Annotated in this window: 52 protein-coding genes and 2 pseudogenes (1 of these 54 only partly in view); 31 read left to right on the forward strand and 23 right to left on the reverse strand. The window is 62.9% G+C overall.

Translation table 11 applies throughout. From position 1 onward, the window contains the following. Positions 1-189: 189 nt before the first annotated feature. A complete protein-coding gene (locus tag ACIOVD_RS22370) occupies positions 190-1,683 on the reverse strand; it encodes a CoA-acylating methylmalonate-semialdehyde dehydrogenase (protein ID WP_095170232.1) in 1,494 nt (497 codons plus the stop codon). 142 nt (positions 1,684-1,825) lie between these two features. Beyond that, positions 1,826-3,175, reverse strand: a complete 1,350-nt coding sequence (locus tag ACIOVD_RS22375) for an aspartate aminotransferase family protein (protein ID WP_159993619.1) — start codon at positions 3,173-3,175, stop codon at positions 1,826-1,828. A 124-nt stretch (positions 3,176-3,299) separates the two neighbouring features. On the opposite strand from ACIOVD_RS22375, the gene ACIOVD_RS22380 reads away from it, so the two are divergent. The 6 genes from ACIOVD_RS22380 to ACIOVD_RS22405 all read left to right on the forward strand — a co-directional run bounded on the left by ACIOVD_RS22380 (position 3,300) and on the right by ACIOVD_RS22405 (position 9,727). Further along, positions 3,300-4,220, forward strand: a complete 921-nt coding sequence (locus ACIOVD_RS22380; protein ID WP_095170230.1) for a LysR family transcriptional regulator — start codon at positions 3,300-3,302, stop codon at positions 4,218-4,220. Positions 4,221-4,320: 100 nt separating this feature from the next. Next, a complete protein-coding gene (locus ACIOVD_RS22385; RefSeq protein ID WP_095170229.1) occupies positions 4,321-4,971 on the forward strand; it encodes a TetR/AcrR family transcriptional regulator in 651 nt (216 codons plus the stop codon). Positions 4,972-4,981: 10 nt separating this feature from the next. After that, positions 4,982-5,563 (forward strand): YigZ family protein, encoded by a 582-nt coding sequence (locus ACIOVD_RS22390; protein ID WP_159993617.1) that lies wholly within the window; start codon positions 4,982-4,984, stop codon positions 5,561-5,563. A gap of 552 nt (positions 5,564-6,115) precedes the next feature. Beyond that, positions 6,116-7,681, forward strand: a complete 1,566-nt coding sequence (locus ACIOVD_RS22395) for an ABC transporter ATP-binding protein (protein WP_401130267.1) — start codon at positions 6,116-6,118, stop codon at positions 7,679-7,681. 13 nt (positions 7,682-7,694) lie between these two features. After that, positions 7,695-8,801 (forward strand): ABC transporter permease, encoded by a 1,107-nt coding sequence (locus ACIOVD_RS22400; RefSeq protein WP_401130269.1) that lies wholly within the window; start codon positions 7,695-7,697, stop codon positions 8,799-8,801. Then, a complete protein-coding gene (locus ACIOVD_RS22405) occupies positions 8,801-9,727 on the forward strand; it encodes an ABC transporter permease (protein ID WP_095170225.1) in 927 nt (308 codons plus the stop codon). Before ACIOVD_RS22400 ends, ACIOVD_RS22405 begins: the two co-directional genes overlap by 1 nt. A 3-nt stretch (positions 9,728-9,730) precedes the next feature. On the opposite strand, the gene ACIOVD_RS22410 is transcribed toward ACIOVD_RS22405, so the two are convergent. After that, positions 9,731-10,165, reverse strand: a complete 435-nt coding sequence (locus ACIOVD_RS22410; RefSeq protein WP_401130271.1) for a hypothetical protein — start codon at positions 10,163-10,165, stop codon at positions 9,731-9,733. Positions 10,166-10,249: 84 nt separating this feature from the next. On the opposite strand from ACIOVD_RS22410, the gene ACIOVD_RS22415 reads away from it, so the two are divergent. The 3 genes from ACIOVD_RS22415 (at position 10,250) to ACIOVD_RS22425 (ending at position 12,841) form a co-directional block, all read left to right on the forward strand. Then, entirely contained in the window at positions 10,250-10,600 is a 351-nt protein-coding gene (locus ACIOVD_RS22415) for a MerR family transcriptional regulator (protein ID WP_320333578.1), read from the forward strand. Positions 10,601-10,624: 24 nt separating this feature from the next. Continuing rightward, the gene (locus tag ACIOVD_RS22420; protein ID WP_095170222.1) at positions 10,625-11,311 is read left to right on the forward strand and encodes an SDR family oxidoreductase; all 687 of its coding nucleotides are present in this window, start codon (positions 10,625-10,627) and stop codon (positions 11,309-11,311) included. A 171-nt stretch (positions 11,312-11,482) separates the two neighbouring features. After that, entirely contained in the window at positions 11,483-12,841 is a 1,359-nt protein-coding gene (locus tag ACIOVD_RS22425; RefSeq protein ID WP_401130274.1) for an 8-oxoguanine deaminase, read from the forward strand. A 33-nt stretch (positions 12,842-12,874) separates the two neighbouring features. Here ACIOVD_RS22425 and ACIOVD_RS22430 read toward each other — a convergent pair whose 3' ends face one another. Further along, positions 12,875-13,963, reverse strand: coding sequence for a calcium:proton antiporter (locus ACIOVD_RS22430; RefSeq protein ID WP_401130277.1), 1,089 nt, complete (start codon positions 13,961-13,963; stop codon positions 12,875-12,877). 263 nt (positions 13,964-14,226) lie between these two features. Here ACIOVD_RS22430 and ACIOVD_RS22435 point away from each other — a divergent pair, with 263 nt between their 5' ends. Next, positions 14,227-15,309: a BMP family ABC transporter substrate-binding protein gene (locus ACIOVD_RS22435; protein WP_095170220.1), complete on the forward strand. Its 1,083-nt coding sequence runs from the start codon at positions 14,227-14,229 to the stop codon at positions 15,307-15,309. Between the two features lie 127 nt (positions 15,310-15,436). Further along, the gene (locus ACIOVD_RS22440) at positions 15,437-16,390 is read left to right on the forward strand and encodes an adenosine deaminase (RefSeq protein WP_095170219.1); all 954 of its coding nucleotides are present in this window, start codon (positions 15,437-15,439) and stop codon (positions 16,388-16,390) included. A gap of 36 nt (positions 16,391-16,426) precedes the next feature. Here the strand turns inward: ACIOVD_RS22440 and ACIOVD_RS22445 are convergent, their stop codons facing one another. The 3 genes from ACIOVD_RS22445 to ACIOVD_RS22455 form a co-directional block, all read right to left on the reverse strand. Continuing rightward, positions 16,427-17,800 carry an MFS transporter gene (locus ACIOVD_RS22445; protein ID WP_401130280.1) on the reverse strand — a complete coding sequence of 458 codons (1,374 nt, stop codon included), beginning with the start codon at positions 17,798-17,800 and terminating at the stop codon, positions 16,427-16,429. Between the two features lie 134 nt (positions 17,801-17,934). Then, positions 17,935-18,669, reverse strand: a complete 735-nt coding sequence (locus ACIOVD_RS22450; protein WP_095170217.1) for a helix-turn-helix transcriptional regulator — start codon at positions 18,667-18,669, stop codon at positions 17,935-17,937. A 306-nt stretch (positions 18,670-18,975) separates the two neighbouring features. Then, positions 18,976-19,905 (reverse strand): LysR family transcriptional regulator, encoded by a 930-nt coding sequence (locus tag ACIOVD_RS22455; RefSeq protein ID WP_159993603.1) that lies wholly within the window; start codon positions 19,903-19,905, stop codon positions 18,976-18,978. Positions 19,906-20,022: 117 nt separating this feature from the next. Here ACIOVD_RS22455 and ACIOVD_RS22460 point away from each other — a divergent pair, with 117 nt between their 5' ends. Next, positions 20,023-21,036, forward strand: a complete 1,014-nt coding sequence (locus ACIOVD_RS22460; protein ID WP_401130282.1) for a zinc-binding alcohol dehydrogenase family protein — start codon at positions 20,023-20,025, stop codon at positions 21,034-21,036. A 146-nt stretch (positions 21,037-21,182) separates the two neighbouring features. After that, positions 21,183-21,353 (forward strand): hypothetical protein, encoded by a 171-nt coding sequence (locus ACIOVD_RS22465; protein WP_174244562.1) that lies wholly within the window; start codon positions 21,183-21,185, stop codon positions 21,351-21,353. 1 nt (position 21,354) lies between these two features. On the opposite strand, the gene ACIOVD_RS22470 is transcribed toward ACIOVD_RS22465, so the two are convergent. Together ACIOVD_RS22470 and ACIOVD_RS22475 are read right to left on the reverse strand one after the other, a co-directional pair. Next, positions 21,355-22,548 (reverse strand): Bcr/CflA family multidrug efflux MFS transporter, encoded by a 1,194-nt coding sequence (locus ACIOVD_RS22470; RefSeq protein WP_095170214.1) that lies wholly within the window; start codon positions 22,546-22,548, stop codon positions 21,355-21,357. A gap of 90 nt (positions 22,549-22,638) precedes the next feature. Then, a complete protein-coding gene (locus ACIOVD_RS22475) occupies positions 22,639-22,839 on the reverse strand; it encodes a heavy-metal-associated domain-containing protein (protein ID WP_095170213.1) in 201 nt (66 codons plus the stop codon). Positions 22,840-22,985: 146 nt separating this feature from the next. Here ACIOVD_RS22475 and ACIOVD_RS22480 point away from each other — a divergent pair, with 146 nt between their 5' ends. From ACIOVD_RS22480 to cueR, 3 genes are all read left to right on the forward strand, one after another. Further along, positions 22,986-23,363: a hypothetical protein gene (locus tag ACIOVD_RS22480; protein WP_095170212.1), complete on the forward strand. Its 378-nt coding sequence runs from the start codon at positions 22,986-22,988 to the stop codon at positions 23,361-23,363. A 108-nt stretch (positions 23,364-23,471) separates the two neighbouring features. After that, complete coding sequence (locus ACIOVD_RS22485; RefSeq protein WP_320333572.1) at positions 23,472-25,868, forward strand: heavy metal translocating P-type ATPase; 2,397 nt, start codon at positions 23,472-23,474, stop codon at positions 25,866-25,868. Further along, positions 25,865-26,278: a Cu(I)-responsive transcriptional regulator gene (gene cueR / locus ACIOVD_RS22490; protein ID WP_095170210.1), complete on the forward strand. Its 414-nt coding sequence runs from the start codon at positions 25,865-25,867 to the stop codon at positions 26,276-26,278. The genes ACIOVD_RS22485 and cueR overlap by 4 nt, the downstream gene beginning before the upstream one ends. A gap of 54 nt (positions 26,279-26,332) precedes the next feature. On the opposite strand, the gene ACIOVD_RS22495 is transcribed toward cueR, so the two are convergent. Then, a complete protein-coding gene (locus tag ACIOVD_RS22495; protein WP_095170209.1) occupies positions 26,333-27,226 on the reverse strand; it encodes a PA4780 family RIO1-like protein kinase in 894 nt (297 codons plus the stop codon). Positions 27,227-27,734: 508 nt separating this feature from the next. On the opposite strand from ACIOVD_RS22495, the pseudogene ACIOVD_RS22500 reads away from it, so the two are divergent. Both ACIOVD_RS22500 and ACIOVD_RS22505 read left to right on the forward strand, forming a co-directional pair. After that, a pseudogene (locus ACIOVD_RS22500) lies at positions 27,735-28,661 on the forward strand (cache domain-containing protein); the annotation flags it as partial. A gap of 258 nt (positions 28,662-28,919) precedes the next feature. Beyond that, positions 28,920-29,519 (forward strand): annotated as a pseudogene (locus tag ACIOVD_RS22505) (methyl-accepting chemotaxis protein); the annotation flags it as partial. A gap of 18 nt (positions 29,520-29,537) precedes the next feature. Here the strand turns inward: ACIOVD_RS22505 and ACIOVD_RS22510 are convergent. Next, complete coding sequence (locus ACIOVD_RS22510) at positions 29,538-30,815, reverse strand: acetyl-CoA C-acetyltransferase (RefSeq protein WP_401130286.1); 1,278 nt, start codon at positions 30,813-30,815, stop codon at positions 29,538-29,540. A 118-nt stretch (positions 30,816-30,933) separates the two neighbouring features. Between ACIOVD_RS22510 and ACIOVD_RS22515 the strand changes: the two genes are divergently transcribed. Beyond that, positions 30,934-32,286, forward strand: coding sequence for a 3-oxoacyl-ACP reductase (locus ACIOVD_RS22515; RefSeq protein WP_401130288.1), 1,353 nt, complete (start codon positions 30,934-30,936; stop codon positions 32,284-32,286). 2 nt (positions 32,287-32,288) lie between these two features. Continuing rightward, positions 32,289-33,143 (forward strand): MaoC family dehydratase, encoded by an 855-nt coding sequence (locus ACIOVD_RS22520; protein ID WP_401130290.1) that lies wholly within the window; start codon positions 32,289-32,291, stop codon positions 33,141-33,143. Between the two features lie 4 nt (positions 33,144-33,147). Here ACIOVD_RS22520 and ACIOVD_RS22525 read toward each other — a convergent pair whose 3' ends face one another. The 3 genes from ACIOVD_RS22525 to ACIOVD_RS22535 all read right to left on the reverse strand — a co-directional run bounded on the left by ACIOVD_RS22525 (position 33,148) and on the right by ACIOVD_RS22535 (position 34,392). Beyond that, positions 33,148-33,597 (reverse strand): DMT family transporter, encoded by a 450-nt coding sequence (locus tag ACIOVD_RS22525; RefSeq protein ID WP_095170204.1) that lies wholly within the window; start codon positions 33,595-33,597, stop codon positions 33,148-33,150. A 101-nt stretch (positions 33,598-33,698) separates the two neighbouring features. Continuing rightward, on the reverse strand, positions 33,699-34,118 hold the full coding sequence (locus tag ACIOVD_RS22530) for a response regulator (protein ID WP_095170203.1): 420 nt from the start codon (positions 34,116-34,118) through the stop codon (positions 33,699-33,701). 52 nt (positions 34,119-34,170) lie between these two features. Then, a complete protein-coding gene (locus ACIOVD_RS22535; RefSeq protein WP_095170202.1) occupies positions 34,171-34,392 on the reverse strand; it encodes a Flp family type IVb pilin in 222 nt (73 codons plus the stop codon). Positions 34,393-34,721: 329 nt separating this feature from the next. On the opposite strand from ACIOVD_RS22535, the gene cpaB reads away from it, so the two are divergent. The 8 genes from cpaB to ACIOVD_RS22575 are packed head-to-tail and all read left to right on the forward strand — an operon-like array spanning position 34,722 to position 42,196. Further along, positions 34,722-35,681 carry a Flp pilus assembly protein CpaB gene (cpaB, locus tag ACIOVD_RS22540; protein ID WP_401130293.1) on the forward strand — a complete coding sequence of 320 codons (960 nt, stop codon included), beginning with the start codon at positions 34,722-34,724 and terminating at the stop codon, positions 35,679-35,681. Positions 35,682-35,701: 20 nt separating this feature from the next. After that, a complete protein-coding gene (locus ACIOVD_RS22545) occupies positions 35,702-36,925 on the forward strand; it encodes a type II and III secretion system protein family protein (RefSeq protein WP_401130295.1) in 1,224 nt (407 codons plus the stop codon). After that, positions 36,922-38,118 carry a pilus assembly protein gene (locus ACIOVD_RS22550; RefSeq protein ID WP_095170199.1) on the forward strand — a complete coding sequence of 399 codons (1,197 nt, stop codon included), beginning with the start codon at positions 36,922-36,924 and terminating at the stop codon, positions 38,116-38,118. The genes ACIOVD_RS22545 and ACIOVD_RS22550 overlap by 4 nt, the downstream gene beginning before the upstream one ends. Beyond that, positions 38,115-39,389, forward strand: a complete 1,275-nt coding sequence (locus tag ACIOVD_RS22555; RefSeq protein ID WP_401130298.1) for a CpaF family protein — start codon at positions 38,115-38,117, stop codon at positions 39,387-39,389. The genes ACIOVD_RS22550 and ACIOVD_RS22555 overlap by 4 nt, the downstream gene beginning before the upstream one ends. A gap of 18 nt (positions 39,390-39,407) precedes the next feature. Then, positions 39,408-40,292, forward strand: a complete 885-nt coding sequence (locus ACIOVD_RS22560; protein ID WP_095170197.1) for a type II secretion system F family protein — start codon at positions 39,408-39,410, stop codon at positions 40,290-40,292. A 1-nt stretch (position 40,293) separates the two neighbouring features. After that, positions 40,294-41,178 (forward strand): type II secretion system F family protein, encoded by an 885-nt coding sequence (locus ACIOVD_RS22565; RefSeq protein ID WP_401130300.1) that lies wholly within the window; start codon positions 40,294-40,296, stop codon positions 41,176-41,178. 10 nt (positions 41,179-41,188) lie between these two features. Further along, positions 41,189-41,908 carry a lipopolysaccharide assembly protein LapB gene (locus ACIOVD_RS22570; RefSeq protein WP_095170195.1) on the forward strand — a complete coding sequence of 240 codons (720 nt, stop codon included), beginning with the start codon at positions 41,189-41,191 and terminating at the stop codon, positions 41,906-41,908. 18 nt (positions 41,909-41,926) lie between these two features. Further along, complete coding sequence (locus ACIOVD_RS22575) at positions 41,927-42,196, forward strand: DUF3613 domain-containing protein (protein ID WP_095170194.1); 270 nt, start codon at positions 41,927-41,929, stop codon at positions 42,194-42,196. An 18-nt stretch (positions 42,197-42,214) separates the two neighbouring features. Here the strand turns inward: ACIOVD_RS22575 and ACIOVD_RS22580 are convergent, their stop codons facing one another. Both ACIOVD_RS22580 and ACIOVD_RS22585 read right to left on the reverse strand, forming a co-directional pair. Further along, positions 42,215-43,006, reverse strand: a complete 792-nt coding sequence (locus tag ACIOVD_RS22580) for a response regulator (protein ID WP_401130304.1) — start codon at positions 43,004-43,006, stop codon at positions 42,215-42,217. A 125-nt stretch (positions 43,007-43,131) separates the two neighbouring features. Then, positions 43,132-43,602: a prepilin peptidase gene (locus ACIOVD_RS22585; RefSeq protein WP_401130325.1), complete on the reverse strand. Its 471-nt coding sequence runs from the start codon at positions 43,600-43,602 to the stop codon at positions 43,132-43,134. A gap of 75 nt (positions 43,603-43,677) precedes the next feature. Between ACIOVD_RS22585 and ACIOVD_RS22590 the strand changes: the two genes are divergently transcribed. Further along, complete coding sequence (locus ACIOVD_RS22590; protein WP_401130306.1) at positions 43,678-44,124, forward strand: TadE/TadG family type IV pilus assembly protein; 447 nt, start codon at positions 43,678-43,680, stop codon at positions 44,122-44,124. Next, positions 44,121-46,865: an ATP-binding protein gene (locus ACIOVD_RS22595; protein ID WP_401130308.1), complete on the forward strand. Its 2,745-nt coding sequence runs from the start codon at positions 44,121-44,123 to the stop codon at positions 46,863-46,865. The genes ACIOVD_RS22590 and ACIOVD_RS22595 overlap by 4 nt, the downstream gene beginning before the upstream one ends. Here the strand turns inward: ACIOVD_RS22595 and ACIOVD_RS22600 are convergent. The 6 genes from ACIOVD_RS22600 to pbpC form a co-directional block, all read right to left on the reverse strand. After that, a complete protein-coding gene (locus ACIOVD_RS22600; RefSeq protein WP_401130311.1) occupies positions 46,862-48,814 on the reverse strand; it encodes a pilus assembly protein TadG-related protein in 1,953 nt (650 codons plus the stop codon). The two genes, ACIOVD_RS22595 and ACIOVD_RS22600, sit on opposite strands and share 4 nt — an antisense overlap. Before the next feature lie 104 nt (positions 48,815-48,918). Beyond that, positions 48,919-49,476 carry a DUF4136 domain-containing protein gene (locus ACIOVD_RS22605; RefSeq protein WP_095170190.1) on the reverse strand — a complete coding sequence of 186 codons (558 nt, stop codon included), beginning with the start codon at positions 49,474-49,476 and terminating at the stop codon, positions 48,919-48,921. A gap of 40 nt (positions 49,477-49,516) precedes the next feature. Further along, positions 49,517-50,137, reverse strand: coding sequence for a DUF4136 domain-containing protein (locus ACIOVD_RS22610; RefSeq protein ID WP_095170189.1), 621 nt, complete (start codon positions 50,135-50,137; stop codon positions 49,517-49,519). 23 nt (positions 50,138-50,160) lie between these two features. Then, positions 50,161-50,910: a methyltransferase gene (locus ACIOVD_RS22615; protein ID WP_095170188.1), complete on the reverse strand. Its 750-nt coding sequence runs from the start codon at positions 50,908-50,910 to the stop codon at positions 50,161-50,163. Further along, complete coding sequence (locus tag ACIOVD_RS22620; RefSeq protein WP_095170187.1) at positions 50,910-51,212, reverse strand: MazG-like family protein; 303 nt, start codon at positions 51,210-51,212, stop codon at positions 50,910-50,912. Before ACIOVD_RS22620 ends, ACIOVD_RS22615 begins: the two co-directional genes overlap by 1 nt. A 271-nt stretch (positions 51,213-51,483) precedes the next feature. Next, on the reverse strand, positions 51,484-53,820 hold the full coding sequence (gene pbpC, locus ACIOVD_RS22625; protein WP_401130327.1) for a peptidoglycan glycosyltransferase PbpC: 2,337 nt from the start codon (positions 53,818-53,820) through the stop codon (positions 51,484-51,486). A gap of 126 nt (positions 53,821-53,946) precedes the next feature. On the opposite strand from pbpC, the gene ACIOVD_RS22630 reads away from it, so the two are divergent. Continuing rightward, a complete protein-coding gene (locus ACIOVD_RS22630) occupies positions 53,947-54,240 on the forward strand; it encodes a hypothetical protein (protein ID WP_095170186.1) in 294 nt (97 codons plus the stop codon). 34 nt (positions 54,241-54,274) lie between these two features. Here the strand turns inward: ACIOVD_RS22630 and ACIOVD_RS22635 are convergent, their stop codons facing one another. Then, positions 54,275-56,340: the 3' end of an alpha-2-macroglobulin family protein gene (locus ACIOVD_RS22635; protein WP_401130315.1), read on the reverse strand. The gene runs 2,836 nt beyond the window's last position; 2,066 of the gene's 4,902 nt are visible here — the last part of the coding sequence; its start codon lies beyond the right edge, outside the window — the gene reads right to left on this strand; the stop codon is at positions 54,275-54,277.

Consider the following 56,340-nt stretch of genomic DNA (forward strand, 5'->3'; position numbering starts at 1 on the left):
CCGAAAACTGCGTAACTCATTGTTTACCAAGGAGTTTTCCGTTTCGACTGCGCCGGAAGTGGGGCGAATTATAGACACCTGAGATCTGCCGTCAACCGCTATTTTCATATTTCTGTCACAAAGGTCAAAAACGCCCTGAAAACGCAAAGGCCGCCCCGTTGGGGCGGCCTTTTCACATTAGCTTGCGAGTTACAAGCTAGGAAACGCGAACTGCGAGGCTTCATGGCTTGCACGCTGTGGCCAGCGCTGGGTAATGGCTTTGCGGCGCGTGTAGAAACGCACACCGTCCGGGCCATAGGCATGCAGGTCGCCGAACAGCGAGCGCTTCCAGCCACCAAAGCTGTGATACGCCACCGGCACCGGCAGCGGCACGTTGACGCCGACCATGCCCACCTCGATCTCGTCACAGAACAGGCGAGCCGCTTCCCCGTCGCGGGTGAAGATGCAGGTGCCGTTGCCGTACTCGTGGTCGTTAATCAGTTGCATCGCCTCTTCCAGGCTGTTGACCCGGACCACACACAACACCGGGCCGAAGATCTCTTCTTTATAGATGCGCATCTGCGGTGTGACGTTATCGAACAGGCAGCCACCCAGGAAGAAACCTTCCTCATGCCCCGCCACGCTCAGGCCGCGACCATCGACCACCAGCTTGGCGCCAGCCGCCACGCCGTCATCGACATAGCCGCTGACTTTGTCCCGCGCCTGGCCGGTCACCAGTGGGCCCATGTCCAGGCCGCAGGAAGTGCCCGCACCGATTTTCAGTGCCTTGATCTGGGGCACCAGCTTGGCCACCAGGGCATCGGCCACTTGATCACCCACACACACGGCCACCGAGATCGCCATGCAACGCTCGCCGCACGAACCATACGCCGCCCCCATCAGCGCGCTGACCGCGTTGTCCAGGTCCGCATCCGGCATCAGTACCGCATGGTTCTTCGCCCCGCCCAGCGCCTGCACACGTTTGCCGCGCTTGGTGCCTTCGGCATAGATGTACTCGGCAATCGGGGTCGACCCGACGAAGCTCAAGGCTTTGACTTCCGGCGCTTCGATCAGCGCATCCACCGCCGACTTGTCGCCGTGCACCACGTTCATCACGCCTTTTGGCAAACCGGCTTCCAGCAGCAACTGGGCAATCAGCAGGGTGGAACTCGGATCGCGCTCGGACGGCTTGAGGATGAAGCAGTTGCCGCAGACGATCGCCAGCGGGTACATCCACAGCGGCACCATGGCCGGGAAGTTGAACGGTGTGATACCGGCAACCACGCCCAGGGGCTGGAAGTCCGACCAGGCATCGATGTTCGGGCCGACGTTACGGCTGTACTCGCCCTTGAGGATTTCCGGTGCGGCACAGGCGAACTCGACGTTCTCGATCCCGCGCTTCAGTTCACCGGCGGCGTCTTCCAGAGTTTTGCCGTGCTCTTCGCTGATCAGTTGCGAGATACGCGCTTCGTTCTGCTCCAGCAGTTGCTTGAAGCGGAACATCACCTGGGCGCGCTTGGCCGCAGGTGTGTTGCGCCAGGCCGGGAACGCGGCCTTGGCGGCGTCGATGGCCTGCTGGATGGTTTCGCGGCTGGCCAACGGCACTTTATGGATCGCTTGACCGGTGGACGGGTTGAACACGTCGGCGGTGCGACCGTTGTCGGTCACCAGTTCACCATTGATCAAATGCGGGATGAGGCTCATGCGGGGCTCCTGAATTCTGTTCACCGGCGTCCGCCGAGGGACGCCTTCTATATATAGATAACGTTGGCACGTAGCCCAAAGGCGATGGCGTCTATCGATCCGCCATCGCGAGCAAGCTCGGCTCCTACTGTTTTGGGGGCAATCAGTCGATCTTGTTCAGCACTTCGCCGACCGCATCGAACAGGCGATCGAGGTCTTGTGGCTGGCTGTTGAACGTTGGGCCGAACTGCAGCGTGTCGCCGCCGAAGCGCACGTAGAACCCGGCTTTCCACAGGGCCATGCCGGCTTCGAACGGACGCACGATGGCGTCGCCGTCGCGCGGGGCAATCTGGATTGCACCGGCCAGGCCGTAGTTACGGATGTCGATGATGTTCTTCGAGCCCTTGAGGCCGTGCAGCGCATTTTCAAAATGCGGTGCGACTTCAGCCACGCTCTGCACCAGGTTTTCCTTCTGCAGCAGGTCGAGTGCCGCCAGGCCTGCGGCGCACGCCACCGGGTGGGCCGAATAGGTATAGCCGTGGGGGAATTCCACCGCGTATTCCGGAGTCGCCTGGTTCATGAAGGTCTGGTAGATCTCCGAGCTGGCAATCACCGCGCCCATTGGAATCGCACCGTTGGTGACCTGCTTGGCGATGCACATCAGGTCCGGGGTCACGCCAAAGCTGTCGGCACCGAACATCGAACCGGTACGGCCAAAGCCGGTGATTACTTCATCGAACACCAGCAGGATATTGTGCTGGTCGCAGATTTCCCGCAGGCGCTTGAGGTAGCCCTCTGGCGGCACCAGTACGCCGGCGGAACCGGCCATTGGCTCGACGAACACCGCCGCGATGTTCGAGGCGTCATGCAGTTCGATCAACTTGAGCAGTTCATCGGCCAAGGCGATACCGCCTTCCTTGGGCATGCCACGGGAATAAGCGTTGCTGGCCAGCAAGGTGTGCGGCAAGTGATCGACATCCATCATCGCCTGGCCAAACAGCTTACGGTTACCGTTGACGCCACCCAGGCTGGTCCCGGCGATATTCACCCCGTGGTAACCACGGGCACGTCCGATCATTTTGGTCTTGGTCGCCTGGCCTTTCAGGCGCCAGTAGGCACGCACCATTTTCACCGCGGTGTCGGCACACTCGGAACCCGAGTCGGTGAAGAACACGTGGTTCAGGTTACCCGGGGTCAAGTCGGTGATTTTTTCGGCCAGTTGGAAGGACAGCGGATGCCCATACTGGAAGCCCGGCGAGTAGTCGAGAGTGCCCAATTGCTTGGCCACCGCTTCCTGGATTTCCTTGCGGGTGTGCCCGGCGCCGCAGGTCCACAGGCCCGACAGCGAGTCATAGACCCTACGGCCCTTATCATCGATCAGCCAGCTACCTTCAGCCCCCACGATCAGGCGCGGGTCACGCTGGAAATTGCGGTTGGCGGTGTACGGCATCCAGTGGGCATCGAGCTTGAGCTGGCTGGCCAGGGACGTCGGGGCGTTTTCAGGCAGGTTCATCGGCAAAACCTCGCAATGCAATAAGCGGCGTAGGGATTAAAAGCGTTGTTGCAGCTAAGTTGCCACGGCGATAAAGTCGGTGAAATCCAACTTTTCTAACCTTCAGTCAGGCCGTTACTAAACTATGAGCAGCCGCCGCCCCGATCCGCTGGCACAAGTCAGCGACTTTGATATCCGCCTGTTGCGGATCTTTCGCAGCGTGGTCGAGTGTGGTGGCTTCTCGGCGGCGGAAAGCGTGCTGGGGATCGGTCGTTCGGCCATCAGCCAGCAAATGAGCGATCTGGAGCAACGCCTCGGCCTGCGCCTGTGCCAGCGCGGCCGGGCCGGGTTTTCCCTGACCGAAGAAGGTCGCGAGGTCTACCAGTCGGCCTTACAGCTATTAAGTGCCCTGGAAAGTTTTCGCACCGAGGTCAATGGCCTGCACCAACACCTGCGCGGCGAGTTGACCATCGGCCTGACCGATAACCTGGTCACCCTGCCCCACATGCGCATCACCCACGCCCTGGCTCAGTTGAAGGAGCGCGGGCCGGATGTGCAGATCCAGATCCGCATGATCGCGCCCAATGAAGTCGAACAGGGTGTACTCGACGGCCGCCTGCACGTCGGCGTTGTACCCCAGGCCAGCGCCTTGTCGGGCCTGGAGTACCAACCGCTGTACAGCGAGCGGTCGCTGCTCTACTGCGCGGTCGGCCACCCGCTGTTCTACGTCGACGATAAACAACTGGACGACGCGCGCCTCAACAGCCAGGACGCGATTGCCCCGACGTTCCGCCTGCCCGCCGAAATCCAGGCGCATTACCAGGCGCTCAATTGCACCGCCAGCGCCTCCGATCGCGAAGGCATGGCGTTCCTGATCCTGACCGGGCGCTACATCGGCTACCTGCCCGATCACTACGCCAGCCTGTGGGTCCAGCAAGGTCGCCTGCGAACACTCAAGCCAGGCTCACGCTTTTATGACCTGAGCCTGGCATCGGTCACGCGCAAGGGCCGGCGCCCGCATTTGGTGCTGGAAAGCTTTCTCGAGAGCCTGGCAGCGACGCGTTGAGCCCCTGCAAACCAGGCATTTACCTCACCAAGGCTTGTCGGATTCCCGTGGGTGCGTTATCAACGCACTGGCGCCCCCACTGACCTGCCCGGAAACGTCCATGACCTTTGAAGTCCCAGCCCACAGCGGTAAACCTGCCAGCCGTATTCGTCAGAAAAACGAGGAGACCATCCTCAAGGCCGCCGAAGTGGAATTCGCCCGGCACGGCTTCAAAGGCACCAGCATGAACACCATTGCGCAGAATGCCGGCCTGCCCAAGGCCAACCTGCACTACTACTTCACCAACAAGCTCGGCCTGTACATCGGGGTGCTGAGCAACATCATCGAGTTGTGGGACAGCACCTTCAACACCCTCACCGCCGAGGACGATCCGGCCGAAGCGCTGACCCGCTACATCCGCGCCAAGATGGAGTTCTCCCGCCGCCACCCCCAGGCTTCGCGGGTGTTCGCCATGGAAGTGATCAGCGGCGGCGAGTGCCTGAGCGAGTACTTCAACCAGGACTACCGCGCCTGGTTCCAGGGGCGCGCCAGCGTGTTCCAGGCCTGGATCGACGCCGGCAAGATGGACCCCGTCGACCCGGTGCACCTGATCTTCCTGCTGTGGGGCAGTACCCAGCACTACGCCGACTTCGCCACCCAGATCTGTCGCGTCACCGGTCGCAGCAAGCTGACCCGCCAGGACATGGAAGACGCCGGCAACAATCTGACCCGCATCATCCTCAAGGGCTGCGGCCTCACTCCCGCTATCTAAGACAGTCACCATGCCTTTTACCCTCGCCGGCCTTTGCGACTATCGCGAAGAGATTCGCAAAAGCCGCTTCATCGCCCTCGCGGCACCGATCACCAGTAGCGCCGAGGCGCAGCTCTTCCTTGAACAGCACAGCGACCTGAATGCGTCACACAACTGCTGGGCCTGGAAGTTCGCCGACCAATACCGCAGCAGCGATGACGGCGAACCCGGCGGCACCGCAGGGCGGCCGATACTGGCGGCGATCGAAGCCCAGGACTGCGACCAGGTGGCGGTACTGGTGATTCGTTGGTACGGCGGCATCCAGCTGGGCACCGGCGGCCTGGCCCGGGCCTACGGCGGCAGCGCCAACAAATGCCTGCAGGGCGCGGCAAAAATCGAATTGATCAGCCGCGTGCCGATCGCTTGCGACTGTGCGTTCAGTGAACTGGCGCTGGTTAAGTTACGGGTCGCCGAGTCCGGTGGCCTGGTGGTGGATGAACAGTTCACTAGCAATGGCGCGCACTTGCAGTTGGCCGTGGCCGAACAGCAGATCGACACCTTGCAGGCACAACTGGCAGGCCTGAGCCGCGGGCGGATTTTGCTGCAGCGCTGAACGCTGGTTATTTTATGTACAGCCCGACTGCAATGCTTTGGGGCATAACCGGCAGGCTGACACTTGCCCACAAGCGCTGTGCACCCGACTGTGGATAACCTGAGTACATAGCGCTGTAACCCTTCTGTCACGTGGCTTTGCGGGCATTGATCAGTTTTCATCCAATTGCCTGCTCTACAGGTCATTTACACTGCAAAACAATTGCTTAGAGCGCTTTAGCAGCTTTAGAACAAAGGCCCATGGTGCTTATGCCCGGTTCTTTGGCTTGCGCACAAATACTGTGGAGCAACCTGTGGATAACCCGTTCATGACTGGCGCAGTGGCATAGCTGGCATAGGTCGCAGGTTGATGATCATTTTTTAACCAATTATTTTCCGGACGTTACTGCACCACGACCTCCAGGAGTGCCCCGAAGTGGTGCCTGCTCCGCCAGCCGCACCCGCTCGATGTTTTCCACAGAACCCGGCTCACCGTGCCCTTCAGGACTTTCCTGACTCAATGGCCAGGAAATTGCTTTGCCACAGGCCTCTCGTTCAACGACCCGAGCCTGTGATGCCAAACCCCGTCCCGATCCCCGCTCCAACACCACGCCTGCAACTGCACGGCATCAGCAAGCGATACCCCGGCTGCCTGGCCAACGATGGCATCGACCTGTGCATTCAACCCGGCGAAATCCACGCCCTGCTCGGTGAAAACGGCGCTGGCAAAAGTACCCTGATGAAGATCATCTACGGGGTCACCCACGCCGACTCGGGGGACATGCACTGGCAAGGCCAGCGCGTCAGCCTGCGCAATCCGGCCCAGGCCCGCAGCCTGGGCATCGGCATGGTGTTCCAGCATTTTTCCCTGTTCGAAACCCTCACGGTGGCGCAGAACATCGCCTTGGCCATGGGCGCGGCAGCCGGGGCGCCACAGGCCCTGGCGCCGAAAATCCGCGAGGTGGCGCAGCGCTACGGCCTGGTACTGGAGCCGCAACGCCTGGTCCACAGCCTGTCGATTGGCGAGCGCCAGCGGGTCGAGATCGTGCGCTGCCTGATGCAGGACATTCGTTTGTTGATCCTCGACGAGCCGACCTCGGTGCTGACCCCGCAGGAGGCCGATGAACTGTTCGTCACCCTGCGCCGCCTGGCCAGCGAGGGCTGTAGCATTCTGTTCATCAGCCACAAACTCACAGAAGTGCGCGCCCTCTGCCACAGCGCCACCGTCCTGCGCGGCGGCCGCGTGGCCGGGCATTGCCGGCCCGCGGAATGTTCCGATCAGCAACTGGCGCAGCTAATGGTCGGTGACGCCGCGCAGTGGCTCGCCGACTACCCCAAGGCCAGTGGCGGCGCGCCGTTCCTCAAGGTCAGCGGTCTGTCGTGGGCCAACCCGGACCCGTTCGGCTGCTCGCTGCACGACATTGACCTGCAGGTGCGCAGCGGTGAGGTGGTCGGCATTGCCGGGGTGGCTGGCAATGGTCAGGACGAGTTGCTGGCCCTGCTCAGCGGCGAGCAGCGCCTGCCGCGCCAGGACGCCTCGCGCATCGCTTTCGCGGGCCAAGCGGTGGCCGACTTGCCGCCCGATGCGCGGCGGCGGCTGGGCTTGGCTTTTGTCCCGGCCGAACGCCTCGGGCATGCGGCGGTGCCGGAGTTGAGCCTGGCCGACAACGCCCTGCTCACGGCCTTCCAACAGGGCCTGGTGAGCCATGGGCTGATCCAGCGCGCCAAGGTCGTGGCGCTGGCCGAGACCATCATCCAGCGCTTCGCGGTCAAGGCACCAGGTGCCCAGGCTGCGGCCCGTAGTCTGTCCGGCGGCAACCTGCAGAAATTCATCCTCGGTCGCGAGATCCTCCAGCAGCCGCGCCTGTTGGTCGCCGCTCACCCGACCTGGGGGGTGGATGTCGGCGCGGCGGCGACCATTCACCGCGCGCTGATTGCCCTGCGCGATGCCGGGGCAGCGATCCTGGTGATCTCCGAAGACCTCGACGAACTGCTGCACATCAGCGACCGCCTGGCCGCCCTGTGTGGCGGGCGCTTGTCGGCGCAACAAGCAACGGCGGGCACCACCCTGAGCGAAGTCGGCACCTGGATGGCCGGCCAATTCGACACCCCTCACTCACTCGCACCTGTGCTGGCTTGACGGAGTTTCCCCCATGCTGCTTTCCCTAGAACCCCGTGGCCAGCATTCGCGCCTGATGCTCTGGTGCTCGCCCTTGCTGGCCGCCGCCCTGACCCTGGGTTGCGGTTCGCTGCTGTTCATCGCCTTGGGTCATGACCCACTGCAGACCTTGCACACCCTGCTGATCGCGCCGATCAGCGACGGTTATGGCGTCAGCGAATTGCTGGTCAAGGCCTTGCCCATCCTGCTCTGCGCGCTGGGCCTGGCGGTGGCGTATCAAGCGCGCATCTGGAACATCGGCGCCGAAGGCCAATTGCTGCTCGGCGCCTTGGCGGGCAGCGCCGTGGCGGTGCACCTCATCGACTGGCAAAGCCGCTGGGCGCTGGTATTGGTCCTGAGTACCGGGACCCTCGCTGGCGCGCTATGGGCGGGGCTCACCGCCTGGCTGCGCACGCGCTTCAACGCCAACGAAATCCTCACCAGCATCATGCTCAATTACATCGCCCTGAACCTGTTGCTGTTCTGCGTGCACGGGCCCTTGAAGGACCCGGCGGGCTTCAACTTTCCCGAGTCGGCAATGTTCGGCGAGGCCAGTCGCTTGCCGTTGCTCACCGCAGATGGCCGGGTGCACGCCGGGGTGTATTTCGCCCTGCTGGCATTGGTGGCGGTGTGGGTGCTGCTGCAGAAAAGTTTTATCGGGTTTCAGATCAAGGTGCTCGGCCTGGACAAACGCGCAGCAGCCTTCGTCGGCTTTCGCCACAAGCGCCTGGTCTGGTTGGCGCTGCTGATCAGCGGAGGGCTGGCCGGGTTGGCCGGGGTCTGCGAAGTCAGCGGCCCGATCGGCCAACTGGTGCCGCAAGTGTCGCCGGGCTATGGCTATGCCGCGATCACGGTGGCCTTTCTCGGTCGGCTCAACCCCATCGGCATCCTGTTTGCCAGCCTGCTGATGGCGCTGCTGTACCTCGGCGGCGAGAGCGCGCAGATGAGCATGAACCTGCCACCAGCCATCACCCAGCTGTTCCAGGGGATGATGCTGTTTTTCCTCCTGGCCTGTGATGTGTTGATCCTCTATCGACCCCGGCTGAACCTGCGCTGGATGCGGCGTGACCCGGTGACCCACGTGCAAGCAGGAGCGCTGTGATGGATATCGATCTGCTGGGCAATATTTTCTACGCCATGGTCCGCTGCGGCACACCGCTGTTGCTGGTGGCGCTGGGTGAACTGATCTGTGAAAAAACCGGGGTCCTCAATCTCGGCCAGGAAGGCATGATGCTGTTTGGCGCGGTGATCGGTTTCATCGTCGCCCTGAACAGTGGCCAGCTGTGGCTCGGCGTGCTGCTGGCGATGGCCGCCGGCATGCTGCTGTCGGCGCTGTTTGCCTTGGTGGCACTGGTGTTCAATGCCAACCAGGTGGCCACGGGGTTGGCCCTGACGATCTTTGGCGTCGGCCTGTCGACATTCGTCGGCGCGGCGTGGGTCGGCAAACCCCTGGCCGGGTTCGAACCGGTAGCCATTGCCTGGCTCAGCGAGATCCCACTGATCGGGCGCATGCTGTTTGCCCAGGACCTGCTGGTGTACCTGTCGTTTGCCCTGTTTGCCGTGGTGGCCTGGGTGCTGCTCAAAAGCCGGGTGGGACTGATCATCCAGGCCGTCGGCGAGAACCCCGACGCCGCCAGCGCCATGGGCATCCCGGTGCTGTGGGTGCGGACCCTGGCGGTGTTGTTCGGCGGCGCCATGGCCGGGTTGGCCGGGGCTTATCTGTCGCTGGCCTACACGCCGATGTGGGCGGAAAACATGAGCGCCGGACGCGGCTGGATCGCCCTGGCGCTGGTGGTATTTGCCAGTTGGCGCGTCTGGCGCCTGTTGCTGGGGGCCTACCTGTTCGGGCTGGCGAGCATCGTCCATCTGGTCGCCCAGGGCCTGGGACTGGCCATCCCCTCCAGCTTGCTGGCGATGCTGCCCTATGTGGCGACCATCCTGGTGCTGGTGCTGCTGTCACGCGACGCCGTGCGCACACGCCTGTATGCGCCGATGTCGCTGGGGCAGCCGTGGCAGGCCGGGCATTAGTGCTCAGGCCACAGGAGCCTGCGTAAGCGGGCCGGCTGGCGATGTCTGCCTGACGGGCAAGACCTGGGCAATACCCCACGCCAGTTCAAACACCAGGAACAGCACCAGCAACCCGGTTGCGCCCTGCAGCAAGGCATAGGCCTGCCAGGTGGCAAACAGAAACCGTCCGGCCGCGTCATAGCGGCCGTACACCGCCTGCGGATCGCGGATCCGCAACACCGACCAGACGCAGACAATCGACCCCAGCAGATTGGCCATCAGCATGTGCGCCGGCGCAAACGCCGGTAATTCACCGGGCAAGTCAAGCGCCTGACTCAGGCCCGAGAGCAGGCCGTGCAACGCGGTAAAACTCCAGGGCGTGACAAACGCCGCCATCACGATCAGGTCATACCAGGCACTGCTGCGCACCAGTCGGCGATACTGTTTCGGGGTCCACATGGCGAATACTCCGTTTATACAGGGAGCACCCAGGCTAAACCCTGGAGTATGCTCAAGGGTCAAGCCCCCCCAGGAGTCGCGAACATGCGCATCGGTGAATTAGCCCAGGCCAGTGCCGTCAGCCGCGATACCCTGCGCTTCTATGAGCAGCGTGGGCTGATCGCCGCCCAGCGTAGCGCCAACGGGTACCGCGAATACCCGGCCGACATGGTGCAACTGGTGCTCTACATCAAGACTGCCCAACGCCTGGGTTTCACCCTGAATGAAATCGGCAGCAGCGTCGCCGCGCTCTGGCAGGCCAAGGATCCGGAACAAGCGGTCGCCCGCTTGCTTCAGGACAAGCTGGCATTGATCGAAACCCGCATCGCCGAACTCGGTGAATTGCGCAGTGAATTGCAACAACGGCTTGGACAACACTGTCCACTGAACCCATGACCCTCTTTTTCCAGGAAGCCACTCATGTCTACGGCAAAAACCGCGCTGATCATCGGCGCCTCCCGCGGCTTGGGCCTCGGGCTGGTGAAAACCCTGTTGGCCGACGGCTGGCAGGTCACCGCCACCGTCCGTAATCCACAGAACGCCCAGGCGCTGCAAGCCCTGGGCAAGGTGCAGATCGAACAACTGGACATGGACGACCAGGCCGCCGTGCTCGCCCTCAGCCAGCAACTCAAGGGCCAGGTATTTGACCTGCTGTTCGTCAACGCCGGGGTCAAGGGCCCGGAGGTGCAGACACCCGGCGGCGCGACCCTGGCCGAGGTCGGCCAGTTGTTCTTCACCAATGCCGTGGCACCGATCAACCTGGCCCAGCGTTTTGTCGAACAACTGCGTCCAGGCAGCGGGGTGCTGGCGTTCATGAGTTCGGTGCTCGGCAGCGTGACCATGCCGGACGCACCGGAGCTGGCCCTGTACAAGGCCAGCAAGGCCGCGCTGAACTCGATGACCAACAGCTTCGTCAGCCAGTTGGGCGAACAGCGCCCCACCGTGCTGTCACTGCATCCTGGCTGGGTGAAAACCGACATGGGCGGTGAAGGCGCCGACCTCGATGTCGAGACCAGCACCCGTGGCCTGGTGGACCAGGTCAATGCCTATGCCGGCCGGGGCGGGCATCACTTCATCAACTACAAGGGCGAAACCATTCCCTGGTAAGGCCATGAAGATCGCCGCCTATCGCGTGGCAACTGCCGCCGGCGGCGATCTTTTGCTACCGCGGCACAACCTGAGTAAACTCGGCACCTCGTCCCCGCGACGAACCTGGATCAGCAGACAGGGCAACACTGAGCTGGCGAACCTGAACCCAACTTTCAGAGGAGCCGGCAAATGCCTGCGACCCGTACCTGGTTAAAAAACCCTCTCGCCATCTTCACGGCCAACGAGCTCGACGCCCGTGGCGGCCTGGTGCTGCAAGACGGCGTTATCGTCGAAGTGCTCAAGCAAGGGCAGCAACCGGAGACACCCTGTGGACACGTCTTCGACGCCCGCGAGCATGTGATCCTGCCGGGGCTGATCAACACTCACCATCACTTCTATCAGACCCTGACCCGCGCCTGGGCCCCGGTGGTCAACCAGCCGTTGTTCCCTTGGCTGAAAACCCTGTACCCGGTCTGGGCACGCCTGACCCCGGAAAAACTCGCGCTGGCCACCAAGGTCGCCCTGGCTGAATTGCTGCTGTCGGGTTGCACCACGGCCGCCGACCACCACTACCTGTTCCCCGACGGCCTGGAAAACGCCATTGATGTGCAGGTCGAGAGCGTCCGTGAACTGGGCATGCGCGCCATGCTCACCCGGGGTTCGATGAGCCTTGGCGAAAAAGACGGTGGCCTGCCGCCGCAGCAGACTGTGCAGGAAGGCGAAGTGATCCTCGCCGATAGCCAGCGGCTGATCGCCGAATACCACGAGCGCGGTGCCGGCGCACAGATCCAGATCGCCCTGGCACCCTGCTCGCCGTTCTCGGTGACGCCAGAAATCATGTCCGCCAGCGCTGCCCTGGCCAACCAACTGGACGTGCGCCTGCACACCCACCTGGCCGAAACCCTCGACGAGGAAGACTTCTGTCTGCAGCGCTTCGGCCTGCGTACCGTGGACTACCTGGACAGCGTCGGCTGGCTTGGCCCGCGCACCTGGCTGGCCCACGGCATTCACTTCAACCCCGATGAAATCGCCCGCCTCGGCGCGGCCGGCACCGGCATCTGCCATTGCCCAAGCTCGAACATGCGCCTGGCCTCGGGCATCTGCCCGACCCTGGACCTGATTGCCGCCGGCGCGCCGGTGGGCCTTGGGGTCGACGGTTCGGCGTCCAACGATGCCTCGAACATGATCCTCGAAACCCGCCAGGCGCTGTACATCCAGCGCCTGCGCTACGGCGCCGAAAAAATCACCCCAGAGGGCGTACTGGGCTGGGCCACCCAGGGCTCGGCAAAACTGTTGGGACGCAGCGACATTGGCGAGCTGGCCGTGGGCAAACAGGCCGACCTGGCCTTGTTCAAACTCGATGAGCTGCGCTTCTCCGGCAGCCATGACCCCATCTCGGCGTTGCTGCTGTGCGGTGCCGATCGGGCGGATCGGGTAATGGTCGGTGGCAAGTGGCGGGTGATCGACGGCCAGGTTGAAGGATTGGACCTGAAGGGTTTGATTGCCGACCACAGCCAGGCGGCTCGGCAGTTGATCAGTGGGGTCTGACCTGAGCGCTGCGCTGGCGCGCCAGCGCAGCCGCTAGAGCCCCAACAACGACAACATAATGAAGGTCGCAAACAGTACAAAGTGAGTCATCCCTTCGATGGCGTTGGTTTCGCCATCGTTGAGGTTGATCGCACTGACGATCAGGGTGATGAACACCATCACGGTCTGCACTGGCGTCATGGCCATCTGAAACGGCTGGCCGGTGTACAGCGCCATAGCTTCCATCACCGGCACCGTCAGAATCACCGTCGACAACGACGCCCCCAACGCAATGTTGACCACCGACTGCATGCGGTTGGCCAAGGCCGCGCGCAAGGCCGTAAGGATCTCCGGCGCCGCGGAAATCGCCGCCACCACGATCGCCGTCAACACCGGCGGAGCGCCCGTCCCCTCCAGGCCCAGGTCAAGCGTCTTGGACATCACCTCGGCCAAGGCGCCGATCACCACCACGCCAAACACCAGGGTACCAATGGACAGCCCGAGACTGATCGCCGTTTCCTCCTGTTCGGGCTCCTTCCTGCGGCGTTTTTGCGGGTAGCTGTAGCTGAAAAAATAACTGTGGGGACCGACCTGCATGCGCAGGAACAGGGTGTAGAGCACCACCATCGCGCCGATGGTGAAGGCCGAGTAGATCTTCCAGTCAGCTTCGGGAATGAACTCCGGCACCACCATGGACACGCCCATCGCCGTGAGAATCATCACGCTGTAGGTGCGCGCCGAGTCATCGTTGTAGGACTGCTCGCCATGCTTGATCCCGCCCATCAACGCGGACAGGCCGAGGATGCCATTGATATCGAGCATCACCGCCGAGTAGATGGTGTCGCGCACCAGGGTCGGCGAGGCCTCGTTGCTCATCATGATCGCCAGGATCACCACCTCCACCAGCACCGCCGCCAGCGTCAGGATCATGGTGCCGTAGGGATCACCGACTTTTTCCGCCAGCAGTTCGGCGTGATGGGCGACACGCATCGAGGCCATCACGATAAAGGCTATCAGCGCCATGCCGCCGGCCAGCGCGATCACCTGCCCGCTGTGCAGCAACCAGTGTTCCAGGGGAAAGGCGGCGAATGCTGCCAGCAGCGCCAGCAGGAGAACCTTTTCTTGCTTGAGGAAGGTGAGCATTACGGTCCCGTGTACCGAAGCCAGCAAAGCCTTGGCGATGAGTGACTGACTGCAACGTCACGCCCATGTTCCGTTGAACCTTAGCGCACCGTTGCATGGCAGTTGGTGCGCGGGGCGCACTTTTTTGGCCTTCCCGACGCCTGCACGATGATTAACCCGTAGGAGCAAGGCTTGCCCGCGATGGGTTGGACGGCATTAGTTGTCCTGTTGGTCAGTAATTTGCATTGACCTGGCCAACCCCAAAACACCCTGGAGCTCCATCCATGCACAAACGTCCGTTGCACACGCTGCTTTGCGCCGTCGTCACCGCCCTTGGTCTGGGCGCCAGCCTGACCGCCAGTGCGGCCGATCCGCTGAAAGTCGGCTTCGTCTACATCGGCCCGATCGGCGATCACGGCTGGACCTATCAGCATGAGCAGGGGCGCAAGGCGCTGGTGGAGAAATTCGGCGAACAGATCAGCACCCGCTACGTGGAGAACGTCGCCGAAGGTGCGGACGCCGAGCGGGTGATCCGCAACATGGCCAAGGAACAATACGACCTGATCTTCACCACCTCCTTCGGCTACATGAACCCGACCCTGAAAGTCGCCCGGCAATTTCCCCAGGTGACGTTCGAACACGCCACCGGCTACAAGCAGGACAAGAACCTCGGCACCTACCTGGCCCGTACTTATGAGGGACGCTACGTCGGCGGTTTTCTCGCAGCGAAGATGACCAAGAGCAAAAAGATCGGCTACGTCGCCTCCTTCCCGATCCCCGAGGTCATCCGCGACATCAACGCCATCCAACTGGCCCTGAACAAATACAACCCCGGCACCGAGATCAAAGTGGTGTGGGTCAATTCCTGGTTCGATCCGGGCAAGGAAGCCGACGCCGCCAACGCCCTGATCGACCAGGGCGTCGACGTGGTGTTCCAGCACACCGACAGCCCGGCGCCGATCCAGGCCGCCGAACGACGCGGTGTGTATGCCGTGGGCTACGCCTCGGACATGGCCCACTTCGGCCCCAAAGCGGTGCTCACCTCGATCGTCAACGACTGGGGCCCGCACTACATCCAGGCCACGCAAAGCGTCATCGATCACAGCTGGAAGTCCCAGGATTACTGGGGTGGACTGAAAGAGGGCACCGTTCAACTGCCGATCAGCGACCTGGTGCCCGCAGCAGTGAAAAGCGAAGCCGAGCAGATCATCGCCGACATCAAGAGCGGCGCGTTCCATCCATTCACCGGTCCGATCAAAGACCAGGCCGGCAGCGAAAAAATCCCGGCGGGCGCAAGCGCGAGCAATGCCGAACTGGCGTCGATGAACTACTACGTCGAAGGCATGCAGGCCGAGATGCCGAAGTAACCCCCGCCCCCTGTGGGAGCAAGCGTGCTGCCACAGGGGGCGGGCTGAACCGCTTGGTCAGGTTTTACTCAATGTTTGCACGGGCATCTGTAGAATGCGCGCCATAAGCACCTGATGAGAACCGCACATGTACGATTGGCTGAACGCCCTGCCCAAGGCTGAACTGCACCTGCACCTGGAGGGCTCGCTGGAGCCCGAGTTGCTGTTCGCCCTGGCCGAACGCAACAAGATCGTCCTGCCCTGGGACGACGTCGAGACCCTGCGCAAGGCCTATGCCTTCAACAACCTGCAAGAGTTCCTCGACCTGTATTACCAGGGCGCCGATGTGCTGCGCACCTCGCAGGACTTCTACGACCTGACCTGGGCCTACCTGTTGCGCTGCAAGGCGCAGAACGTGATTCACACCGAACCCTTCTTCGACCCGCAGACCCACACCGACCGCGGTGTGCCCTTCGAAGTGGTACTGAACGGGATCGCCAGCGCGCTGAAAGACGGCGAGCAGCAACTGGGCATCACCAGCGGCCTGATCCTCAGCTTCCTGCGCCACCTGAGCGAAGAAGAAGCCGAGAAAACCCTGACCCAGGCGCTGCCATTCCGTGACGCGTTTGTCGCTGTCGGCCTCGACAGTTCCGAGATGGGCCACCCGCCGAGCAAGTTCCAGCGAGTGTTCGACCGTGCTCGTCACGAAGGTTTCCTGACCGTCGCCCACGCCGGTGAAGAAGGCCCGCCGGAGTACATCTGGGAAGCCATCGACCTGCTGAAGATCCAGCGCATCGACCACGGCGTGCGCGCTATCGAAGACGAGCGCCTGATGCAGCGGATTATCGATGAGCAGATTCCGTTGACCGTCTGCCCACTGTCCAACACCAAGCTGTGCGTGTTTGACCACATGTCCCAGCACAACATCCTCGACATGCTCGAGCGTGGGGTGAAGGTCACGGTGAACTCCGATGACCCGGCGTACTTTGGCGGTTATGTGACCGAGAACTTCCACGCGTTGTACACCGACCTGGGCATGACCCAGGACCAGGCTAAACGCCTGGCGCAGAACAGCCTGGATGCCCGCCTGGTAAAACCCTGAATACAAAGGATCGCAGCCTGCGCGGCTGCGATCTTTTCAGACGGCCTCGGTCAACTCCTCCAGGGTCTTGCCCCGCGTCTCCATCCCGAACAACCAGACCACCACCGCAGCAATCGCGAAGCACATCGCGCCTAACGCAAAGACTCCGCCCTGCCCGGTGATCGGGAACACCAACCCTGTCACCAACGGTCCCAGCAACGATCCCACGCGGCCAATCGCCGAGGCAAATCCAGACCCCGTGGCCCGCGCTGAAGTCGGGTACAGCTCCGGGGTATAGGTGTAGAGCACCGCCCACATGCCGAACAGGAAGAACTGCATCAACAGCCCCGAGCCGATCAGCAGGCTGACGTTGCCGCCAAATACCGCGCTTTGCCCATACAAAAACGCCATCACCCCACCGCCCAGCAACGTGATGACGCACACCGGCTTGCGCCCCCAGCGCTCCACCAACCAGGCCGCCATGAGGAACCCGGGAATCCCGCCGAGGGAAATCAGCACCGTGTAATACACCGACTGGGTCACGGCAAACCCGGATTGTTGCAGCAGCGCGCTGAGCCAGGACGTCAGGCCGTAGAAACCGAGCAGGGCAAAGAACCAGACACTCCAGATCATCATGGTGCGCTGGCGATACAGCGGCGACCAGATTTGCCGCAAGGCGCTAAAGAAGTTGCCGGGACGGTGCTCGGCCCTGGGCAGGCGAATCGGCGTCGGCAGATCGGCACGCCCCAGGGAGGCCCGGACTTTGCCCTCGATCCGCAGCAGGACCTTGTCGGCGGCAGCATGGTGCCCAGCCTGCTCCAGCCAGCGCGGTGATTCGGGAATGAAGAAACGGATCGCCAGCACGAACACCGCCGGTACCGCCAGCACCAGGAAGATGTCGCGCCAGCCGATCACGGGCAACAGGAAATACGACAACACCCCCGCCGCGACAAACCCCAGCGGCCAGAAGCCATCCATCAAGGCGATGTAACGCCCACGCCGCTGGGCCGGAATCAGCTCGGACAACATCGACTGGGCAATCGGAAACTCCATGCCCATGCCAATCCCCAGCAGGATACGAAACAAGGTCAGGGTCTCGACGGTTTGCGCCGTGGAACACAGGTAGCTGGCGATCCCCCATAACACGATGCTCCACTGGAACACCGGCTTGCGCCCGAAACGGTCCGCCAGCATGCCGGACAACGATGCCCCCAGGACCATGCCGAAGAAGCTCGAACTGGCCAGTAACCCGGCCTGTGCCGTGCTCAAGCCGAACTCGGCTTTGATCGAGCCCAGGAGGAAAGTCATCATGGCCAGGTCCATGGAGTCGAAGAAAAACGCCAGGGCAATGATGATGAAAATGACTCGGTGATACCCACTGATGGGTAACCGTTCCAGACGTTCTGCCGCACTGTAGCCTTGTGTATCCATGCCACGTCCCCCGATCCGATAATCCGCGGATCGAGTGTGCGCGAACGCCGGGGTGGAAGATTGCTGGATACGACCTGGCAACAGCCCTGAGCGACGTCTGAACCGGCGGCTGCAGACGTCGATCGCAACGGCGATTAAAGGGCCATTTCCAGCTCAGGCACTTTGCCGAACAGTTCCAGTTCCCGGACACCGGTCGGGGACACCTGCAAGGCCCGTGAATCGCCGGACACACTCAGCCAGCCAGACTGGATGAACAACTGCAACAACGCGGCCCCCAATGTGCCCCCCAGGTGCGGTCGACGCTCGCTCCAGTCGGGGCAGGCACAGGCCACTTGCGAGTTGCTATGGGCCAATGCCTGGACGAAGACCCCATGGCTGGCCAGTTGAATGGCGCCCTTGTGGGTGACCATGATGCGTTTGTCCAATTGCTCGATCCATCCCGCATCCAGCAGGCGCTGAAACAGATCAGCCGCCAGGGTACCGCCCAAGTGCTCCTCGCAGAGGCGGGCCCGCAGCAGCGACGACGGGGCTGCCTGGATCTTGGCCAGCGCGCTGGTACGCTTGAATACCTGGGCAATGTTGCCCGGCGAACTGGCGAGGGTGGCACTGGCCAATGCCTCGACCGCCGCCCCGACTTCGGGCGCGGCCAGTCGGTAGAACCGCTTGCGTCCACGCTCCTCGATCTTCAACAGTCCACCGCTGAACAAACGCCCGAGATGGGCGTTGGCCGAGGACGGCGACAAACCGGCCAGCAATGCCAGTTCCTCCGATTGCCGGGCAATCCCATCCATCAAGGCCCACATCATCGCGCTACGCTTCGGGTCAGCCAGTAGTGTGGCGATCTGACTGATGCAAGGTGCATGTTCCATGTATTCACTCCCTGTTGAATCATTTGTCTACTGCTCGGGGGACATCTTGATCAGTAATAGAATGCCGGCCAAGGCGTGATAACCGCCAAAAACCGGGCTAAAAAATCAGTTAACGCGACAAACTTCTTCGAAATCCTCAAGCCATCCCAGTGATTTTCTGCTGCGCAAACCGGGGGATCGAGCAAGGCTGCCTGGGTTCGCGACCCCAGGCGGGCGCTAGTATAAGCGTGATGAACGACGGTTCCTGCCCCGGGGAAACCGCCAAAGCTGATAGCTACTGAGTGAAATTTCGCTATGTGAGTGCGATTAATGGCTCACGACAAATCTTGTCGAAAATTGACCACTCAAATGCTCACACCGACGCTTGAGCATTTCTTTTAGCAGGTTCACCGGCTTACTCAATTGGGCGCGATGAGCGCACAACAAATTCAGCGGTGCACGTTCTCCCTGCAACTCCGGCAGCAACACCGTCAAGCGTCCGGCCAGCACATCGGCGGCCACGTCCAGCCAGGACTTGTAGGCAATCCCGGCCCCCGCCACCGCCCACAGGCGCACCACATCGGCGTCATCACTGAAACGATCGCCGCTGACCGTCAGGCTCACGTCCCGTTTGCCATCGTGAAAGCTCCAGTGGTCGTGTACCCGGCTGCCCAGCATGTACAGCAGGCAATTGTGCTGGGCCAGTTGCTCCAACTGGCGCGGTACGCCGCACCTCGCCAGGTATTGCGGGGCGGCACACAACACCCGGCGATTGTCCGGGGCAATGGGCAGCGCCACCAGGCTGGAGTCTTCCGGCTCGCCATAACGCAGGGCGATGTCCACTGGCTGGCGGAACAGGTCGGCGATCCGGTCGCCCAGCAGCAGGCGCACCGTGAGCAGGGGATGCTCACGCTGGAACTCGTCCAGCCACGGCAACAACAGATTGCGCCCGAAGTCCGAGGGGGCCGACAATTGCAGGACCCCGCTGACCTGGTCCTGGCCGCGCGCCAGCAAACGCCGCCCTTCATCCAACTGGCCCAACGCCGCACGGGCATACACCAGGAACCCTTCGCCTTCTGCCGTCAGGCGCAGGCTGCGGGTGGAGCGCGCCAACAGCCGCGCACCCAGTTGCTGCTCGATCCGCTTCAACGCCGCGCTGGCCACCGCCGGCGACATGTCCATGCCCCGCGCCGCCGCCGACAGGCTCCCCAGGTCAGCCGCCCGCACAAACAGCAGCAAGTCATCGAAACGCAGCATCGGCGCCCTCGCATTATCAAAAAACTATTGAAAGAGACTGTGCTTTTAGCGGGTTTTATCTTGCAGATAAATAGCCAATCATCTGCTGCATCCCAAGACCACCGAGCCCTACCGCCCATGAAAGCCATTGCCTACTACCACAGCCTGCCCATCAGCGACCCGAACGCCCTGCAGGACATCGAGCTGCCGGCACCCGTCGCCGGTCCCCGTGACTTGCTGGTGGAAGTCAAAGCCATTTCCGTCAACCCAGTGGACACCAAGGTCCGCCAGAACGTCGCACCTGAAGGTGGCGCCGCCAAAGTCCTGGGCTGGGATGTGGCCGGCGTGGTCAAGGCAGTCGGCACTGACGTGAGCCTGTTCAAGCCCGGTGACAAGGTCTACTACGCCGGCTCCATTGCCCGCGCCGGGGGCAACAGCGAGTTGCACGTGGTCGACGAACGGATTGTCGGGCACATGCCCAAGTCCCTGGGTTTTGCCCAAGCTGCGGCGCTGCCGCTGACGGCGATTACCGCCTGGGAACTGCTGTTCGAACGCCTGCAGGTGCGCGAGGGCAACACAGCCGAAGGACAAAGCCTGCTGATCGTCGGAGCTGCCGGAGGCGTAGGTTCGATCCTCACCCAACTGGCCAGCCAACTCACGGCCCTGAAGGTGATTGGCACCGCCTCACGCCCACAAACCCACGCCTGGGTAGAAAGCCTGGGCGCTGACCTGGTCATCGATCACCGCCTGCCGTTGAGCGAGGAACTCAAGCGCGTCGGCCAGCCCCAGGTCACGCATGTGGCCAGCCTGACCCAGACCGACCAGCACTTCGCCCAACTGGTGGAGGCCCTGGCGCCCCAAGGCAAGCTCGCGCTGATCGACGATCCCAAGGCGCTGGACATCACCCAGCTCAAACGCAAGAGCCTGTCGCTGCATTGGGAGTTCATGTACACCCGGTCGCTGTTCGAGACCGCCGACATGCTGGAGCAGCATAAGCTGCTCAACCGGGTCGCCGCGTTGATCGACGACGGCACCTTGCAGACCACCGTCGGCGAGCACTTCGGCACCATCAATGCAGCCAACCTGCGCCGGGCCCATGAGTTGCTGGAGAGCGGCACGGCCAAGGGCAAGATTGTCCTCGAAGGTTTCTGAATGTGAAGGACTGGGCCCCGCGCGCGCGAGAATTTGCGCGCGGGGCGCCGTCAGTCAGAGAGTTGATCCGTGTCACAATTTTGCGTGAGTTCGAGACTACAATCGACAGCTCACGCAATGCTCTCTTTTACGCACGGAGGTCAGCAATGAAGATCCTGATAAAAGAACTGGCAAAATCCCGCTGGCAAGTACGCCTGGACAATCAGACCGTGAACTTCCGCTCCGAAGCCGAAGCCCGGGCTTTTACCTCGACCCTCGAGGCCCGCTTGCACGCCCCCCATTACCTCCCTGAACCCCAGCAACGAGCGGCCGGCTGACTCAAGCCTGGGCCTGCGCCGCCCGGACGACTTGCAGGCGACGGGTGAGCATCGCGACGCTCACCACCAGTATCCCGCACAGGCTGATGACCATCGCCATCGGCATGGCCGTGCCGTCGTGCAACACCCCCACCAACGCCGCTGCCCCGGCGGCGACACTGAACTGCAGGCAGCCGAGCATGGCCGAGGCACTGCCGGCGCGCGCGCCCTGCCCGTTCATGGCGCAGGCCGCGGCGTTGGGAATGATGCAGCCAAGGCTGGCAATACAAATGAACAGCGGAATCAGCAAGGGCCAGAGCTGCTCGGTGTGCAGCGTGCTGACCGCCAGCAGGGTCAGGCCCGCCGCCAGATAGACCCACACCGCGCGCGCCAGCAGGAACGCCGGCCCACGCTTGGACAGCAAGCGTGCATTGAGTTGCGCCACCAGGATGAAACCCGCCGCGTTGAGGCCGAACAGCCAGCCGAAATGCTCCGGCGGTACGCCGTACAGCTTGATGAACACGAAGGGTGAGCCGGCGATGTAGGCAAACATCCCGGCGATCGCAACGCCCCCGGTCAGGGCGTGCCCAAGGAAGACCTTGTCCGCGAGCAACCGACCGTACTGGCGCAGCGCGCCGGACAATGGCTGGCGTGGTTGGTTGGCCGGCAGACTTTCCGGCAGGCCCATTGCCACCGCCAGGGCTGACAGGGCACTGAACGCGGTCAAGGCGATGAAGATCGACTGCCAGCCATGCAGGTTGACCAGCAGCCCCCCGAGCATCGGCGCGAGGATCGGGGCCAGGCCCATCACCAGCATCAATTGCGAAAAGACTTTCGCCGAGCCCACTGCATCACACTTGTCACTGACCACCGCACGGGAAATCACCATCCCGGCGCAACCGCCGAGGGCCTGCACGAAACGTGCGGCGATCAACCAATCCAGGCTCGGCGCGAAGGCACACGCCAGCGAAGCCAGGGTGAACAGGGTCACGCCCACCAGCAGCGGAATACGTCGACCGAAACGATCGGCCACCGGCCCATAGGCCAACTGTCCCAGCGACAAGCCGAGGAAGTACGCGGCCAGAGTCATCTGCACGTGTTTTTCGTCGGTGCCGAACGCGGCGGCCATGGCCGGAAAGGCGGGCAGGTAGAAATCGATGGCCAGCGGCCCAAAAGCGCTCAAGGCGCCAAGAATCAGAATGGTACGGAAATTCATCAGGCGTCCAGCTCACATCAGTCGGCAGCCCGACAGTCTAGCCGCGCTTGGACGCCTTGAACATTCCGATAGGTCGCTAACTAATATTTTTCATCCTGCCAGTTTGACCGCGTACCCTTCCTCGCTGATCGCACTGATCACCTGCTCGGCCGACAAGCCGCTTTCCACACCCACTTCCTTTGCCGCCAGGTCGACCCGCACACTGGCCGCCGGATCCTTGGCCTGCAGGGCCTGGGTAATCGTGCGGACACAGTGACCGCACGACATACCTTGAACGTTGAATACTTGCATGGGGCATCTCCTTTGATGGGGTTGGCAGCAGTCTTGAGCTTGCCACCGTGGCAAGGTCAAGTTCCGCGATGAACGGCCGGGCTGGCATTGCACCGCATGCTCGGTCAAGCTTGGCCATCCATGACATACAAGCAGGAGACTCAGCCATGCGCTGGCACGCTTTCAGCCTACTGGGCATGCTCAGTCTTTGCGCCGCCGCCTCGCCGGCCAGTGCGCAAGACTACGGGGTACTGATCATTTCGCGCGAGCGCCTGGAAGTCGCGACCTCGTGCGAAATCGGCGTGTACATCCAGGACCAGCTGTCCGCGCGGCTGTTCCAGGAGCAAAGCACCTCGTTCAACCTGCCGCCCGGGACCTTCTCCCTGCGCCTGAAACTGCTGCCTGGCCAAGTGCCCGGCTGCAACCCCGGGATGCTCGCGCCCGGTTCGCAGAACATCACCCTGCGCGCCGGAGATATCCACAAGTACCGCGTCGCCATGAACGCCCAGGGCATGTACCTGAAGCCGGCGACATTGGGTTATTGACTCCCGCTACCCGCCGACCTGTGGGGTGTGGCGTTTTGCACATGGCGCTTGACCTTGCCAGCATGGCAAGGTTGAACCTGTAGGTCATTTCTACAGGGAGTAAGACCGATGTCCGATTCCACCACCTTCGATCTGCCGATTGCTGGCATGACCTGCGCCAGTTGCGCCGGGCGTGTCGAGCGGGCGCTGAGTAAAGTCGTGGGCGCCACCTCTGTCAGCGTCAACCTGGCGACCGAACAGGCGCGTGTCCAGGCCCCGCGCGACAGCTTGCCGGCCTTGATGCAGGCCGTGCAGCAAGCCGGCTACAGCGTTCCCGCCCAGAGCCTGGAACTGAGCATCGGCGGCATGACGTGCGCCTCGTGCGCCGGTCGCGTCGAGCGCGCGTTGAACAAGGTGGCCGGGGTCAAGAGCGTCAGCGTCAACCTGGCCAGCGAGCGGGCACACCTGGAGTTGCTCGGCCAGATCGACCCGCAGGTGCTGATCAATGCGGTGACCAAGGCCGGTTACAGCGCCAGCGTCTGGCAAGCCGAGCAACGCTCCAATGACGACCAGCAACAGCGCCTGCAACGTGAGCGCTGGAGCGTCCTGCTGGCCGTGCTCCTGGCGTTGCCACTGGTGCTGCCGATGCTGGTGCAACCCTTCGGCCTGCACTGGATGCTCCCGGCCTGGGTGCAGTTCATCCTGGCCACTCCGGTGCAGTTCATCTTCGGTGCGCGTTTTTATGTCGCCGCCTGGAAAGCCGTGCGCGCCGGTGCCGGCAACATGGACTTGCTGGTCGCCCTGGGCACCAGCGCCGGGTATGGCTTGAGCATCTACCTGTGGGCGACCGCCAGCGCGGGCACCGAACCGCACCTGTACTTCGAGGCCTCAGCCGTAGTGATCGCCCTGGTCCTGCTCGGCAAGTACCTGGAAAGCCGCGCCAAACGCCAGACCGCCAGCGCCATTCGGGCCCTTGAAGCCTTGCGTCCGGAGCGGGCGATCCAGGTGATCGACGGCCGCGAACAGGACGTTGCCATCAGTGCCTTGCGCCTCGGTGACCTGGTGCTGGTCAAGCCCGGCGAACGGTTCCCGGTGGACGGTGAGGTGGTCGAAGGCCAGAGCCACGCCGACGAAGCCCTGATCAGCGGTGAAAGCCTGCCGGTGCCCAAGCAGCCCGGCGACAGCGTCACCGGCGGCGCCATCAACGGCGAAGGCCGCCTGCTGGTACGGACCCTGGCCCTCGGGGCGGAAACCGTGCTGGCGCGGATCATCCGCCTGGTCGAAGACGCCCAGGCTGGCAAGGCGCCCATTCAAAAGCTGGTGGACAAGGTCAGCCAGGTGTTCGTGCCGGTGGTGCTGCTGCTGGCCCTGGCCACCCTGATCGGTTGGTGGTTGTACGGTGCACCTCTGGAAACCGCAGTCATCAACGCAGTGGCCGTGCTGGTGATCGCCTGTCCTTGTGCACTGGGCCTGGCCACACCTACCGCGATCATGGCCGGTACCGGCGTCGCTGCCCGCCACGGCATTCTGATCAAGGACGCCGAAGCCCTGGAGCGCGCCCACGAAGTCAGTGTGGTGGTATTCGACAAGACCGGCACGCTGACCTCCGGCACCCCGCGCATCGCCCACTTCAGCGCCGTCGACGGCAACGAAGCGACGCTGTTGCAACAAGCCGGCGCCCTGCAGCGCGGCAGTGAACACCCGCTGGCCAAGGCCGTGCTGGACGCCTGCGCCGAACGTGAGCTGGCCGTGGCCGACGTCACTGCCAGCCAGTCTCTGACCGGTCGCGGCATTGCCGGCACCCTGGACGGCCGGCAATTGGCCCTGGGTAATCGCCGCATGCTCGAGGAAAGCGGCTTGAACGCCGGGGCCCTGGCAGACTCGGCCACGGCCTGGGAAGCAGAAGGCCGGACCCTGTCCTGGCTGATCGAACAAAGCCCCGAGTTGCGAGTACTGGGCCTGTTCGCCTTTGGCGACACCCTCAAGCCCGGCGCCCTGCAAGCCATTGAGGAACTGAACAGCCAGCACATCGGCAGCCACCTGCTGACGGGCGACAACCGGGGTAGCGCCAAGGTGGTCGCCCAAGCCCTGGGCATCAGCAACGTGCACGCCGAAGTGCTCCCCGCGGAAAAAGCCTCGACCGTCACCGAACTGAAGAAAACCGGGGTGGTGGCGATGGTCGGCGACGGCATCAACGACGCTCCGGCACTGGCGGCGGCAGACATCGGCATAGCCATGGGCGGCGGCACCGACGTGGCCATGCACGCGGCCGGCATCACCCTGATGCGCGGCGACCCTCGGCTGGTGCCGGCAGCGCTGGAGATCAGCCGCAAGACCTATGCGAAGATCCGCCAGAACCTGTTCTGGGCCTTCGTCTATAACCTGATCGGGATCCCGCTGGCCGCATTCGGCTTGCTCAACCCGGTCATGGCCGGTGCGGCGATGGCCCTGTCCAGCGTCAGCGTGGTCAGCAACGCCCTGCTGCTCAAGACCTGGAAGCCGAAAAAACTGGAGGATCTGGAATGAACATTGGCCAAGCCGCCCGGCAAAGTGGCCTGAGCGCCAAGATGATTCGTTACTACGAGTCGATCGGCCTGCTCAAGCCGGCGCACCGCACCGACAGTGGCTACCGTCTGTATGGCGAGCAGGACCTGCACAGCCTGGCCTTCATCAAGCGCTCCCGTGACCTGGGCTTCTCGCTGGAGGAAGTCGGCAAGCTGTTGGCCCTGTGGCAGGATCGCCAACGGGCCAGCGCCGACGTCAAGGCCCTGGCCCGCCAGCACATCGACGAGCTGAACCAGAAAATCCTTGAGCTGGGCCAGTTGCGCGACACCCTGCAGGACCTGGTGGAGCACTGCCAGGGCGATCACCGCCCGGACTGCCCGATCCTCAAGGAACTGGCGTCGGGCTGCTGCGCCAAACCCGCTCATAGCTGACCCTGTAGGCACCCAAAAAAAACCCGGCCGAGGCCGGGTTTTTGCTGCTCGCGATTACTGCATCCAGGGCGGAGGCGGCTCTTCGGCTTTGCTCGGTGGCGCGTCGTCTGCGGCGCGGATCGCCTGGCGGCGCTCCTCGTCCAGGCGGGCGGCCTCGATCTCACGCATGATGCCGCCGACGTCCGCCAGTTCTTCCGGCTCGTCGAACTCGCCGGTCAGGATACTGGCCGGGTGCAAGGTCCCGGCTTCGTACAGGGCCCACATCTCCTTGGCGTAGCGGGTGCGCTTGAGCTCCGGGGCAAAGCGCCCGAAGTACGAGGCCATGTTGCCCACATCCCGCTCGAGCATGCTGAAGGCGTGGTTGTTGCCCGCCGCATCCACCGCTTGCGGCAGGTCGATGATCACCGGACCGTCCGGCGTCAGCAGCACGTTGAACTCCGACAGGTCACCGTGCACCAGACCGGTACACAACATCAGTACGATCTGGGAAATCAGGAAGGCGTGATATTCACGCGCCTGATCGGCATCCAGTACCACGTCGTTCAGGCGCGGAGCGGCATCGCCGAACTCGTCGGCCACCAGCTCCATCAGCAGCACGCCTTCCAGGAAGTCGAACGGCTTGGGCACCCGTACCCCGGCACCGGCCAGGCGGAACAACGCCGCCACTTCGGCGTTCTGCCAGGCATCCTCGGTTTCTTTTTTACCGAACTTGGAGCCCTTGGCCATGGCCCGGGCCTGTCGGCTGTTGCGCACCTTGCGGCCTTCCTGGTATTCGGCGGCCTGGCGGAAACTGCGTTTATTCGCCTCCTTGTAAACCTTGGCGCAACGTAATTCGTTGCCGCAGCGCACCACATAAACAGCTGCTTCTTTACCACTCATGAGTGGGCGCAGCACCTCGTCGACCAGACCGTCCTCGATCAGGGGTTCAATGCGTTTTGGAGTCTTCATCAGCTTTTATTGTGGGTCCTTTATTACCAAACACGCGAAAGTCATTCGTTATACGGCAATCCACTCACGGCGGGGAGGGGTTGCCGACCTATGAACCCTGTGGATGCACTCAATGTGCCAGATTTACCCACTCAATCCTGAGGACCGGGGCAGATCATAGCTCAGACTCTGACTTAGGTTAGCAGCCGGATTAGCAGGCATTTGCGACAGAGTGCGCAATCCAAGAGCCAGCACCATGTAGGTTTTTTTCCAATAAAACCTCAATTTCCCCCTCCAGCGGCCGAAGTCATCCATGACAAAAGGATTTGTCTGACAATCGGCCAATAAGAACAATTCTGGAGCGCGGATGAACATCAAACAAAAACTGACCTGGGCATTTGCAATCATTGCCTGCTTGCCCGTGGTCCTGGTTGCCACACTGGTGGTGATGAACCTGCGCAGTGATGCCAAGGACAGCTTTGTCGACAGCAGCGGTCGCGAGATCCGCCAGGTCAGCAACGCCATGCAAATGTTTTTCGACGGCATCAGCCAGAACGTCGACTACCTGGCCTCGCTGCCGCTGATCAAGAACACCGACGCCAGCCTCAAGACCTACATGGCTGCCAACGCGGCGGACATCCCGCAGGGCGAGATGGACAAGCAAGTGTTCGCCCTCCTGCAGAACCTGGGCAACAGTCACCCGGCCTACGCCTATGCCATCGTCGGTACCAGCGCCGGCGGCTACGTGTCCTGGCCCGATGACGCCCAACTGACCAACTACGACCCGCGCCAGCGTCCCTGGTACAAGGCCGCCCAGGCCAACCCGGGCAAACCGCTGCGCACCGCGGCCTATTACTGGACCGATAACAACACCACCTACGTCAGCACCGTGCGCACCCTCGATAACCAGTTGGGGCCCAACGGTGGCGTGGTCAGTATCGACGTGACGCTGACCCAGCTCACCGAACTGGTCAAACAGATCAAGCTCGGCGAAACCGGCTACCTGATGCTGATGGAAAACAACGGCACCGTGCTGGTCGACCCGCAACGGCCCGAACACAACTTCAAGCCGTTGAACTCCCTGGGCGAGGGTTACGCGCAACTGGCCAAGGCCGGCAAGGGCCTGGTGGAAGTCGAACTGAACGGCGAGCGCTACATGGCCAACGTCTGGCCGTCGGAGCAACTGGGCTGGACGTTCATCGGCCTGATCAAGCAAGCCGACGTCATGAGCGAGGCCACCCAGTTGACCTGGCTGATCGCAATCATCGCCGCAGTCCTGGCGGCGATCTTCGCCGTGGTCGGGGCCAGTTTCGCCAGCCTGATCGTACGGCCGATCCGCAGTGTCGCCAGTGGCCTGGAAGGCATCGCGCAAGGTGAAGGCGACCTGACCCAGAACCTGCAGGTCCGTGGCAGCGACGAAACCGCGCAACTGGCCAGTTGGTTCAACCAGTTCCTGGCAGCGATTCGCAGCCTGATCCAGCACATCGGCGGCGCCGCGACCAAGATCCTCGCCAACTCCCACAACGCCACCCAAGTGTCCGGCGAGATGGCCGAAGCCGCCGGGCGCCAGCGCGAAGCGGTGGACATGGTGTCCACGGCATTCCATGAAATGGTCGCCACCGCCAACGAAGTCGCCCGCTCGTGCAGCCAGGCCGCCGATTCCGCGGACAACGGTCAACGCCAGGCCCATGAAGGCCAGCAGCAGATCGACGCCGCCGTAAGCAGCGTCGACCGTTTGAGCCAGGAAATCGAGCAATCAGCGTTATCGATGCAACAGCTGGAACGCGACAGCAATGACATCCAGTCGATTCTCGGCACCATTCGCTCCATCGCCGAGCAGACCAACCTGCTGGCCCTGAACGCGGCCATCGAAGCGGCACGCGCCGGTGAACAGGGTCGCGGCTTTGCCGTGGTGGCCGACGAAGTCCGCGCCCTGGCCAAACGCACCGCCGACTCCACGGCGGAAATCGACGGCCTGCTGGGCAACCTGGCCAAACGCACCAGCCAGGTGACCCAGCAAATGCACGCGAGCCTGCAAGTCTCGCAGCAGTCGGTAAGCCGCATTGGTGAGGCACGCAACAGCTTCGGGCAGATCCGCGAATCGGTGGACGTGATCCGCGACATGAACACCCAGATCGCCACCGCCGCCGAGGAACAACACCAGGTCGCCGAAGACATCAACCGGCACATCAGCCAGATCCATGGCGATGCGCAACTGGTGGCGGAACTGGCGAACTCGGCACGCCTGGACTCCCAGAGCCTGGCCGGGTTGTCCAATGAGCTGGATGGCTTGGTGCGAAGGTTCCGCACCTGATCAAAGGGCTGGGGGTGCCTAACGCTCGATAATTGCCGTCACTCCCTGCCCCCCGGCGGCGCAGATCGAGATCAGTCCGCGGCCCTGCCCCGCTACGTCCAGCAACTTGGCCAGGTTGGCGACGATGCGCCCACCCGTCGCCGCAAACGGATGGCCGGCGGCCAGGGAGCTGCCTTTGACGTTGAGGCGGCTGCGGTCGATCGAGCCCAATGCCTCGTCGAGTCCCAGGCGGCTCTTGCAGTAGTCCTCGTCTTCCCAGGCCTTCAAGGTGCACAGCACTTGCGCGGCGAAGGCTTCGTGGATTTCGTAGTAGTCGAAGTCCTGCAGAGTCAGGCCGTTGCGCGCCAGCAGACGCGGTACGGCATACACAGGGGCCATCAACAGCCCCTCTGCGCCGTTGACGAAGTCCACCGCCGCCGCTTCACCATCGCGCAAATACGCCAGGACTGGCAGGCCACGCTCTTGCGCCCAGGCTTCACTGCCCAGCAGCACCAGGGAGGCGCCATCGGTCAGTGGCGTCGAGTTACCCGCCGTGAGTGTGCCCTTGCCAGTCTTGTCGAAAGCCGGTTTGAGCGCCGCCAGTTTTTCCAGGGTCAGGTCCCCACGCAGGTTGTTGTCACGGGTCAGGCCGAGGAAAGGTGTCATCAGGTCGTTGTGCCAACCTTCGGCATAGGCGGCGGCCATTTTCTGATGACTTTCCAGCGCCAGTTGATCCTGTTCGGCCCGGGGAATACTCCAGGTCTGCGCCATCAACTCGCAGTGCTGGCCCATGGACAAGCCAGTGCGCGGTTCGCCGTTGCGCGGTAGCTCGGGCAGCAAGTGCCGGGGACGCAACTGCAGGAAGGTCTTGAGTTTATCGGCAGTGGTCTTGGCGCGATTGGCTTGCAGCAGAATCTTGCGCAGGCCTTCGTTGACCCCGATCGGCGCGTCCGACGTAGTGTCGACGCCGCCGGCAATACCGCAGTCGATCTGTCCCAGGGCGATCTTGTTCGCCACCAGCAACGCCGCTTCCAGCCCCGTGCCGCAGGCCTGCTGAATGTCGTAGGCCGGGGTGGTCGGCGACAGCCGTGAGCCGAGTACGCACTCGCGGGTCAGGTTGAAGTCCCGGGAATGCTTGAGCACCGCCCCCGCCGCCACTTCGCCCAGGCGCAGGCCGTGCAGGTTGTAGCGCTCGATCAGACCCTCGAGCGCGGCCGTCAGCATCGCCTGGTTGCTGGCGGTGGCATAGGGGCCATTGGAGCGGGCGAAGGGGATGCGATTTGCGCCGATGATCGCGACGCGACGCAGCTGAGTCATGAAAAGCTCCTATTCTGTGAAAGCCATGACCCACAAGCGTAGGCCTTATCTCGCGGATCGAACGACTGATGACGATTCGTGGTCCACACTTTGAACCCCAACCGCTGGAGCGCGTTCCATGTCAGACCGCTATATCGACTTCGCCAACTCGTCCCTCGGCCACCGCGTGGTCGGCGCCCTTGGCCTGCCGTCGCCGGTCCGCCTGGAACGCTGGGAAGCCGGTCGGCTGCGGCCGGTGGACGGCGCACTGCTGATCGGCGGCGGCCCGCTGGCCAGCAAGGTCCAGGCCTTCGCCAACAAACTGACCGAGCAGATCTACAGCTACGGCGCCGAACCGCTGGTGGCCCAGGCATGGATTCCCGGGCATGGGCCCAAGCTCAAGGCCGTGCTGTTCGATGCCAGCGACCTGCTACAAACCGGCCAGCTCAAGCAGTTGCGCGAGTTCTTCCAGCCACTGCTGAAAAACCTCGACCACAGCGCCCACGTGGTGATCCTCGGGCGTGCTCCGCAGAGCCTCAGCGACCCCTTCGCCGCCAGTGCGCAACGGGCCCTGGAAGGTTTCAGCCGCTCCCTCGCCAAAGAGTTGCGCAGCGGCGGCACCTTGCAATTGCTCTATGTCGGCAGCGGTGCCGAAGAACAACTCGAAGGCGCGCTGCGGTTTTTCCTCTCGCCGAAAAGTGCCTACGTCAGCGGCCAGGTAGTGCGGCTCAACGCCTGCGCCACTCAGGTCCAGGACTGGACCCGGCCACTGGCGGGACGCCGGGCCCTGGTCACCGGTGCCGCGCGCGGCATCGGCGCGGCGATTGCCGAAACCCTGGCCCGCGATGGCGCCGAGGTTGTGCTGCTCGACGTGCCCCCAGCCAAGAGCGATCTCGAAGCCCTCGCCGCCCGCCTGGGAGGCAACAGCATCACCCTGGACATCTGTGCCGAAGATGCCGCTGCACGCCTGATCGAACAGTTGCCCCAGGGCATCGACATCGTGGTGCACAACGCAGGCATCACCCGCGACAAGACCCTGGCCAACATGACCCCGGAATTCTGGGATGCGGTGCTGGCCGTCAACCTCAATGCCCCGCAAGTGCTGACCCAGGCCCTGCTCGACAGCGGCACCCTGCAGGACCACGGCCGGGTGATCCTGCTGGCCTCGATCAGTGGCATCGCCGGTAACCGTGGCCAAACCAACTACGCCGCCAGCAAAGCCGGGCTGATCGGCCTGGCGCAGGCCTGGGCGCCGCTGCTCGGCGAGCGCGGGATCAGCATCAACGCCGTAGCGCCGGGGTTCATCGAAACCCAGATGACCGCACACATCCCCTTCGCCCTGCGCGAAGCCGGACGGCGCATGAGCTCCCTGGGCCAGGGTGGCCTGCCCCAGGACGTCGCTGAAGCCGTGGCCTGGCTGGCCCAACCCGGCAGTGGCGCGGTCAGCGGGCAAGCGCTGCGGGTTTGTGGCCAAAGTGTCCTGGGAGCCTGAGCATGACGACGAACTGGCAGGTTGTAGCGGGCGCACCAAAGTTGCCCGAGCTGTATTGGCGGGCCGCGACGCGACGCAAGATCACCGGCAGCGTCCTGCCCGATGACGGCCTGCGCGCCTGGCTCAACGTCGACCCCCAGGCAGTGGCGGCCTACCGCAAGGTCTGTGGATTTACCGAGAACGGCTTGCTGCCGCCGACCTATCCCCATGTGCTGGCGTTCGGTCTGCAATTGCAGTTGCTCACCGCCCAGGCCTTCCCCTTCCCGCTATTGGGACTGGTCCACCTGGCCAACCGCATTCGCCTGCTGCGACCGCTGGGCGGGCTCAGTCGAGTCCGGGCCAGCGTCCACGTGCAGAACCTGCAACCCCACGCCAAGGGCGCGACGTTCGACCTGATCACCCGCCTGGACGATGCCCTGGGGCCGCTGTGGGAAGCCGAAAGCCGGATGCTGTGCAAAGGCGTGAAGCTTGCGGGCGAGTTGCCGGAACCGATCGCGCAGGACACCCAGGATATCGACGAGGTCAGCCGCTGGTGGGCACCGACCGACATTGGCCGGCAGTACGCCAAGGTCTCGGGAGACTACAACCCGATTCACCTGAGCGCACTGAGTGCCCGGCTCTTCGGTTTTCCCCAGGCGATCGCCCACGGCCTCTGGATCAAGGCGCGCACCCTGGCGGCGCTCAGTGGGCATCTGCCCAGCTCGAACCTGGAGATCGCGGTGCAGTTCAACAAACCGGTGCGCCTGCCCAGCGAGGTGATCCTGCTGGCCAGCGCGGCGGGCTCAAGTGGCGACTTGCAACTGAACGGCCACGGCGCGCTGCAGCATATGCACGGCCATTGGCAGCCGCTGGCCTGAGCGCTCAACCGCGCCGAATCAGGAACACCCCCGCCAGAATCAACACCAGCCCGGCAATCTTGCCGGCGCTGATGGGGGCCTCGCGAAACCCTGCCCAACCAAAATGATCCAGCGCCAGCGCCATGCCCAGTTGCCCAGCCAGGACCAGTGCCATGAACAGCATCGCGCCGATGCGCGGTCCGGCAAACGCGGCAGTGGTAATGAAGAACGCACCCAGCAAACCACCGCTCCAATGCCACCAGGTCAGGCTCTTGAGCGCTGCCAGGGTCGGGGTTTCACGCTGGATCAGCACCAGCATCAACAGCGCCATGGTGCCGACAAAAAACGAAATCAACGCGGCAGACAGCACACTGGAAACCTGCTTGGCCAACTGGCCGTTGATCCCGGCTTGCAGCGGCAGGAAGGCGCCTGCCACTAACGGCAGACAAAGTAACCACCAGACGGGGGCCGGCATGTAGATCTCCAAGGACTCGAATAGGTGCGCAGTATAGCGCCCCAAACAGCTGGCTTGAGTGTGTCTGGCAGTTAAGGGGCTGTCGCACTCTGGCGGCGGATTCAGCTTATGCGTGCTGTGCCGGCAGGAGCCGCTTGTGGGAACAGATTGTCCAGGGTATCCAGCAGGCGTTGGTGATAGATGGGTTTGCGGAACAGATCCAGCACTTGCAAGCGCAACAGGTCGCTGACATCGGCCATGTCGGCATGACCCGAGATGACGATCACCGGCAAGTGCTGACGGGCAGTGTGTTCGCGCAGGCGACGGATCAGCGACAGGCCGCTTTCGTCGGGCATGCGCAAGTCGGTGATGACCAGCGCGATATCGGGATGGCGAGTGAGCTGCTGCAAGGCAAGTTTGACCGTGGTTGCGGTAAAACAACAAAAGCCTTCGAGCTCCAACAGTTCGGCAAGCTCCAAAAGCGCGTCCTGTTCATCGTCCACCAGAAGCAACTGTTGACGCAGGGAAGAAGACGCACTCATGGGTGATACCTGTTGACTGTATCAATAACTAAAAGAGGCTACTCCCGCTGTCTCAGCCACCGGCTGGAGGTGGTGTTGCTGCTGCAGGAAGCGAGTCGACCAACCCATCCTCCACCGCTTTAAACGTTGCCGTGATCGAACCGCTGATTCCCGGTACAAACACAATCACCACCAACGCCACCATCGCCACAATCAGCGCGTACTCAATCGCTGAAGCCCCCTCGGTTCTACGAAAAAAACGACGCGTTTTAACGATCAGTTTCTGAAGGAACATAAGACTTCTCCTTGGCGCTCGGGGCGCTGATGTAGCAGGGCTGCAACATGATTGCTCTCTGCCAGCAGAGCATTGTCAACAAGCTCCACCCCAACAAGTGTAAGAAGCAACTAATCAGAAAGTATTAACACTAACTTTGTTGGAAAAAAAAGGCCGTATTTACAGGCACTTCCTCATTTTATGGGCTATTTAGTTATGCGTAATGGCATTTTGGATTAGCTGCACTACCTTCAAATAGCCAAATCGTTGAATGTTCATAGCTGCCTGATTGCGAAGTGATCTCGTTGACCTGAACGAGCCGGTATTGCAGCAGGAAAGGGAGAGCCGTCATGAACAGTCGTATCACTATGGGCCTGGCTGGGCTTCTCTTGGTCGCAGCCATCATCGTCGGATATTGGGGGCTGGTCTTGAGTCGCCAATCTGTCCCTGCTGCACCCTCGGCCAGTCCTGCCGTAGCTCTCGCCACACCCAGCGTCATGGAAAAAACCGTCGCCCAGGCCCAAGAGCAGACTCGCCACCCCGTAGTGGTGTTGGTGCGCGATGTGCCGCCGTTCACTGCGCTGACTGCCGCCGACCTCGCACTGGAGCAACTGCGCAGCGCTCCCGCTGGCAGCTTGAACAGCCTCGAGCAGGCCATTGGCCGAACCCCATGGCGCCCCTTGAGTGCGGGCACCTGGTTGAACCAGGAAAGCTTCGAGGCCGGCGGCCCCCTGGCGCGCATGATCCACCCCGATGAGCGTGCACTGGCCGTCGCCGTGGACGAAGTAGTCGGCGCTGCCGGGCAATTGCTACCTGGCGACTATGTCGACGTCCTGCTGTACCTGCGCCAGGACCAGAGCAACGCGCAACAGACAGCACAGATCGTAATACCGGCGATGCGCGTACTGGGTGTCGGCGAACAGTTCGGCCTGACCAATGACGGCAAGCCTGCCACCCCCGCCGCCAGCCCCGAGGAGAAGCTCAAGCAGGATCAACGTCGGCTTGGCGCGCGCACAATTGTGCTGGCGGTCCCCGAACAATTGCTGAGCCGCCTGATGCTGGCGACGCAGGCCGGCACCCTGCGCCTGGCGGTACGCAGCAACGAAGAACAGCGCTTGGCCAAGTACTGGGCCGGCGAACCCGATTCGGCCGCCAACCTGCAGACCAGCAACCGCCAGCTATTCCAGTTCAACCAACTGGCACTGGGCGAAGCCTCGGTAAACCTCCCGGCCGGCAATAAACAAACGCCGATGCCTCGGCGCGCGATCGAGGTCATCCGTGGCAACCAGGTGACCCAACAAACCCCCTGATCGAGCAAGGATGCATCTTTATGCAAAGTCGTTCCGTGCTGCTCTCCCACCGCTTGATCTGTGCCCTGCTCCTGGTGGGCATGCCGGTCGATGTCGCCCTGGCGACGTCGGGCAATTGCAGTGCACTGGACCAACTGCCCGCAGTGCTGGAAGTGGGGGAAGGATTGCAACAGGTCCTGCAATCGCCCGTGGCAATTACTCGCCTGGCGATCGGTGATCCGAAAATTGCCGACGTTCACCCCAGCGGCAGCAATGCCTTCCTGCTCACCGGGATGGCCCCTGGCGCCACCAGCCTGATGGTCTGGACCGTCTGCTCGACTGCGCCGCGCCAAAGCATGGTGTTCGTCCAGGGCAAAGCCACCGCGGCCATGACCAGCGCCGCCGCGCAACCCACCGAGGAGCCGCTGCTGCCCAGCCAGGTGCAGACCGACATTCGTTTTGTGGAAGTCAGCCGCACCAAGCTCAAGGAAGCTTCAGCCTCGATTTTCGGCACCCGCGGCAACTTCCTGTTCGGCTCCCCCAGGACACTTCCCACCATCGACGGCGTGGTCCAGGGTCGACTGCCGGTGAACAACGACCAGTTCAACTTCTCCTGGATCGGCGGCAAGACCATGGTGATGATCAATGCCCTGGAAGGCAGCGGCTTTGCCTACACCCTGGCCCGCCCCAGCCTGGTGGCACTGAGTGGCCAGAGCGCGAGTTTCCTGGCCGGCGGCGAAGTACCGATTCCGGTTCCCAGCTCCGGCAGCGACAACGTGTCCATCGAGTACAAGGAGTTCGGGATCCGCCTGACCCTGACCCCGACCATCGTCGGGCGCAATCGGATTTCCCTCAAGGTGGCACCGGAAGTCAGCGAGCTGGATTTCAGCAACGCCGTGAACATCGCCGGCACCCTGGTTCCAGCGCTGACCATCCGGCGTACCGACACCAGCATCTCCCTGGCCGACGGTGAAAGCTTCGTCATCAGCGGCCTGATCAGCACCCGCAACAGTTCCCAGGTCAACAAGTTTCCCGGGCTGGGGGACATCCCGATCCTCGGCGCGTTCTTTCGCGACTCGACCATCAACCGCGAGGAGCGCGAGCTGCTGATGATCGTCACCCCGCACCTGGTTCAACCGCTGGCTGCCGATGCCCAACTGCCGTCCCTGCCGGGTGAAAAGCTGCGCAACTACGACCCGAACTTCTATCGCATGTTCTTCCTCGAAAACGGCAATTTCGACAAGCGCAGCGGGTTATCGCAATGAGCCAGAGCCAAAGCCTGAGCCAGACCTTTGTCGCCATCACGCGCAACAGCACCGACCTTGAGTGGCTGCAAGGCGCGCTGGCGCCTTTGGGCCAGGTGGTCAGCGCTGGCGTCGGCAGCCTTGACGAGTTGCTGGCACTGGTCGACGTGACCTTCGCCAGCCTGGTGTTTGTCGGCCTGGACCGCGAACACGTGGTGGCCCAGAGCGCACTGATCGAAGGCGCCCTGGAAGCCAAGCCAATGCTGGCGATCGTCGCCTTGGGCGACGGCATGGACAATCAACTGGTGCTCAACGCGATGCGCGCCGGAGCACGGGATTTTGTCGCCTACGGCTCACGCTCCAGCGAAGTCGCCGGGCTGGTTCGGCGCTTGAGCAAGCGACTGCCGCCGGTGGTGCCAAACACCCAACTGGGAGGGTTGAGCGTGTTGTTCGGCACCCAAAGCGACGCCGACGGTGCGCTGTTATCCAGTCACCTGGCGCTGGTCGTGCAAAAGAGTGGCCAGCAGACCCTGCTGCTGGACCTGGGCTTACCCCGCGGCGACAGCCTGGCCTTGCTCGGTCTGGAAAGCTCGTTCCACTTCGGTGACGCGCTACGCCACCTGCGGCGTATCGATGCAACCTTGATCGACAGCGCCTTTACCTGCACACCCAGCGGCATGCGCATCCTCGCCTACGCCAGCAACGATGAACCGCTGGAGCACACCAGCGCCGCCGAGCTGTACATGTTGCTCAGCGCCTTGCGTCAACACTTCCAGCACATCGTGGTGAACCTCACCGGCCAGCCCGACAGCGAAGCGGTGCGTACCTTCGTCAGCCACTGCGACAAGTTGCTGTGGTACACCGACCAAAGCGTGCTCGACTGTCGACGCAACCTGGCCGTGCTCAACCTGTGGCGAGAAAAAGGCATGAAGCTCGAACATGCCCAACTGCTGGTGGATCGCTACCTGCGCAACGTTGCCCCCGACTCGCAAACCCTGGGTAAAAGCTTTGGCCTGGAAGTCATGGCCACGCTGGCCTTCAGCCCAGAGGTACGCCTCAACGCAAAAAACCAAGGGGTAACCCTGTTCGAACTGGCTCCCCGCGAAGGCCTGACCCAAGCCCTGCGCAGCCTGGGAGAACGGCTCGCCCGGCGCTCCGAACACCCGGACAAACCCAAGGCCAGTTGGCTGAACCGTCTGCGAGGCAGCAAATGAGCAGCGAAAAACTGTTTGGCGCCATGGCCCGGCCAACGGTCGGCAACAGTGACCACGAAGGCCTGAAACTGGCCCTGCACCGCTACATCATCGACGCCATCGAGGAGTCCGGGAAAAACCTCCTGGAAGGCTCGCGCCAACTGCTGGCGCAGTTTGTCATCGACAAGGTCGCCGACTACATCGCCCGCCTGCACCTGGCCGTTTCCCGCTATGAAATGGAGCGCCTGGCCGAAGAAATCGTCGATGAGCTGACCGGTTTCGGCCCCCTCGAAGTGCTGCTGCGCGACCCCGCCGTGACCGAGATCCTGGTCAACGGCCCGCACCGGGTGTTCATCGAGCGCGATGGGGTGCTGCACCAGAGTGACCTGCGCTTCATCGATGCACACCATGTCGAACGGGTCATGCAACGCATTCTCGCACCCTTGGGCCGGCGCCTGGACGAGTCCTCGCCGATGGTCGATGCGCGCATGCCCGACGGCAGCCGGGTCAATGCGATCATCCCGCCGATTGCCCTGGACGGCCCCTGCCTGTCGATTCGCAAATTCCGCAAGGACATGCTCAAAAGCAGCGACCTGATGGCCATGCAGACCATCGACCAGGCCATCTTCGAGTTCCTCCAGGAAGCCGTCGGCCGCCGCTGCAACATCCTCATCAGTGGTGGTACCGGCACCGGCAAGACCACCTTGCTGAACATCCTCAGCCAGTTGATCAACCCCCACGAACGCCTGGTCACCATTGAAGACGTCGCCGAACTGCAACTGGGCCATCCCCATGTGGTACGCCTGGAAACCCGCCCGCCGAATGCCGAGGGCCATGGTGAGGTCAAGGCCAGCGACTTGATCCGCAACGCCCTGCGGATGCGCCCGGACCGCATCATCCTCGGGGAAATTCGCGGCGTCGAAGTGCTCGACGTGCTAACCGCGATGAATACCGGCCACGACGGTTCGATGAGCACCGTGCACGCCAACAACGCCCAGGACGCTTTGTTGCGCCTGGAGACCCTGGTGGGCCTGACCGGCCGCCAGATCGCCGAGCGCACGCTGCGCCAGATGATCTGCGCCGCGCTCGATGTGGTGATCCAGTTGACGCGCATGCCCGACGGTCGACGCTGCGTCAGCGAGGTGGTGGAAGTGGTGGGCATTCGCGATGACATCTACGTCACCAACACCCTGTTCCGCCTCGACCGCCGCACCGGCTTCGGCTTCCTGCGCGAGGCGCTCAATCCCGCTGGCGACAAGCTGCGCCGGGAAGCAGGTCTGACACTCAACTGACCCGGCGAGGCCACCACAATGCTTGCACCGCTATTGCTGAGCCTGATTTGCCTGCTGTTGCTCGGGTTGTCGATCCGCCTGTTCTTTCAGGGTGTGCGCCAAACCGGCATTGAGCGTGTGATGAACCGCCTGGCCCAAGGGCAGCCTCAGCTTGAGTTGCAAAAGACCCGCTGGAGCGGCCTGGAGCGCGCGTTCCTGCGGGCAGGCCTGGGGCGCCCGACCGAGCGCCTGGGCCTGTGGCTGATGCTCTGGAGCCTGTCGATGCTGATCGGTTTCGCCGTGGCTGGCTGGTCGGGCCTGCTGGCATTGTTGCTGCTGCCGCCGCTGGTGCTACGACTGTACATCGCCTGGCGCTATCAACGCCGTTTGCGACGGATGATCGAGCAACTGCCGCAACTGCTTGACCATACCGTGCGCAGCCTCAAGTCCGGAAGAACCCTGGCGGACGCGGTAATGGGCAGTATCGAAGCCAGCGCCGACCCACTGAAAAACGCCTTGGGCCGCGTGCAGCGCAACGTGCAACTCGGGGTAAATCTACCCGATGCCGTCCACGACTTTGCCGAACTCTACGACCAGGACGTACTCCGCATGTTCGCCCTGGGGCTGAAGGTCAACCATCGTTATGGCGGCAATGCCAGTGAACTGTTGGAGAACCTGATCAAGCTGATTCGCGAGCGCGAACAGGGGGCACGGCAACTGCGCGCGATGACTGGCGAAACTCGCTTGACCGCCTGGGTCCTGGGGCTGCTACCGATTGGCCTGGCATGCTACTTCCTGATTACCAACCCCAACTACATGCTCGGTATGTGGCACGACCCCAGCGGCCAGCACATGTTGATCAGCGCGGTACTGCTGCAGATTTGCGGCTCCCTGGCGCTGTGGCGCATGTTGCGGAGTATTTGAGATGGTGATCCTGATCAGTGCCTTTTTGTTGCTTGCCGCCGCACTCCTGGCGCTGGGCAGCGTACTGGCGCAACGACGGCGCGAGCGTCAGGTAGCGCAACGCCTGCAAGGCCAGATGGTGCGCGACAACCGTCTGAGCAGTTACCTGCGCGTACTGGGCGACAACAGGCTCAGCCAGCGCTCGGTAAGCACCGACAACGAGACCCTGGCCTTGCTAGCCCGCCTGGGTTGGCGTCGCGCCAGTGACCGCTCGTTGTTTGCCGCGATCCAGGTCGGCACGCCCTTGCTGGTGCTGGGGCTGGCGGTATTTTTGCGCGAGGTTTTTTTCCCCGCCGCCAGTCATCCCTGGTTAGTGCCGCTGTTGCTGATGGGGGTTGGCTACCTGCTGCCAAAACGGGTATTGGCTTTCGCGGCCAAACGCCGGCAACGGATCATTGCCAAAGAAATCTCTACCTTCATCCCCTTGCTGCGCATCCTCTTCGAGTCAGGCATGGCCGTGGAACAGGCCCTTCGGGTGTTGAGCACGCAAGCGCAAAAACTGCTGCCGGAACTGACCAGCGAACTGCGCCTGGTCCTGGCCCGGGTCGACTCGGGCCTGGAACTGGGGCAAGAGTTGAACCAGAGTGCAAACGTGTTGGCCGTGGATGAATTCAACGACACCTGCGTGATCCTCCAGCAACTGATCCAGCAAGGTGGCGGGGCAATGAAATCGCTGCTGGCGCTCAAGCAACTGCTCGATGATCGACGCCTGACCCACCAGCAGGAATACATCTCGAAAATGTCCGCGAAAATGTCGGTGGTGATGATGCTGTTTCTGTTTCCGGCCTTGCTGATCGTTCTGGGTGGCCCAGGGTTCACCGCCATTGCCCGCGCGTTCGGCTCTTAGGGAGAAGCTGATGAGAATATTGATGCTTGCAACAAGTCTGTTGATGCTCACGGGTTGCGCTACGGGGGGACCAACCCCCTGGTCGGCGCTGACGGCATCGGGCAGTTGCGCCCGGCTCAATTCCGAGCAGGAACTGGCGGTGAACCTGGCCGACGACATGGCCAGCGACGGCAAGCTGCACGCCAGCCTGGCCAACCTGGAAAAGCTCCCCGACAACCTCAACGAAGTGCGTTTGCGCAAAGCCCGGGCCTATCGCCTGCTGGGGCGCAGCGAAGCCGAGCCGCTGTATCGCAGCCTGGTCGGCAGCTGTGTGTCGGCTGAAGCGGAACACGGCCTGGGCCAGTTGTATGCGGCTCGCGGTGATAACGGCCAGGCCCAGGCGCACCTGCAACGAGCTGTGCGCCTGGCGCCTACCAACGAGAAAATCCGCAATGATCTGGGGGTGGTCTACCTCAACCAGTTACGCCTGGACGAGGCCCGTTTCGAATTTCTCACCGCCATTGAACTGAAGCAGAGTGACCCCTTGCCGGCGGTCAATCTGGTGACGCTGCTGATCTATCAGGACAACTGGAAGCAAGCCGCCGAAGTGCTCAGCAGTGCCGGCCTGAGCCCGGAACAATTCACCGACGCCCGGGCCCACGCGGAACGACTCAAGGCACCGGCCACCGTCAGGGCGACAGCCAGCGACCGGGTGGCTGCGGCCGACACCACAGCGATCAGCCTCAAATAACCCGCAGGAGAACAGCAGATGAAACGAGCGACTATTGGCTGCCTGGTCCTGCTTGGCCTGCCCCTGAACGCCGGGGCGATTGAATCGGGACCAGCTTCGGCACAACAACAGGAAACCGAAGGCTGGCTGGTGCTGCAAAGCAGCAACCAGGCTGCCTCCGCCACACCCCAGACCGCCACCGCCACCGAGCGCGAATTGGCTCTGCAGCGTTGGCTGAAGAAGTACAGCTATAGCATTCCGGATTTCTACGATCAGGACAGTGCCGGCGAGATGTCGTCCGGCAACTGAACGGCGGACCGCCCTCGACTAATGCGCGGTCACTTGCCGGCGCATTCCCGAATTGCTCGGCGACAACGCCAACGCCAACTGCGTGCGGTTATGCATGTGGGTCAAGCGCAGGACCTGGGACACATACAGCTTCACCGTGTTCTCGGTGATGCCCAGCTCACAGGCGATCTGATAGTTGGTCTGGCCCTTGCCGACCAGGCGCGCGACGTCCAGCTGACGGGGTGAAAGCTGGTTGAACAGGGCCGGGATCTGGGCTTGCCCTGCGGCAATTGCGGCATCGGCTGCGAGGCTATGCGAGGCGTCGGCCGACGGTGCCCGGCGGGCTTTGTCGATGTCCTGGTAGAGGTCGTTGATGGTTTCGGAAAGGTGCTGCAGCTTCTGGTTCAAATGCCCCAGCTGCAACTCCTTCTGCCGCTCCTGCAGGGCTGCCTCCTGGCGCTGCAGACCCTCCAGCAGTTCATTGAGGTTGATCGGTTTCTGGTAGTAGTCCGCAATCCCGGCCCGCAGCGCCTTGATCACATCCTGCTTGTCGGCTCGCCCAGTGAGCATGATCGCTTCGAACGCTCGGTGCTTGCCCGCCACACGCTGTAGCGCATGCACCAACTCGATGCCATCGAGGTCCGGCATGCGCAAGTCACAGAGCACCAGGCCGATATCGGTGTCCTGGCAAAAGAGCTCGATGGCCTGTTGGCCGGACTCACAGGGAATGCAGGAGTAACCGCTGTTTTCGAGGAATTCGCAGAGCTCTTCAACAATCAACGGTTCGTCGTCGACTACTAATACTTTTACTGCCGATGGGGACTTGTTCACGCGCCACTCCATGCTCAGGCCGAAGGTTGATGATTGCTGTACCTACAGCCGGGAACTGTACAACTTGTGATCTGAAAATAGACGTACTTCCTGACTATGTACATAGCGATATGGCTGCACGGAGCCTATTGAATCCAGGCCATCGTCAGAAACATACCGAGGAAAACGAACGGGGCAAAAGGTGGGTTTTTTGACAGCTCAGGTGCAAGAAACACAACACGCTTCCTAAGTCCTTGAGCCATAAGTGGCCAGACCGTTGGCGCCAATAACAGCCAGAGGGCACTCAGGACCCCGGCACCGATAAAACTGCCCAGCAAATGGACCGGCTCGGTGGCCAAGCCGATCGTCGCCATCATCTTCACGTCGCCGGCGCCCATCCGTCCCAGCGCATAACCGGGCAAAGTGAACGCCACTGCCAGAAGGAAAGCCCAGCCCCCCTGCTCGGCCGGTGCACCCAGCCAGGTGGTGCCGCTCCAGAGCAAATAGGCCAATACCGCAGCCCCCGCTCCCAAGGTCAGGCGATTGCCAATGTGGCGTTGCTGGACATCCTGGACCGCGCACAGCGCCAGCCAGATCATCAGGACAAGACTGTGCATCAGGGAATAATCGTCCATGTGGGCGGAATGATTCTATGCTCAAGGCACGTCGTAGTAGTCAGGGTAGACGCACTCATGAAAACAGACCTGCCACACAAACAAAAAGGCGCTGTCGCCATTGAGTTCGCCTTGGTGTTCGTGATTTTTTTTGCGGTGTTCTACGCCATCGTCAGTTACAGCGTGCCGCTGTTGCTGATGCAGTCCTTCAATGAAGCCACAGCCGAGGCGGTGCGGCGCAGCGTCGCCCTGGACCCCAATACCAGCGACTACCCAACCGCGGTGGTCAATCTCGCCAACTCCGTCCTGCAGCAACAACTGTCCTGGGTGCCCAAGGCCTTCAACCTCACCTACGGCACTGGCGGCGATGCCAAGGCGGTCTACAGCGCCGGCCAATTGACCGCCAGCGTGAGCTACCCCACCAGCAAGCTCAACCAGGTGATTCCGTTTTTGGTGTTGCCGGGATTGGGCACGGTTCCCAGCCTGCCAACCAGCCTGAGTGCGCAGTCGAGCATTCAATTTTGAGTCCTGCCGGCAAGCTGTTCGGGCGACTGTTGCAGCGTTCCCCTACCCTGCCACTCGACACCCTTGCGCGCCCGGTGGTGCCCAGCGTGGGGCTGCAATTGCACCTGGACTCGCAAGGCCGGGTGCTACAGATCAGCGGCCCCATGCGCCATTTGCTCGCCCATCGATTATCGGGCAGCACCGCCCTGCACCTGAGCGACTACCTCCTGCCCGGCAGCCGGCTGGCCGTCGAAGGCCCGCCCAGCGAATGGCACGGACACAGCCTGGACCTGGACTTCACAGGTCTTGGTGCAACCACCCTGCACCTGCGCGGCTGGGCACAACCGGCTGAGGATGGCTGGCTCCTGCAATTGCTCGATATCGGTGATTTGCTGCAAGAGCGGCAACAGGCCCAGGCCCGGGACACCTGCCAGGCGCTGGCCGCACGCTGCAGTGAACACCTGCGCCTGTGCAGCCTGTCGCGCTTGCCACAGGTTCTGCGTGAGCAATTGCAGGACCTGGCCCAGCAGTGGCGAATCCCCTGTGTGGCGATTGTCCTGCTCGATGAGGCGCAACAGGACTGGCGGATCCACAGCCATTACCACGCCCACGATGCTCCCCGGCTCTGGCACACCGATCAGTCGCTGGGCAGCGCCCTGGACAGCCTGGACGGCAGTCGTCCCCACGCGCTGCATGGCGCTGCGGGTGTCAGTCTTGCGCCGCGTCTGCGGGACATTTTTGCCGATGCCGAAGGCTTGCTGGTGCCGTATCGCGACGCCCACGGGATCGGCGCCTGGCTGCTCTGTGGTTTTTATCCGGCAGTGCAGCCTGCGCCAGCCCTCGGTGAGCGTGACTGGTTGCTGCTGCTCGCCGCCCTGGCCGCGCCGCTACTGGGGCGCTTGCGTGAGCAGCAACAACAGCAGCAACTGCAACGCCTCGATGCCCTGCAAGGGCTGCTCGGCAGCGGCTGGTGGGAACTGCACGAGGGGGTGCAACTGGCCCCGCAACTGGCCCGCAACCTGCACCTGGAACACGCGCGATTGTCCCTCGGCGAATGGCTGGCGGTGTTCCATCCGGTCGACCGCGCCGAGCTGCAGAGCCGCCTGCAGGACCTGCTGCAGGGCGACCGCCCGCTGCTACTCAGTGTGCGCCTGCAAGCTCGCGACGAGTTCCAGGCGCCGATCTGGTATCGCCTGCAAGGCCAGCTGTTGCAGTTGGGCGAGCAACGTCGGCCAGTGGGTTTCATGCTCGACATCAGCGACATCAAGAACCAGCAGCAACAGGCCGCCGCCGCCCATGCCCGGCTGGACAATCTGATCGCCAGTTCGCCCGCGGTGATCTACGTACAGCGGTATGAGGAAGGTGCACTGCAACCATGCTTTTTCAGTGACAGTCTGCTGCCGCTGCTCGGCTGGCAACTGAGCGAACTGACGGAAACCAGCCTGATCGAGCGGATTCACCCTGACGATCGCGACCTGTATTTCGCCCGCACCCGCCAGCTGTTGCGCGAAGGCAACGTGCGTGCGCGCTACCGCATGCGTGACCGGGCCGGCGATTACCACTGGCTGTTGGATGAGGCCCGCTTGCTGCGCAATGACCTGGGTTTGCCAGTCGAGGCGGTCGGCCTGTGGCTGGACGATACCGAAGCCACCCTGGCCACCGAGCAGGTCCGCCAGAGCGAGGAGCGCTACCGGATCCTGGTGGAGGATTCGCCGGCGATGATCTGCCGTTATCGTCCCGACTTGAAGCTGACCTTCGCCAACCGTCCGCTGGCCAAGTACCTGGAATGCCCGCCGGAGCAACTGCCGGGAGTCGACCTGGGCAGTTGGTTGTCAGCCGAGCAGCGCGCTGCCTTCCTGCTACGCATCCAGCAACTGACGCCGGAGTTCCCGGTCAGCACCGCCGAAATCAGCCTGCAACTGCCCGGTCGTGAACACGCCTGGTGGGTGTGGTCGGACCGCGGCGTGTTCGATGAACAGGGGCAACTGCTGGAAGTCCAGGCGGTGGGCCGCGACAACACTGAAGTGCGGCGCTCGCAGCAACAGCTGATGCAAAGCGCCAAAATGGCCACCCTCGGGGAAATGGCCACGGGCCTGGCTCATGAAATCAACCAGCCACTCAACGTCATGCGCATGGCCATCGTCAATGTGCTCAAGCGCTTGAGCAACGGCGAGGTACCGGTCGACTACCTGCAGGACAAGCTCAGCCGGATCGACACCCAGGTCCAGCGCGCGGCGCGGGTGGTCGATCACATGCGGGTGTTTGGCCGGCGTTCGGAGATCGAGCAGCAACCGTTCAATCCGGCGCAGGCAGTGGAAGGCACCTTGGCCCTGCTGGCCGAAGGCATGCGCGGCAAAGGCGTGGAGTTGCGCATCCCCTCCCTCGACTTCGAGGTACAGGTCCGCGGCCATGTCGATCAACTGGAGCAAGTGTTGATCAACCTGCTGGTCAATGCCCGCGATGCCCTGTTGAGCAAGCGTGAAGTGCAGCGCGAATTCGAACCCTGGATCAGCCTACGCGCCGAAGCCGATGCGCGCGTGGTGCGCCTGTGGGTCGAAGACAACGGCGGCGGCATCGACCCGCGCCTGCTGGAGCGCATCTTCGAACCGTTCTTCACCACCAAGCCGGTGGGTGTCGGCACCGGCCTGGGGTTGTCGGTGAGCTATGGCATCGTGCAGAACATGGGCGGCCAGTTGAGCGTGCGCAATGCCGAGCAGGGTGCATGTTTCTGCATTGAGTTGCCGATTGCCGGGGCGCGTTAGATTGCCAATTGCGCTCCACCGCCTGAATGACAACTGAGGTTGGCACCAATCTCCGCGTTCCCCAGGCTGACCCCCAGGGCCTTGAGCAAGGTGTTGACGAGCGGGTCCAGCAACGGCCCGATGAATCCCCGTACGGCGTTGACCAGTATGCCGCTGATTTGATTCAACAACCCCGCCACCTGCGCCAGTGCATTGCCGGTGATATTGCCGCTGGGCGGAACATAGGAGGTCACCTGCAGACCGCTCAACGTGTTGCCCAGACTCGTAAGGATGTTGATCGAGTCTATCGCTTGATACTGCGCAGGCAGGCCGATATTGGGGGGTAACGGATAGACCAGGCTTTGCGTGCGCTGGCCGATAGTGGTTTGCGCCTTGAGCCCCAGTCCTCCGCCCTTACCCAGCGTGACCGGGCCACAGCCCAGAATTCCAGCGCAGGTTCTGATGCCGATATCAATCAGTCGCACAGGTTCAACGGCGATGGCTGCGGATGAGGCAAAGGCCTGGACCGGGTCAATCTTGCCGATGCCCAGGTTCGCGATGGAGGTGGTTGCCTGGACCGTCACGCTCTTGCTGGCCTCGCTGGCGCAGTTGTAATCGGCAAGGTAACTTTCGGCACTGCCGGCTTCCAGACTGATATCCAGCCTGGAAGCAATCGACAGGACGGTGTTATCGCAAGGCGCTATGACCAGGCATAAAAGCGAATTCACCACGCCCACCAGATTAAGATGCAACAGGTTGTTCACGACCCCCGAAACCGGCGTCAACAGGTCGGGAAGCGCCGATACCAACTGGGAAATGGTCTTGAGTATCGGCAACTCGATGGAAACCAGGGCCCTGACCTGGGCCGTCCGGACAAAAATCTGATCCTTGCCGGTGGCCAGGCCAGCCTTGGCCAGCGCCGGATTGCCGATCGTCGACAGCTGTGGCGGCTCGATCACCTTGAGCTTCACCCCCACTTTGCCGATCAACGGAATGCTCACCTCAGTCGAGACCGCAGCGGCACTTTTACTATTGGCAAGTTGGGCGACCGCCTGGACCAGCTGAAAAACCTGCACATTGGAATCCAGACCCGCCGTGGAGGCCCCCGTCTGCACGTTCAACACCTCCCCCAGCTTGAGTGTCTGCGCCGCGCTGGAAATATTGCTGATGGACTGCAGCGCCTGCACAGCAACCTGAGCCGTTGCGCCGCCTTTGCTCAGGACCTTGATTGCCGCGTTGATCAATTGTGTGGGCGACACCGCCGTACTGAGCAGCGTTTCGTAGTCACCGGCGTTCAGGAGCAAATCCACCGCCAACTGATCCAGATAGCTGAGAAGCTTGATCTCGGTTTTGACCAACCCATCCCAACCGACGGCGGTCAGCTTCAGATTGCCACCCAGCATGCCGCCGATCAGCGCATCAAGCAGTTCCGACTTGGTGCTGTCGATTTCGCCCAGGATGGTGCGGATAGTCAGCATCGCCAGTGGTGAGGGTGACGCGGCAACGGCGGTGGCGGTCAGCCCGGTGCGCAATGGCAGCGGTCCCTTGGAAAACAATGCCGCCACCCCGGAAGCGATGCTCCTGGGCACGGAATTATGGGCGACGACTCGAATGGCGTCTGACTTGCTGGGATCGACGCTGAAGCGCCGCAGGTTATCGCTACCGGTGGCGAGGGTGCCGCATTCAATCGCAAGAGTTTGCTCTGTATTGACACTGAACCCGTTGCGCGCTGCACTTTGCGTCGCGTAGGTCAGTGCTGTATTGGCCGCCTGACAATGCCCACCGCGGGTCACTGCTTCCAGCGCGGCGGTGTCGACCACCCGCTGCAACTTGCGCTGCTCCAGATACAGCCGACCACTGTCGACCACCAACAGCGCAAACAATAGCGCCAGGCCCAGGGTCATCGCCGCAACCAGGCCGATGGCCCCACGCTGGTGACTTCGACCGCGAAAGCATGAACGAGGAGACATCGAGCACTCCTTGCTACCTCCAGTAGTGCTCGCAGTGTAGTCAACGCACGCGCGCAGCGCTGGCAAGTTGCCAGTGCCGCTGCCAGAGGGTCAGTCAGGCGTGCTTATCTTGGCGGATAGTTACTCAGGATCCGCGTCACGGTTTCACGAATCGCATTGCTGCGATCGCTGGGATTGGGGGAGCTGCTGAGCATCTGTTCGTCACTGCCGCGCCATACCAACTTGCCGTCCTTGCCGTCCAGCAGGTCGATCTGGATGGTCGCGACCTTGTAGCTGACATTGCGGGTTTCGTTGTACATCGGCGCGCCCCAGTAACCGTTCCAGGGGTTGCCCCAGGCGCCGCCGTAGTTGGTGGTGACCTGTTGCTGGCGCTCTTCGATGATCAGGTAGGTCTGCACATTAAGGTCACCCTTGCTGCTCCCGGCTGCCGGGCGCAAGCCGCGCTGGTCGAGCTGATCGGCCACCGACTGGCGAATACGTTGCTCGGTGAGGTCGCTCTGGATCCGTGGATCATCCGGGCGATATTGCAGGGCGGGCTCCTTCCAGGTCCAGCTGTGGTAGGCAGCGAAGTCGCGGCTGGCGTCAAAGTCGTGATTGATCTGGTTGGACTGGCAAGCACTGAGCAACACAGCACATGCCACGAATGCGAGACGGCGGAACATGGTTTTTCTCCGGTGCAGGCCCGCACACGAATGCGAGTCATTAAGAAGGAGGATACGCCGCTACGGCCTTTTGAACAGCTTCTCTTAATGCATCACCGCGTTCGCGTTGCGTTCCATCGACGCTGGTTTCAGCACTGGCACTCCACACCGGTTGGCCGGTGCCCGCGTCGTACAGATCAACCCGCACCACCAGCACCTGGATCTGGTAGGTGCGCACAACGGGCACCGTGTTGTACATGCCGACGCCACTGCCATAACCGTTGCCATAACGGTTGTAACCGCCGTAGGCGCCATAGCCGTAATCATCCTGCACTTGCTGCAAGCGGGTTTCCTGGTGCAGGTCGGCACTCACCAGCAGGTCTGCCGTGCGCTGGTCATGCAAGGGGCGCAGGCCTCGCTGGTCGAGGGCGTTGCTCACGGTTTCGGCGATCTGAGCCGAGTCCGCCCAGGCCGAGCCATTGGGCATCTGGCCGTCGAGCCAGGCCCAACTGCGGTAGCGACTGAAGTCTCGCGGAGCCGCAGGGTAGGCGCTGCGATCAAACGTCTGGGCCGCTTGCGGCGGCGCCGGTGGCAAGGGCCTGGAGCTGGCGACATACGGGTTGCTGCCCTGGCAGGCGCCAAGCCCCAGGCACACGGCAATCAATCCAAGGCGGCGTTTCATGATGCCCTCCACGGGTATTGGGGTCAGGCCGGGCGGCAGATCCAGTGCAGGTAACGTCCCAGCCCGGCAAATGTCGGGTGCCGACGGTGCGCCAGTTCCATCTCCAGCAAGTCGAGCAGTTCGGCACGGGCCTGGAATTCCACGGGCATGTAGTCATGGAAAACCCGCACTCCACTCTGGGTTTCGACCGTCCACAGGCCCTGCAGTTGCGTCGCCAGTTCACGCGGATCCAGGGGCATCTGTGGGGTCAGGCTCTGCTTCTCGCCCGCCATGTCGTTCTTGCGCATTTTGCGGAAGTGACCCTTGAGCAGATTGCGGTAAATCAGCGCGTCGCGGTTGTAGAACGCCAGCGACAACCAACCGCCCTGCGCGGTCAGTTGATGCAGCACCGGCAGAATCGCATGAGGTTCGGCCAGCCACTCCAGCACCGCATGGCACAGCACCAGGTCATAGGGCTCGGTGAGTTGGCCGAGCAGTTCCTGCCAGGGCGCCTGGATGAAGGTCGCAGTTTGTCCGGCCTCGGCGAAACGCTGGCGCGCCCCTTCGAGCATCGGTGCGGCCGGCTCGGCCAGGGTCACTTGATGGCCGCGCTCGGCCAGCCACAGCGACATATGGCCCAGGCCCGCGCCGATGTCCAGCACCCGCAGCGGGCGGTCCGGCAAGGTTTCCGCCAGGTCCGCCTGCAACACCGCGAGGCGGATCGCGCCTTTGGCACCGCCGTAGATTTTTTCCGCGAAACGGGTCGCCAATTGATCGAAATGACGGTCGCTCATCAGCTGAACCGCCGTTCGCTGTCGGCCAGCTTGCTGCGCACCACCTGCTCCATATCCAACCCCAACTCGCTGCACAGCAGCAAGAGATAAAGCACGATGTCCCCCACTTCCTGCCCGGCGTGGGCCAGGGTGTCGGGCGGCAACTGGCGCGACTGGTCTTCGCTCAGCCACTGGAATATTTCCACCAGCTCGGCCATTTCCACACTGGCGGCCATGGCGAGGTTTTTCGGGCTGTGAAATTGCCGCCAGTCATTGCGGTCGCGGATGCTGTGCAGGCGTTCGGTCAGTTCAACAAGGTTCATCGGGCTCTCCTGAAGGCGTATAGCTTCGGGCGGATGACCGCAGGAAGCAAGCTGTCGCTAAGCGACAGATCGCGAGCAGACGCAGCACTGCCGACTCGCCCCTGTGGGAGCTTGCAAGTTTTTTATACACCGCCCAAACCCGTAGCAGCTGCCGAGATCTGTGGTGTGGCGCAGATCGTCATCGCGGGCAAGCCCGCTCCCACACGCGGGCAAGCCCGCTCCCACAGGCTCCACCGTATTCAGCACAGCTCCGTCTGCTCACGCTGGCGCTCTAATCGACGACATTGAACTCGACCCGCGCCGTCTGCCCGCCCTCATCCAGCACGCTCAATTCAACCCGTCCAAGCTGTTCGAAAGTCGCGTTGATACTGTCCTGGTTAGCGCTGTCACCCAGCGGTGCGCCATTGACAAACCACCAACGCCGACCGCTGCCCCCCAATGCCGACAACTTCAGGCGCAGCAACTCCTGGCTGGCGGCCGGGCGCCGTAGTTGATCACCCTCGCGCACGCCGACAATCGACAACGGTGAGGATGCCGCCAGCAGCGGACCCGGGCAATCCGGATCGTTGGCCGGCAAGCGCGCTTCGCGCCGTTCGACCCGCGGCAACCAAGGCTCCAGCGGTGCCGGCCACAAGGCGATATCCCGGGCCACCGCCCCCGGACACTTGGCGTCGACTCGCAGCCCACGCTCGTTAACCCAGATTTTTTCCACCAGGCCCACGCCCAGGGGCTGGTCCATGGCTTGCAAGGTCGGCGGCGTGGTGCCGTCCAGGGTCCAGGCGAAGCGCTGGCGGCGGCAGTTGGGGTCGGTACGGCTCATGGGCTGTCCCAGGGGCCAGCAGATCGCAGCCACCCCGACGTTCAAGGGCACCGGCTGCACCGGGGCGCTGATGCCACGCTGACTGTCACGGTTGATCAGCACATCGTGTACCTGCAGCATCAGCGGTGCCGCCGAGGCCAGGCCAAACTGCCCGGGCACCGGGGTGCCGTCCGGGCGGCCGATCCAGATGCCGATCAGGTAACGCGGGCCGACGCCAATCGCCCAGGCATCACGAAAACCATAGCTGGTGCCGGTTTTCCAGGCCAGCACCGGGCGCTGCACCAACTCGGCTCGCGGGTCACGGTCGGGGCGCGCCTGCCCACTGAGAATGCGCCGCACGATCCACGCCGAACCCGGCGACAGCAGCGGCCGTTCGCGCAGTTCGTCGTCGGGCTGCAAGCGGATAGTGGCGCTCTTGCCGCCACGGGCAAAGGCGCTGTAGCCGCTGACCAAGTCCTCCAGCCGGCTCCCGGCACCGCCGAGGATCAGCGACAGGTTGGGCTCGGCCAGGGGCGGCAAGGCCAATGGCATGCCGCCGATGCGCATTTCGGCGGCAAAGCGTTTCGGACCGTAGGCTTCGAGCAACTGCACCGCCGGCAGGTTCAGGGAAGTCGACAGCGCACTGCTGGCCGGCACCGGGCCGCTGAAGCCCATGGAGAAGTTGCCCGGGCGGTAATCGCCATAACGCCGGGGCACGTCCTGCAGCAGCGACTCGGAATGGATCAGCCCGGCGTCCATGGCCATGCCATAGAGGAACGGCTTGAGCGTCGACCCCGGCGAGCGCAGGGCGCTGATCATGTCGACATGGCCGAAGCGCCGGGTGTCGTTGATGTCCACCGAGCCCAGGTAGGCACGCACTGCCATGCTTTGTGCCTCGACCACCAGAATCGCCGCCGAGGTGTGCTCAGGCAGGCGCGCGCGCCAGCCCAGCAACAGGTCCTCGAGACGCCGCTGCAAATTGGCGTCGAGGGTGGTGCGAATCAACGGCGGGCTGTGCGGGCGGTTCAAGCGGCGCGCCAACAAGGGCGCCAGGCTGGGCTCCAGGCGGGGCGCCAGCAGCAAGGGTTCCTCCAGGGCCTCGTCGACCGCCGACTGCGGCCACACGGCAAATTCACCGAGCCGGCGCAGCACCTTGTCCCGCGCTACTTGCGCGCGGGCCGGATGGCGGTCAGGGCGCAAGCGACTGGGCGCTTGTGGCAACACCGCAAGCAACGCCGCTTCGGCGTGGGTCAGGTGCTGCGGTGACTTGCCCAGATACGCCCAACTGGCGGCGGCCACGCCTTGCAAGGTGCCGCCGAACGGTGCGCGATTGAGGTACAGGTTGAGAATCTGATCCTTGGACAAATGCCATTCCAGCTGGGCCGTGCGCCACAGTTGCCGCGACTTGCCCAGCAGCGTCCGCGGATGGGGATCGAGCAGACGCGCCACCTGCATCGACAGCGTGCTACCGCCGGACAACACCCGACCGCCGCTCAGGTTCTGCCACGCCGCCCGGCCCAGCGCCAGCGGGTTGACCCCGGGATGCTGGTAGAACCAACGGTCTTCGTAGGTCAGCAGTGCCTGGAGGTAATAGGGCGAAACTTCGCTTGTCTGCACCGGGTAACGCCACACGCCGTTGGCATCGGCGAAGCGCCACAGCGGCGTGCCGTCTTCGGCCAGCACCACCCGCGCCAGATCGTCCTTGGGCAGGGGCAACGGCCAGAGCCGGTCGGCCAGCCACACCAGGGCCACCAGCAGCACCACGCTGCCCAGCAGCCAACGCCACGCCCGCTTGCACCACGAACCCAGGCGCCGCGTTAGTATTGGAAAAATCAAACCCGCAAACCTCTATGCTTCAAGGGAACTCACCCACAGATTCAACAGCCAAAGACTCAGCTCTGGCACCCACGCCCACTCTTTCATCAGGATGCACACATGCAGGTAGAAAGCTTTTTCGAATGGCTCGGCCAGGCGCTGGGGTCGGTCATCCGCTTCATCGTCGACATACTCAGCGGGTTGTTCAACACCTTGAGCCACGCTGGCGGCAACTTTGTCGAAGGGCTGTCACAGGCGCTGGGCATGGACACTTCGATCGTCAGCATCCTTGCGCTGGTGGTCGGCCTGTTGCTGCTGTACTCGGCCATCCGCGCCTTCATGCGCGCCTCGATCATCGGCGGGATCATCTGGCTGGTATTGGGGTTGTGGGTGTTGAGTTGGGTGATTCACTGAACCACCCAACCCCTCGTAGATAAAGCCGCAGCATTCAACGGCCCTTGATTACCATCTCTGGCACCGTCTCACCCACCGCCTGCCAGTTCGGCCGGTACATCGACTCCACTTGCGGCGGCGGTACACGATAGGTGCCGGGCGTGACCGCCCGCGCCAGATACAGCAGGTGCGTGGTGCCATAGCCGTCGAGGTTCAACGCTGCGACGTAACGATCGTCACGGAACTCCTGGTGCTTGAGGCTGGCGTTCTGCATCGACTCACGCCACTCCTTGACCTTGCTGCTGGCGTTTTCCAGGCTTGCGGCGCTTTGGGCCAGGTTCTGGTTTTCCAGCTCCAGGCCGGCCGGCAACAAGTCCACCACCAAGGCATCCGGCACGCGCTGCTTGGCGCTGACGGCGATATGCACCAGTACCAGGTCGCCGCTGGCCAACGCCTTGAGGTCCAGAGGCTGGCCGTTCATGCCCAGGTACTCACGGCGGATGTTCAGGTTCTCGCCACCCGGTGCCGGCGCCTGCAGTGGATAACCGGAGATGGTCAGCTGTTGATAGACCGGCTCGCTGCCGGCATTGCTCAGCGTCAGCGGCGAGGCCAGCAACGGCCCTTGCAGCTTGAGCCCGGGCTGGGCGTTGTTCAGCTCACGGGTTTGCGTGCCACTGCTCAACTGCGCAGTCCAGTTGGCTTCAGGCTTGCCCAGCAAACTACGGCCGGCGAGGAACAGCGAGTTGCGCTCCTGGGTCGACAGGTACGGGCTGGCAGCCAACTGGTCGGACAGCTCGAACAAGCGCTCTTCGCGCTTGCCCTTGTCCAGGTCGTATTCCTGCAGCAACGCCAGAATCAGCGCCTGGTCCCGCAGCGGGCTGCCGTAGTCGGCCAGCCAGTCGTTGGCCTTGCGTGTCGCCGCAAGCCCCGCGACCAGCGCCTGCGCGGCGCGTGGTTGATCGCCCATGAGCTGCAGGGCCACCGACAATTGCACCAGTGGCAACCCGGAACGGGCATCGCTGCGCCGCTCGAACAGACTGCGCAGCGCGCCCAAAGGTGCCTGTTGGCTGCGGGCCAATACCAGGCCGGCATAGGCCTGCACCGCAAACCGCGTGTGCTCGGCGTTTTCGCTGTAGTCGACTTCGATCAGGTTGCGCTCCTGCAGGTAACGCAGCAGGCGCTCGTTGGCTTTTTTCAGGGCATCGGCCGGCACGCCGAAACCCTGGTCGCGGGCGCGCAGCAGGAAGTCGGTGACGTAGGCTGTCAGCCAGTACTCCTCCTCCCCGTCGGCGCCCCACAGGCCGAAGCTACCGTTGTAACGCTGCATGCCCAGCAAACGTTCGATGCCCAGTTCGATCTTGCGCTTGCGCGCAGCTTCCGGCTCGCCTTCCAGGCCCAGGCGTTTCAGGCTCGCCGCGTCGGCATACAGCGACGGGTACAGGCCGCTGGTGGTTTGTTCGGAACAACCATAGGGGTAGGCTTTGAGTGCACGGATCTGCTCGCCCAGGTTCAGCGGTGGCCGGCTCGACAGGCTGAGCAAGGCTTCGCGCCCGGCCGGTTCGAACAGTGCCAGTTCACTGTCAGGCAGGCTCCAGGGTTGCTCCTTGAGTACCGCGCGATAGTGCTTGAGCAGCGCCGGATAGGCCGGCCGCACGCCCAGGGTCCACTCCCGGGTAAACGGCGGCAGGCTCTCGCCCGGTAAGTCGAGGCCGTTGACCAGCACCTTGACCTTGCCCTGGCCAAAACCACCGAGGGCGCGCAGGGGAATGCGCAAGGTGGTGCGCTGGCCCGGGGTCAACGCCACACTGTGGGCCGCCGTGTCCACTAGGGCCAGTTGGCCCTCGGTGCTCAGTTGCACCTGCAGCGTCTGCGCCTTGCCCGAGAGGTTCGACAGGTCCAGCGCCAGGCTGGTCTGGTCGCCGCCAGCGAGGAAGCGTGGCGCCGAGAGTTCGGCGATCAAAGGCGCGGCGATCACCGTCTTGGCTTCGGCCATACCGTAGCGATCGTCGGTCCAGGCCTGGGCCATCAAGCGCAGTTCGCCGTTGAAGTCCGGAATATCGACACTGACCTGACCTTCACCCTGCTCGTTGAGGGTAACCGGTGCGCTCTGCAGGGCGACGA

This window comes from Pseudomonas sp. NPDC087626, from assembly GCF_044743405.1.
Taxonomy (GTDB): Bacteria; Pseudomonadota; Gammaproteobacteria; order Pseudomonadales; family Pseudomonadaceae; genus Aquipseudomonas.

Bases quoted from the DNA above. Each gene is read 5' to 3' on its own strand.
- ACIOVD_RS22370 (WP_095170232.1), bottom strand. From the start codon at position 1,683: ATGAGCCTCATCCCGCATTTGATCAATGGTGAACTGGTGACCGACAAC.
- ACIOVD_RS22375 (WP_159993619.1), bottom strand. From the start codon at position 3,175: ATGAACCTGCCTGAAAACGCCCCGACGTCCCTGGCCAGCCAGCTCAAG.
- ACIOVD_RS22380 (WP_095170230.1), top strand. From the start codon at position 3,300: ATGAGCAGCCGCCGCCCCGATCCGCTGGCACAAGTCAGCGACTTTGAT.
- ACIOVD_RS22385 (WP_095170229.1), top strand. From the start codon at position 4,321: ATGACCTTTGAAGTCCCAGCCCACAGCGGTAAACCTGCCAGCCGTATT.
- ACIOVD_RS22390 (WP_159993617.1), top strand. From the start codon at position 4,982: ATGCCTTTTACCCTCGCCGGCCTTTGCGACTATCGCGAAGAGATTCGC.
- ACIOVD_RS22395 (WP_401130267.1), top strand. From the start codon at position 6,116: ATGCCAAACCCCGTCCCGATCCCCGCTCCAACACCACGCCTGCAACTG.
- ACIOVD_RS22400 (WP_401130269.1), top strand. From the start codon at position 7,695: ATGCTGCTTTCCCTAGAACCCCGTGGCCAGCATTCGCGCCTGATGCTC.
- ACIOVD_RS22405 (WP_095170225.1), top strand. From the start codon at position 8,801: ATGGATATCGATCTGCTGGGCAATATTTTCTACGCCATGGTCCGCTGC.
- ACIOVD_RS22410 (WP_401130271.1), bottom strand. From the start codon at position 10,165: ATGTGGACCCCGAAACAGTATCGCCGACTGGTGCGCAGCAGTGCCTGG.
- ACIOVD_RS22415 (WP_320333578.1), top strand. From the start codon at position 10,250: ATGCGCATCGGTGAATTAGCCCAGGCCAGTGCCGTCAGCCGCGATACC.
- ACIOVD_RS22420 (WP_095170222.1), top strand. From the start codon at position 10,625: ATGTCTACGGCAAAAACCGCGCTGATCATCGGCGCCTCCCGCGGCTTG.
- ACIOVD_RS22425 (WP_401130274.1), top strand. From the start codon at position 11,483: ATGCCTGCGACCCGTACCTGGTTAAAAAACCCTCTCGCCATCTTCACG.
- ACIOVD_RS22430 (WP_401130277.1), bottom strand. From the start codon at position 13,963: ATGCTCACCTTCCTCAAGCAAGAAAAGGTTCTCCTGCTGGCGCTGCTG.
- ACIOVD_RS22435 (WP_095170220.1), top strand. From the start codon at position 14,227: ATGCACAAACGTCCGTTGCACACGCTGCTTTGCGCCGTCGTCACCGCC.
- ACIOVD_RS22440 (WP_095170219.1), top strand. From the start codon at position 15,437: ATGTACGATTGGCTGAACGCCCTGCCCAAGGCTGAACTGCACCTGCAC.
- ACIOVD_RS22445 (WP_401130280.1), bottom strand. From the start codon at position 17,800: ATGGATACACAAGGCTACAGTGCGGCAGAACGTCTGGAACGGTTACCC.
- ACIOVD_RS22450 (WP_095170217.1), bottom strand. From the start codon at position 18,669: ATGGAACATGCACCTTGCATCAGTCAGATCGCCACACTACTGGCTGAC.
- ACIOVD_RS22455 (WP_159993603.1), bottom strand. From the start codon at position 19,905: ATGCTGCGTTTCGATGACTTGCTGCTGTTTGTGCGGGCGGCTGACCTG.
- ACIOVD_RS22460 (WP_401130282.1), top strand. From the start codon at position 20,023: ATGAAAGCCATTGCCTACTACCACAGCCTGCCCATCAGCGACCCGAAC.
- ACIOVD_RS22465 (WP_174244562.1), top strand. From the start codon at position 21,183: ATGAAGATCCTGATAAAAGAACTGGCAAAATCCCGCTGGCAAGTACGC.
- ACIOVD_RS22470 (WP_095170214.1), bottom strand. From the start codon at position 22,548: ATGAATTTCCGTACCATTCTGATTCTTGGCGCCTTGAGCGCTTTTGGG.
- ACIOVD_RS22475 (WP_095170213.1), bottom strand. From the start codon at position 22,839: ATGCAAGTATTCAACGTTCAAGGTATGTCGTGCGGTCACTGTGTCCGC.
- ACIOVD_RS22480 (WP_095170212.1), top strand. From the start codon at position 22,986: ATGCGCTGGCACGCTTTCAGCCTACTGGGCATGCTCAGTCTTTGCGCC.
- ACIOVD_RS22485 (WP_320333572.1), top strand. From the start codon at position 23,472: ATGTCCGATTCCACCACCTTCGATCTGCCGATTGCTGGCATGACCTGC.
- cueR (WP_095170210.1), top strand. From the start codon at position 25,865: ATGAACATTGGCCAAGCCGCCCGGCAAAGTGGCCTGAGCGCCAAGATG.
- ACIOVD_RS22495 (WP_095170209.1), bottom strand. From the start codon at position 27,226: ATGAAGACTCCAAAACGCATTGAACCCCTGATCGAGGACGGTCTGGTC.
- ACIOVD_RS22510 (WP_401130286.1), bottom strand. From the start codon at position 30,815: ATGACTCAGCTGCGTCGCGTCGCGATCATCGGCGCAAATCGCATCCCC.
- ACIOVD_RS22515 (WP_401130288.1), top strand. From the start codon at position 30,934: ATGTCAGACCGCTATATCGACTTCGCCAACTCGTCCCTCGGCCACCGC.
- ACIOVD_RS22520 (WP_401130290.1), top strand. From the start codon at position 32,289: ATGACGACGAACTGGCAGGTTGTAGCGGGCGCACCAAAGTTGCCCGAG.
- ACIOVD_RS22525 (WP_095170204.1), bottom strand. From the start codon at position 33,597: ATGCCGGCCCCCGTCTGGTGGTTACTTTGTCTGCCGTTAGTGGCAGGC.
- ACIOVD_RS22530 (WP_095170203.1), bottom strand. From the start codon at position 34,118: ATGAGTGCGTCTTCTTCCCTGCGTCAACAGTTGCTTCTGGTGGACGAT.
- ACIOVD_RS22535 (WP_095170202.1), bottom strand. From the start codon at position 34,392: ATGTTCCTTCAGAAACTGATCGTTAAAACGCGTCGTTTTTTTCGTAGA.
- cpaB (WP_401130293.1), top strand. From the start codon at position 34,722: ATGAACAGTCGTATCACTATGGGCCTGGCTGGGCTTCTCTTGGTCGCA.
- ACIOVD_RS22545 (WP_401130295.1), top strand. From the start codon at position 35,702: ATGCAAAGTCGTTCCGTGCTGCTCTCCCACCGCTTGATCTGTGCCCTG.
- ACIOVD_RS22550 (WP_095170199.1), top strand. From the start codon at position 36,922: ATGAGCCAGAGCCAAAGCCTGAGCCAGACCTTTGTCGCCATCACGCGC.
- ACIOVD_RS22555 (WP_401130298.1), top strand. From the start codon at position 38,115: ATGAGCAGCGAAAAACTGTTTGGCGCCATGGCCCGGCCAACGGTCGGC.
- ACIOVD_RS22560 (WP_095170197.1), top strand. From the start codon at position 39,408: ATGCTTGCACCGCTATTGCTGAGCCTGATTTGCCTGCTGTTGCTCGGG.
- ACIOVD_RS22565 (WP_401130300.1), top strand. From the start codon at position 40,294: ATGGTGATCCTGATCAGTGCCTTTTTGTTGCTTGCCGCCGCACTCCTG.
- ACIOVD_RS22570 (WP_095170195.1), top strand. From the start codon at position 41,189: ATGAGAATATTGATGCTTGCAACAAGTCTGTTGATGCTCACGGGTTGC.
- ACIOVD_RS22575 (WP_095170194.1), top strand. From the start codon at position 41,927: ATGAAACGAGCGACTATTGGCTGCCTGGTCCTGCTTGGCCTGCCCCTG.
- ACIOVD_RS22585 (WP_401130325.1), bottom strand. From the start codon at position 43,602: ATGCACAGTCTTGTCCTGATGATCTGGCTGGCGCTGTGCGCGGTCCAG.
- ACIOVD_RS22590 (WP_401130306.1), top strand. From the start codon at position 43,678: ATGAAAACAGACCTGCCACACAAACAAAAAGGCGCTGTCGCCATTGAG.
- ACIOVD_RS22600 (WP_401130311.1), bottom strand. From the start codon at position 48,814: ATGTCTCCTCGTTCATGCTTTCGCGGTCGAAGTCACCAGCGTGGGGCC.
- ACIOVD_RS22605 (WP_095170190.1), bottom strand. From the start codon at position 49,476: ATGTTCCGCCGTCTCGCATTCGTGGCATGTGCTGTGTTGCTCAGTGCT.
- ACIOVD_RS22610 (WP_095170189.1), bottom strand. From the start codon at position 50,137: ATGAAACGCCGCCTTGGATTGATTGCCGTGTGCCTGGGGCTTGGCGCC.
- ACIOVD_RS22615 (WP_095170188.1), bottom strand. From the start codon at position 50,910: ATGAGCGACCGTCATTTCGATCAATTGGCGACCCGTTTCGCGGAAAAA.
- ACIOVD_RS22620 (WP_095170187.1), bottom strand. From the start codon at position 51,212: ATGAACCTTGTTGAACTGACCGAACGCCTGCACAGCATCCGCGACCGC.
- ACIOVD_RS22630 (WP_095170186.1), top strand. From the start codon at position 53,947: ATGCAGGTAGAAAGCTTTTTCGAATGGCTCGGCCAGGCGCTGGGGTCG.